General features: G+C 62.8%; 48 protein-coding genes, 9 tRNA genes and 1 pseudogene (1 of these 58 only partly in view). 22 read left to right on the forward strand and 36 right to left on the reverse strand.

From position 1 onward, the window contains the following. Positions 1-183: 183 nt before the first annotated feature. The 6 genes from kdsA to hemA all read right to left on the reverse strand — a co-directional run bounded on the left by kdsA (position 184) and on the right by hemA (position 5,903). Positions 184-1,038: a 3-deoxy-8-phosphooctulonate synthase gene (kdsA, locus tag ACW5W4_RS14430; RefSeq protein WP_427262602.1), complete on the reverse strand. Its 855-nt coding sequence runs from the start codon at positions 1,036-1,038 to the stop codon at positions 184-186. Between the two features lie 171 nt (positions 1,039-1,209). Beyond that, positions 1,210-2,013, reverse strand: coding sequence for a SirB1 family protein (locus ACW5W4_RS14435; RefSeq protein ID WP_456689841.1), 804 nt, complete (start codon positions 2,011-2,013; stop codon positions 1,210-1,212). An 88-nt stretch (positions 2,014-2,101) separates the two neighbouring features. Further along, the gene (locus tag ACW5W4_RS14440; protein WP_408792618.1) at positions 2,102-2,485 is read right to left on the reverse strand and encodes a SirB2 family protein; all 384 of its coding nucleotides are present in this window, start codon (positions 2,483-2,485) and stop codon (positions 2,102-2,104) included. An 83-nt stretch (positions 2,486-2,568) separates the two neighbouring features. Continuing rightward, positions 2,569-3,438: a peptide chain release factor N(5)-glutamine methyltransferase gene (gene prmC, locus ACW5W4_RS14445; protein ID WP_427262600.1), complete on the reverse strand. Its 870-nt coding sequence runs from the start codon at positions 3,436-3,438 to the stop codon at positions 2,569-2,571. Positions 3,439-3,508: 70 nt separating this feature from the next. Next, positions 3,509-4,597, reverse strand: a complete 1,089-nt coding sequence (prfA, locus tag ACW5W4_RS14450; protein WP_456689842.1) for a peptide chain release factor 1 — start codon at positions 4,595-4,597, stop codon at positions 3,509-3,511. Positions 4,598-4,646: 49 nt separating this feature from the next. Continuing rightward, on the reverse strand, positions 4,647-5,903 hold the full coding sequence (gene hemA / locus ACW5W4_RS14455) for a glutamyl-tRNA reductase (RefSeq protein WP_456689843.1): 1,257 nt from the start codon (positions 5,901-5,903) through the stop codon (positions 4,647-4,649). A 129-nt stretch (positions 5,904-6,032) separates the two neighbouring features. On the opposite strand from hemA, the gene lolB reads away from it, so the two are divergent. From lolB to ACW5W4_RS14525, 14 genes and pseudogenes are all read left to right on the forward strand, one after another. Next, the gene (gene lolB / locus ACW5W4_RS14460; RefSeq protein ID WP_456689844.1) at positions 6,033-6,611 is read left to right on the forward strand and encodes a lipoprotein insertase outer membrane protein LolB; all 579 of its coding nucleotides are present in this window, start codon (positions 6,033-6,035) and stop codon (positions 6,609-6,611) included. After that, positions 6,608-7,478: pseudogene (gene ispE, locus ACW5W4_RS14465) on the forward strand (4-(cytidine 5'-diphospho)-2-C-methyl-D-erythritol kinase). The gene lolB and the pseudogene ispE overlap by 4 nt, the downstream one beginning before the upstream one ends. Next, positions 7,458-7,532, forward strand: a tRNA-Gln gene (locus ACW5W4_RS14470). Before ispE ends, ACW5W4_RS14470 begins: the two are co-directional and overlap by 21 nt. 219 nt (positions 7,533-7,751) lie before the next feature. Next, entirely contained in the window at positions 7,752-8,699 is a 948-nt protein-coding gene (locus ACW5W4_RS14475; RefSeq protein ID WP_408792628.1) for a ribose-phosphate pyrophosphokinase, read from the forward strand. 188 nt (positions 8,700-8,887) lie between these two features. Further along, a complete protein-coding gene (gene pth / locus ACW5W4_RS14480; RefSeq protein ID WP_427262595.1) occupies positions 8,888-9,484 on the forward strand; it encodes an aminoacyl-tRNA hydrolase in 597 nt (198 codons plus the stop codon). Positions 9,485-9,619: 135 nt separating this feature from the next. After that, the gene (ychF, locus tag ACW5W4_RS14485; RefSeq protein ID WP_456689845.1) at positions 9,620-10,711 is read left to right on the forward strand and encodes a redox-regulated ATPase YchF; all 1,092 of its coding nucleotides are present in this window, start codon (positions 9,620-9,622) and stop codon (positions 10,709-10,711) included. A 236-nt stretch (positions 10,712-10,947) separates the two neighbouring features. Then, a tRNA-Met gene (locus tag ACW5W4_RS14490) sits at positions 10,948-11,024 on the forward strand. 13 nt (positions 11,025-11,037) lie between these two features. Then, a tRNA-Gln gene (locus tag ACW5W4_RS14495) sits at positions 11,038-11,112 on the forward strand. Between the two features lie 151 nt (positions 11,113-11,263). After that, positions 11,264-11,338, forward strand: a tRNA-Gln gene (locus ACW5W4_RS14500). 46 nt (positions 11,339-11,384) lie between these two features. Continuing rightward, a tRNA-Gln gene (locus ACW5W4_RS14505) sits at positions 11,385-11,459 on the forward strand. Between the two features lie 235 nt (positions 11,460-11,694). After that, positions 11,695-11,771, forward strand: a tRNA-Met gene (locus ACW5W4_RS14510). Between the two features lie 12 nt (positions 11,772-11,783). After that, a tRNA-Gln gene (locus tag ACW5W4_RS14515) sits at positions 11,784-11,858 on the forward strand. 180 nt (positions 11,859-12,038) lie between these two features. Beyond that, a tRNA-Met gene (locus ACW5W4_RS14520) sits at positions 12,039-12,115 on the forward strand. Between the two features lie 9 nt (positions 12,116-12,124). Beyond that, positions 12,125-12,208, forward strand: a tRNA-Leu gene (locus ACW5W4_RS14525). A gap of 132 nt (positions 12,209-12,340) precedes the next feature. Here the strand turns inward: ACW5W4_RS14525 and ACW5W4_RS14530 are convergent. From ACW5W4_RS14530 to rpe, 11 genes are all read right to left on the reverse strand, one after another. Beyond that, positions 12,341-14,173, reverse strand: coding sequence for an SLC13 family permease (locus tag ACW5W4_RS14530; protein ID WP_456689846.1), 1,833 nt, complete (start codon positions 14,171-14,173; stop codon positions 12,341-12,343). A gap of 448 nt (positions 14,174-14,621) precedes the next feature. Beyond that, complete coding sequence (locus ACW5W4_RS14535; RefSeq protein WP_456689847.1) at positions 14,622-14,882, reverse strand: hypothetical protein; 261 nt, start codon at positions 14,880-14,882, stop codon at positions 14,622-14,624. Positions 14,883-15,063: 181 nt separating this feature from the next. Beyond that, on the reverse strand, positions 15,064-15,861 hold the full coding sequence (locus ACW5W4_RS14540; protein WP_427263518.1) for a DUF1338 domain-containing protein: 798 nt from the start codon (positions 15,859-15,861) through the stop codon (positions 15,064-15,066). 197 nt (positions 15,862-16,058) lie between these two features. Beyond that, positions 16,059-17,528, reverse strand: a complete 1,470-nt coding sequence (astD, locus tag ACW5W4_RS14545) for a succinylglutamate-semialdehyde dehydrogenase (RefSeq protein ID WP_456689848.1) — start codon at positions 17,526-17,528, stop codon at positions 16,059-16,061. A gap of 90 nt (positions 17,529-17,618) precedes the next feature. Further along, positions 17,619-18,638 carry an arginine N-succinyltransferase gene (astA, locus tag ACW5W4_RS14550; protein WP_456689849.1) on the reverse strand — a complete coding sequence of 340 codons (1,020 nt, stop codon included), beginning with the start codon at positions 18,636-18,638 and terminating at the stop codon, positions 17,619-17,621. A gap of 76 nt (positions 18,639-18,714) precedes the next feature. Further along, positions 18,715-19,932 (reverse strand): aspartate aminotransferase family protein, encoded by a 1,218-nt coding sequence (locus ACW5W4_RS14555; protein ID WP_456689850.1) that lies wholly within the window; start codon positions 19,930-19,932, stop codon positions 18,715-18,717. Positions 19,933-20,405: 473 nt separating this feature from the next. Continuing rightward, a complete protein-coding gene (locus ACW5W4_RS14560) occupies positions 20,406-20,987 on the reverse strand; it encodes an aminodeoxychorismate synthase component II (protein ID WP_456689851.1) in 582 nt (193 codons plus the stop codon). Positions 20,988-21,001: 14 nt separating this feature from the next. Further along, a complete protein-coding gene (locus tag ACW5W4_RS14565) occupies positions 21,002-21,217 on the reverse strand; it encodes a hypothetical protein (protein ID WP_427263001.1) in 216 nt (71 codons plus the stop codon). A 122-nt stretch (positions 21,218-21,339) separates the two neighbouring features. Further along, a complete protein-coding gene (gene trpS, locus ACW5W4_RS14570) occupies positions 21,340-22,344 on the reverse strand; it encodes a tryptophan--tRNA ligase (protein ID WP_408792639.1) in 1,005 nt (334 codons plus the stop codon). Positions 22,345-22,362: 18 nt separating this feature from the next. Further along, positions 22,363-23,028: a phosphoglycolate phosphatase gene (locus ACW5W4_RS14575; protein WP_456689852.1), complete on the reverse strand. Its 666-nt coding sequence runs from the start codon at positions 23,026-23,028 to the stop codon at positions 22,363-22,365. Then, complete coding sequence (gene rpe, locus ACW5W4_RS14580; RefSeq protein ID WP_456689853.1) at positions 23,018-23,689, reverse strand: ribulose-phosphate 3-epimerase; 672 nt, start codon at positions 23,687-23,689, stop codon at positions 23,018-23,020. Before rpe ends, ACW5W4_RS14575 begins: the two co-directional genes overlap by 11 nt. A gap of 190 nt (positions 23,690-23,879) precedes the next feature. Here rpe and ACW5W4_RS14585 point away from each other — a divergent pair, with 190 nt between their 5' ends. Next, entirely contained in the window at positions 23,880-24,071 is a 192-nt protein-coding gene (locus ACW5W4_RS14585; RefSeq protein ID WP_041993102.1) for a DUF2970 domain-containing protein, read from the forward strand. Between the two features lie 12 nt (positions 24,072-24,083). Here the strand turns inward: ACW5W4_RS14585 and ACW5W4_RS14590 are convergent, their stop codons facing one another. From ACW5W4_RS14590 to pilM, 9 genes are all read right to left on the reverse strand, one after another. Beyond that, positions 24,084-24,959, reverse strand: coding sequence for a Dam family site-specific DNA-(adenine-N6)-methyltransferase (locus tag ACW5W4_RS14590; RefSeq protein ID WP_456689854.1), 876 nt, complete (start codon positions 24,957-24,959; stop codon positions 24,084-24,086). A gap of 69 nt (positions 24,960-25,028) precedes the next feature. Further along, positions 25,029-26,585, reverse strand: a complete 1,557-nt coding sequence (locus tag ACW5W4_RS14595; protein WP_456689855.1) for an SPOR domain-containing protein — start codon at positions 26,583-26,585, stop codon at positions 25,029-25,031. Beyond that, the gene (aroB, locus tag ACW5W4_RS14600) at positions 26,578-27,657 is read right to left on the reverse strand and encodes a 3-dehydroquinate synthase (protein WP_456689856.1); all 1,080 of its coding nucleotides are present in this window, start codon (positions 27,655-27,657) and stop codon (positions 26,578-26,580) included. Before aroB ends, ACW5W4_RS14595 begins: the two co-directional genes overlap by 8 nt. Positions 27,658-27,671: 14 nt before the next feature. Then, positions 27,672-28,190 (reverse strand): shikimate kinase AroK, encoded by a 519-nt coding sequence (gene aroK, locus ACW5W4_RS14605; RefSeq protein ID WP_041993090.1) that lies wholly within the window; start codon positions 28,188-28,190, stop codon positions 27,672-27,674. 191 nt (positions 28,191-28,381) lie between these two features. Next, positions 28,382-30,445, reverse strand: coding sequence for a type IV pilus secretin PilQ (locus ACW5W4_RS14610; protein ID WP_427262995.1), 2,064 nt, complete (start codon positions 30,443-30,445; stop codon positions 28,382-28,384). Between the two features lie 77 nt (positions 30,446-30,522). Continuing rightward, positions 30,523-31,050: a pilus assembly protein PilP gene (locus ACW5W4_RS14615; protein ID WP_456689857.1), complete on the reverse strand. Its 528-nt coding sequence runs from the start codon at positions 31,048-31,050 to the stop codon at positions 30,523-30,525. Next, positions 31,047-31,643, reverse strand: coding sequence for a PilO family type IV pilus biogenesis protein TapO (gene tapO, locus ACW5W4_RS14620; RefSeq protein WP_427262993.1), 597 nt, complete (start codon positions 31,641-31,643; stop codon positions 31,047-31,049). The genes ACW5W4_RS14615 and tapO overlap by 4 nt, the downstream gene beginning before the upstream one ends. Next, positions 31,640-32,209, reverse strand: a complete 570-nt coding sequence (gene tapN / locus ACW5W4_RS14625) for a PilN family type IV pilus biogenesis protein TapN (RefSeq protein WP_456689858.1) — start codon at positions 32,207-32,209, stop codon at positions 31,640-31,642. Before tapN ends, tapO begins: the two co-directional genes overlap by 4 nt. Next, positions 32,197-33,255, reverse strand: a complete 1,059-nt coding sequence (gene pilM, locus ACW5W4_RS14630; RefSeq protein ID WP_456689859.1) for a type IV pilus assembly protein PilM — start codon at positions 33,253-33,255, stop codon at positions 32,197-32,199. The genes tapN and pilM overlap by 13 nt, the downstream gene beginning before the upstream one ends. Positions 33,256-33,540: 285 nt before the next feature. Between pilM and ACW5W4_RS14635 the strand changes: the two genes are divergently transcribed. Further along, positions 33,541-36,063: a penicillin-binding protein 1A gene (locus tag ACW5W4_RS14635; protein WP_456689860.1), complete on the forward strand. Its 2,523-nt coding sequence runs from the start codon at positions 33,541-33,543 to the stop codon at positions 36,061-36,063. 77 nt (positions 36,064-36,140) lie between these two features. Here the strand turns inward: ACW5W4_RS14635 and oxyR are convergent, their stop codons facing one another. From oxyR to ACW5W4_RS14650, 3 genes are all read right to left on the reverse strand, one after another. Then, positions 36,141-37,040, reverse strand: coding sequence for a DNA-binding transcriptional regulator OxyR (gene oxyR / locus ACW5W4_RS14640; protein ID WP_408792675.1), 900 nt, complete (start codon positions 37,038-37,040; stop codon positions 36,141-36,143). Between the two features lie 106 nt (positions 37,041-37,146). Further along, positions 37,147-37,779, reverse strand: a complete 633-nt coding sequence (locus ACW5W4_RS14645; protein ID WP_456689861.1) for a DsbA family protein — start codon at positions 37,777-37,779, stop codon at positions 37,147-37,149. A 77-nt stretch (positions 37,780-37,856) separates the two neighbouring features. Continuing rightward, complete coding sequence (locus ACW5W4_RS14650; protein WP_456689862.1) at positions 37,857-38,717, reverse strand: Vmh family MBL fold metallo-hydrolase; 861 nt, start codon at positions 38,715-38,717, stop codon at positions 37,857-37,859. Positions 38,718-38,843: 126 nt separating this feature from the next. On the opposite strand from ACW5W4_RS14650, the gene ACW5W4_RS14655 reads away from it, so the two are divergent. Beyond that, positions 38,844-39,740 carry a LysR family transcriptional regulator gene (locus ACW5W4_RS14655; protein WP_427262987.1) on the forward strand — a complete coding sequence of 299 codons (897 nt, stop codon included), beginning with the start codon at positions 38,844-38,846 and terminating at the stop codon, positions 39,738-39,740. 34 nt (positions 39,741-39,774) lie between these two features. On the opposite strand, the gene ACW5W4_RS14660 is transcribed toward ACW5W4_RS14655, so the two are convergent. From ACW5W4_RS14660 to ACW5W4_RS14685, 6 genes are all read right to left on the reverse strand, one after another. After that, the gene (locus ACW5W4_RS14660; RefSeq protein WP_456689885.1) at positions 39,775-40,548 is read right to left on the reverse strand and encodes a BPSS1780 family membrane protein; all 774 of its coding nucleotides are present in this window, start codon (positions 40,546-40,548) and stop codon (positions 39,775-39,777) included. A gap of 37 nt (positions 40,549-40,585) precedes the next feature. Next, positions 40,586-41,620: a fimbrial protein gene (locus ACW5W4_RS14665; protein ID WP_456689863.1), complete on the reverse strand. Its 1,035-nt coding sequence runs from the start codon at positions 41,618-41,620 to the stop codon at positions 40,586-40,588. Continuing rightward, complete coding sequence (locus tag ACW5W4_RS14670; RefSeq protein WP_456689864.1) at positions 41,617-42,330, reverse strand: fimbrial biogenesis chaperone; 714 nt, start codon at positions 42,328-42,330, stop codon at positions 41,617-41,619. The genes ACW5W4_RS14665 and ACW5W4_RS14670 overlap by 4 nt, the downstream gene beginning before the upstream one ends. Before the next feature lie 53 nt (positions 42,331-42,383). Beyond that, positions 42,384-44,843, reverse strand: coding sequence for a fimbria/pilus outer membrane usher protein (locus tag ACW5W4_RS14675; RefSeq protein WP_456689865.1), 2,460 nt, complete (start codon positions 44,841-44,843; stop codon positions 42,384-42,386). Between the two features lie 165 nt (positions 44,844-45,008). Beyond that, positions 45,009-45,770 (reverse strand): fimbria/pilus periplasmic chaperone, encoded by a 762-nt coding sequence (locus ACW5W4_RS14680; RefSeq protein WP_456689866.1) that lies wholly within the window; start codon positions 45,768-45,770, stop codon positions 45,009-45,011. A 10-nt stretch (positions 45,771-45,780) separates the two neighbouring features. After that, the gene (locus ACW5W4_RS14685) at positions 45,781-46,326 is read right to left on the reverse strand and encodes a fimbrial protein (protein WP_456689867.1); all 546 of its coding nucleotides are present in this window, start codon (positions 46,324-46,326) and stop codon (positions 45,781-45,783) included. Between the two features lie 275 nt (positions 46,327-46,601). Here ACW5W4_RS14685 and ACW5W4_RS14690 point away from each other — a divergent pair, with 275 nt between their 5' ends. Beyond that, positions 46,602-47,429 (forward strand): peptidoglycan DD-metalloendopeptidase family protein, encoded by an 828-nt coding sequence (locus tag ACW5W4_RS14690; protein WP_456689868.1) that lies wholly within the window; start codon positions 46,602-46,604, stop codon positions 47,427-47,429. A 74-nt stretch (positions 47,430-47,503) separates the two neighbouring features. Here ACW5W4_RS14690 and ACW5W4_RS14695 read toward each other — a convergent pair whose 3' ends face one another. Further along, entirely contained in the window at positions 47,504-48,844 is a 1,341-nt protein-coding gene (locus ACW5W4_RS14695) for an MATE family efflux transporter (RefSeq protein WP_456689869.1), read from the reverse strand. A 155-nt stretch (positions 48,845-48,999) separates the two neighbouring features. On the opposite strand from ACW5W4_RS14695, the gene mscM reads away from it, so the two are divergent. The 4 genes from mscM to frdA all read left to right on the forward strand — a co-directional run. After that, a complete protein-coding gene (gene mscM, locus ACW5W4_RS14700) occupies positions 49,000-52,266 on the forward strand; it encodes a miniconductance mechanosensitive channel MscM (protein ID WP_456689870.1) in 3,267 nt (1,088 codons plus the stop codon). A 102-nt stretch (positions 52,267-52,368) separates the two neighbouring features. Continuing rightward, the gene (locus ACW5W4_RS14705; RefSeq protein WP_456689871.1) at positions 52,369-53,127 is read left to right on the forward strand and encodes a glycerophosphodiester phosphodiesterase; all 759 of its coding nucleotides are present in this window, start codon (positions 52,369-52,371) and stop codon (positions 53,125-53,127) included. 69 nt (positions 53,128-53,196) lie between these two features. Continuing rightward, a complete protein-coding gene (locus ACW5W4_RS14710) occupies positions 53,197-55,074 on the forward strand; it encodes a methyl-accepting chemotaxis protein (protein WP_456689872.1) in 1,878 nt (625 codons plus the stop codon). A 536-nt stretch (positions 55,075-55,610) separates the two neighbouring features. Next, positions 55,611-57,105: the 5' portion of a fumarate reductase (quinol) flavoprotein subunit gene (gene frdA / locus ACW5W4_RS14715; protein WP_408792711.1), read on the forward strand. It continues 290 nt past the right edge of the window; only the first 1,495 of its 1,785 coding nucleotides appear in the window; its start codon is at positions 55,611-55,613; its stop codon lies off the right edge, out of view.

Consider the following 57,105-nt stretch of genomic DNA (forward strand, 5'->3'; position numbering starts at 1 on the left):
CCCGCTGCGTGAAGCCAAGACCACAGAAGTACAGTGTGAAAAAAGCCAATAAAAACAATGCCAGTCAGCCTTAACTGACTGGCATTAGCCCGCACGGGCCGTTTTTTGTGGGTCATGCCGGCGCCGATACGACAAGGCCCCGCATCGCGAGGCCTTGTTCGTTTGTCGTGACGACCGTCGCTATCAGGCGGAGGTATCCAGTGGCTCGAAGCCCTTGATGAGATCGTCGATGGCCTTCATCTGCTTGAGGAAGCCTTCCAGCTTGTCCAGGGGCAGGGCGCTCGGGCCGTCGCAACGGGCCACCTTGGGATCTGGGTGGGACTCAATAAACAGACCCGCCAGGCCCACCGCCATACCGGCACGGGCCAGCTCGGTCACCTGGTCACGGCGACCACCGGAGGCGGCCCCCAGGGGATCGCGGCACTGCAATGAGTGGGTCACGTCGAAGATGACGGGGTAGCCGCCTGTACTCTTCTTCATCACCCCCAGCCCCAGCATGTCTACCACCAGGTTGTCGTAGCCGAAGTTGGCGCCGCGCTCGCACAGGATCAATTGATCGTTGCCGCACTCCTCGAACTTGTCGGTGATGTTCTTCATCTGGCTTGGGCTGAGGAACTGCGGCTTCTTGATGTTGATGACGTTGCCGGTGCGGGCCATGGCCTCCACCAGATCGGTCTGGCGCGCCAGGAAGGCGGGCAGCTGGATGACGTCCACCACCTCCGCCACCGGCTTGGCCTGATGCACTTCGTGCAGATCGGAGATGACCGGCATGCCGAAGGTGCGTTTAAGCTCCTCGAAGATCTTCATCCCCTCTTCCAGGCCCGGGCCGCGGTAGGAGTGGATGGAGGAGCGATTCGCCTTGTCCCAGCTCGCCTTGAACACGAAGGGGATGCCGAGCTTGCTGGTCACTTCCACGTACTTCTCGCACACCGCCATCGCCATGTCGCGGGATTCCAGCACGTTCATGCCGCCAAACAGCACGAAGGGCTTGTCATTGGCGACATCGATCTGGTTGATCTTGATATTCTTCTGTTCCATCTCAGGCATCCTTAAGTGAGGCTCGGGGCTCGATATGCTTCTGTTTCACTTCCCAGGCACCCTTAACGTGAAGAGGCTCGGGGCTTGATATGCTTCTGTTTCACTGCCCAGGCATCCTTAGGTGAAGAGGCTTGGGGCTTGATGTTCTTCTGTTGCACTTCCCAGGCCGCCTCAATGAAGAGGCTTGGGGCTGAGATCCAGGGCGGCCAGCTGCATCTTGAGCACGTCGGCCACCGGATCGTCCGGGCACTGTTCAATGAAGTATTCGAAGTCGTCGGCGGCAAAGCGCGGGCAATCCAGCTGCTCGTAGATGAAGCCCCGATCCCGCGTCTCCTGGGGATCCCCCGGTTTCATGCGCAGCAGCAGTTCGCTGGCGCGCAGCGCCTCCGTCATGCGGTTCTCCCGCAGCAGGGCCGCCTTGTTGACGTTGAGCAGCCGCTCGATGATCTCCCACTGGCCCGAGGGCTGCAGGTCATCCTGGCTCAGGGTCGCCAGGTTGCCGAGGGCGCCCCGCAGCAGCGACTCGATGCGGGCCAGGCTCAGCACCTCGCCGTTGAAGGGATCGACATAGACCTCCCCCTCGTCGCCGGCGAAGCTCACCAGGAAGTAGCCGGGGAAGCAGATCCCCTCCACGTCGAGGCCGATGCGCCGCCCGAGCTGGATCAGCAGTATGCCGAGGCTGACCGGGATCCCCTGGCGCCCCGTCAGGACGGCGGCCAGATCGCTGTTGGTGGAGGAGAAGAAATCCTGCCAGTCGCCGTGAAAGCCCAGGCCCTGGTAGAACCCCTGGAGCAGCTGGCTGCGCACCTCGTCCGCCGTGCCCTCATGGATGGAGTCGTTAAGCCACTCATCCAGCAACTCCAGTTCCCGCAGGGCCTCTTCGGTGTCGCGCTGATAGATATCCTCGCTGACACTCAGGGCCAGCAGCGCCAGATCCTGAGCCTCGAAATCGGTCCACTCATCGATGCGAAACATCAGACTCCCCCGGGCGAAGCAGGCCGCCACAGACATTCAAGGTAAAACCGGCCGCACGGCGCCGATGGCTTGCTGACATCCTCACTCCTCACGCAAACAGGCTGGCATGTTTGAACAGGGCCAGCTTGACCACGAAATAGAGCCAGCCCAGGGAGCCCAGGAAGGCGAACCAGCGGATCAGATTGCCCCGGGCCAGGCGCAGGGCCATCAGCCCCAGGAAGGCCACCACCAGGATGGCCACCAGCTTCTCGCTGAGCCAGGGCACGGCGTTGTTGAGGGGGTTGAGATCCAGCACCATGCACAATAGCACTCCGCTGATCACCACCAGGCCGTTGCACCAGCCGCTCACTTGCAGGGTGCGCGGGCTGCGCGCCAGAGGAGATCCGGTCTGCTGCCAGTAAAAACGCAGGATAAACATCAGCACGGCGGCGGCGATCAGCAGCAGGTGCAGATGCTTGATGGCAAAATACATCACAAAACCTCAATTGACTCGTTGCGGCGCGCCGGCCGGTTGGCCCGCTCACCGCGAATGGGGTAAAGGGTAAAAGAGAACCCCTATCCTTTAAATGGCGCGGGATCGGGCTCAGCCGCCACGCCGGGCCGGCATCCCAGGGTCACCCGCTCGTTGTCCCCGTAGTCACGCACTGTCGCAACCTGCTGATAACCCTGGTCTAGCAGCAGGCGACGTACCGCCTCCCCCTGCTCCCAGCCGTGTTCCAGCAAGAGCCAGCCCCCCGGCAGCAGATGGTCGGGGGCCTGCGCCACTATCTGGCGCAGGTCAGCCAGCCCCTGCTCGTCGGCCACCAGGGCCGAGCGTGGCTCGAAACGCACATCCCCCTGGGCCAGATGCTGATCCTCCCCGTCGATGTAGGGGGGATTGGAGACGATCATCGCAAAGGGCGGCGCATCAGACAGGGGCGCAAACCAGCTCCCCTCGCGCACCTCGATGGGTAGCCCCAGGGCGGCGCTGTTGGCGCGGGCCAGAGCGGCGGCGTCCGGCATCCGATCCACCGCCCAGATATCGGCATCGGGGCGCTCGGACTTGAGCGCCAGCGCGATGGCGCCGGTGCCGGTGCCCAGATCCAGCAGGGCACAGGGGCCGGCCGGCAGGCGTGCCAGCGCCTGCTCCACCAGCAGTTCGGTGTCCGGACGCGGGATCAGGGTGGCCGGGCTCACTTTCAACGGCAGGGACCAGAACTCCCGCTCGCCGATGAGATGGGCGATGGGCTCGCCAGCGAGACGGCGATCAAGCCAGGCTTGCAGAGTGGCCTGCTGGGCGGCATCGAGCTCGCGCTCGGGCCAGGTCATCAGGTAGCTGCGCCGACACCCCAGCAGATGACAGAGCAGGGCATCGGCATCGGCGCGGGGGGATTCCCCGGAGGCCAGGGTCGCCATGATGTGGGCGCGGGCCTGCTGGATCTGCATCAGTGGCGCTCCCGTCCGCTCGCCATGGCGAACGCCGCCAGCGAGCCTCCTTGCATCGGCACTGTGCTCATCAGCCGTTATCCGCCAGGGAGGCGAGCTGATCCGCCTGATACTCCTGCACCAGGGGGGTGATGACGCAATCCAGATCCCCTTCGAGGATTTCACCGAGGCGATAGAGGGTGAGGTTGATGCGGTGCTCGGAGAGGCGGCCCTGGGGATAGTTGTAGGTACGGATGCGCTCGGAGCGATCCCCCGAGCCCACCAGGTTGCGACGGGTGCTCTGCTCGGCGGCGCGGTGGCGCTCGTCCTCGGCCGCCTGCAGGCGGGCGGAGAGCACGGACATCGCCTTGGCGCGGTTCTTGTGCTGGGAGCGCTCATCCTGGCACTCCACCACCAGGCCGGTGGGCAGGTGGGTGATACGAATGGCGGAGTCGGTCTTGTTGACGTGCTGACCACCGGCCCCGGAGGCGCGGAAGGTATCTATCTTCAAGTCCGAAGCATTGATCTCGATCTGCTCGGCTTCCGGTACTTCCGGCAGCACGGCGACGGTGCAGGCGGAGGTGTGGACCCGGCCCTGGGATTCGGTCTCCGGCACCCGCTGCACCCGGTGGCCGCCGGACTCGAACTTGAGGCGACCGTAGACGTGCTCGCCGTCCACCTTGGCGATCACCTCCTTGTAGCCGCCATGCTCGCCGTCGTTGCAGCTGACGATGGAGACGCGCCAGCCCTGGCGCTCGGCATAGCGGGAATACATGCGAAACAGATCCCCTGCGAAGATGGCCGCCTCGTCGCCACCGGCGCCGGCGCGGATCTCCAGGTAGCAGTTGTTGTCATCCCGAGGATCCCGGGGCAGCAGCATCACCTGCAGCGCCTGCTCCTGCTCCTCCAGGCTGGCCTTGACCAGGGGCAGCTCCTCCTGCGCCATCTCGCGCAGCTCGGCATCGTCCTCCTCCAGCATCAGCCTGGTGGTCTCGAGATCCTCTTCGGCCTGGCGAAAGCGCTGGAAGGCGTGAACGATATCTTCCAACTGGGCATATTCCCGGGTCAGGGCACGGTATCTGTCCTGATCCGAGGCGACCCCGGGTTCGCCGAGCAGGGCCTGTACTTCTTCATGGCGCTCGATGAGGCCTTCCAGCTTTCTGATCAGTGACGGGTTCATGGTTTCCGGTATCTCAATGGTGACGGGGCCGCGGCGGGCCCGGACAAGGTTATTCGGCGGACAGGCCAAGGATCTGGCGCAGCTGACCCAGCTGCTCCCGATCGCCACTGGCGCCGGCCTGGCGCAGGGCCTGGGTCGGGGCATGGATCAGCTTGTTGGTGAGCCTGTGGCTCAAAGCGCGGGCGGCCGCCTCCGGGGACTCGCCCTGTGCCAGGGCTTGCAGGGTGCGAGCCAGCTCCTCTTCGGCATACTGCTGGGCCTGGGCACGGTAATCGCGAATGAGGTCGACCGCATGGAGCGAGCGGTACCAGCCCATGAAGTCGTCCCGCTCTTCCTGCACGATGAGCTCGGCCTCGGCGGCCGCCCGTTTGCGAGTCTCCAGGTTCTGTTCGATGATCCCCTGCAGATCATCCACCGTGTAGAGGTAGGCATCGGAGAGATCGTCCACCTCGGCCTCGATGTCCCGCGGCACCGCTATGTCCACCAGAAACATGGGCCTGAAACGGCGCGCCTTCAGCGCCCGCTCCACCATGCCCTTGCCGATGATGGGCAAGGGGCTGGCGGTGGAGCTGATGACGATGTCCGCCTCGTGCAGGTAATCGGGGATCTCTTCGAGCGTCATCACCTGGGCGCCAAACTCCTCGGCCAGGGCATGGGCCCGTTGCAGGGTGCGGTTGGCCACCATCATCTGGCGCACGTTCTGCTCGCGCAGATGGCGGGCCACCAGTTCTATGGTCTCGCCGGCGCCCACCAGCAGCACCTTGGTCTGGGAGAGATCCGAGAAGATGCGCCGGGCCAGGCTGACCGCGGCGAAGGCCACCGACACGGCGCTGGCGCCGATCTCGGTGTCGGTGCGCACTCTTTTCGCCACCGAGAAGGACTTCTGGAACAGACGCTCCAGCGAGCCCTTGAGCACCTCGGCCTGCTGGGCATGGGCGTAGGACTGCTTGATCTGCCCCAGGATCTGCGGCTCCCCCAGCACCAGGGAGTCGAGGCCGCAGGCGACCCGCATCAGGTGGCGCACCGCCTCCTCGTCGTGATGGCGATAGAGGGCGCCCTGCACCTCGCTGGCATCCAGGCCGTGGTAGCGCTGCAGCCACTGGGTGACCTGATCGTCATGGCCCTGCTCCAGGGCGCAATAGAGCTCGGTGCGGTTGCAGGTGGAGACGATCACCGCCTCGTGCACCCCGGGCTGCGCAGCCAACTCCCGCAAGGCGTGGTCGATGCAATCGGGGCCAAAGGCGACCCGTTCCCGCAAGGCGACACTGGCGGTGTTGTGGTTGATTCCGAGGGCAAGCAGACTCATGAGTGGGCGCTGATCGTTTCTTGGGCACAGGGTGTATAAGGCCGCCAATTGTACGAGAAAGGGTAAGGCTTTAAAAGCAATACGGCCGCCCCGTATACTGTGCCAAATCACCATGTTGGGAGCCCAACCTTGTTCTTGCGACTTTTGCCCCTGCTCGGCCTGCTGCTGCTCGCCGGTTGCACCACCACCTCCCCCCAGCGCCAGCAAGTGGATTGGCAGCAGGAGCGCGCCCGCCTCGAGCGACTCGACCACTGGCAGCTGTCGGGCAAGATGGCCATCATCAGCGCCCAGCAGAGGGGCAGCGCCCGCCTCAACTGGCAGCAAGATGGCGAGGATTATCGCCTCAACCTCACCAGCCTCATCGGCACCAGCATACTGGAGCTCTCCCGCAGCCAGGGCCGGATCAGCCTGACTGACAACGAGGGGCGCCAGCACCACAGCCAGGATGCCGAGGCGCTCATCTTCCAGCTCACCGGCTGGCACCTGCCCATCGCCGGCCTGCCGGACTGGATAAAAGGGCTGCCCGGCAAGGCGGACTACCGCCTCAACCCCGACAACAGCCTGGCGAGCGTGCGCGATGGCCAGTGGCAGATAAGCTACCAGGAGTACCGGGATCAGGACGGCTACCGCCTGCCCCACCTGCTCACCATGACGGGGCCCCAGAGCCGCCTCAAACTGCAGATCAACGAGTGGGCCCTGCAACCATGACCCAGCTGCGCTGGCCCGCCCCGGCCAAACTCAATCTCTTCCTGCACATCAACGGCCGCCGCCCCGACGGCTATCACGAGTTGCAGACCCTGTTCATCTTCCTCGACCAGGGCGACTGGCTCGAATTCGAGCCCCTGCCGGACACGGACCAGCTCACCCTGAGCCCGGCCATCCCTGGGGTACCCGATGAGCAGAATCTCATCATCCGCGCCGCCCGCCTGCTGCAAGCCAGATTGCCGCGCCCCCAGGGAGCCCATATCCGGCTGGAGAAGATCCTGCCCATGGGGGGCGGCATCGGAGGGGGTTCATCTGACGCCGCCACCACCCTGGTGGCCTTGAATCACCTCTGGCAGGCGGGGCTCACCCAGGATGAGCTGGCCGAGCTAGGTGTCAGTCTGGGGGCCGATGTGCCGGTGTTCGTGCGCGGTCGCGCCGCCTTTGCCGAAGGCGTGGGAGAGCAGTTGCAGCCGGTCACTCTGCCGCAGCACTGGTATCTGGTGATCAAGCCGGAGTGCCATGTCAGCACGGCGGCCGTGTTTCAGGATCCCGAACTGCCCAGAAATACCCCTAAATTGACATTGCAGGGGTTGCTGGCTGGAGAATGGAAAAACGATTGCGAGCCCCTGGTGAAAAAGCGCCACCCCGAGGTTGCCAATGCGCTCGGCTGGTTGCTAGAATACGCGCCGTCAAGAATGACGGGCACAGGAGCCTGCGTCTTTGCTCAGTTTGAAGACGAAGTGAGTGCTCGAAAGGTGTTGGCCAAGGTACCGAAAGCGTGGGGAGGGTTTGTCGCCAAGGGCGAGAACATATCACCACTCTTCGTGACATTGCAACAGGCTCAATGATTGGGGTATCGCCAAGCGGTAAGGCAGCGGGTTTTGATCTCGCCATTCCTAGGTTCGAATCCTAGTACCCCAGCCATCATTGCAGTACGGGAAGTGTAACCGAAGGCAGACTCCCGTCATGGCTTCGACCCCCTCTCCTCTGCTATAAGGTCTGTGCATCGTTCACTCGGTTGGCCTGCCGGTCCGGGTCCCTGGCCCCTGCCCCGTCAGCTTGCTAAATCGTTTGCTAGCGAACGATTATGGGTCCGATAACGGACTCACCCACATACTGGATGCAACCCCGAGGTTTCAAACCGTGCCTGACATGAAGCTGTTTGCTGGTAACGCAACGCCGGAACTAGCCCAGAAGATCGCAGATCGCCTGTTTATCAAACTCGGCAATGCTGCCGTAGGTCGCTTTAGCGACGGCGAAATCAGCGTACAGATCAATGAGAATGTACGTGGTGGCGATATCTTCATCATTCAATCCACCTGTGCCCCGACCAACGACAATTTGATGGAATTGATCGTGATGGTGGATGCCCTGCGTCGTGCTTCAGCTGGCCGTATCACTGCTGTCATTCCCTACTTTGGCTATGCCCGCCAGGACCGTCGCGTCCGCTCCGCCCGTGTGCCCATCACCGCCAAGGTCGTCGCAGACTTCCTCTCCAGCGTGGGTGTGGATCGCGTGCTGACCGTTGACCTGCATGCCGAACAGATCCAGGGCTTCTTCGATGTCCCGGTCGACAACGTGTTCGGCAGCCCGGTGCTGCTGGAAGACATGAAGTCCAAAAACCTCGAATCCCCCGTGGTCGTCTCCCCGGACATCGGCGGCGTGGTCCGTGCCCGCGCCATCGCCAAGCTGCTGGATGACACCGACATCGCCATCATCGACAAGCGTCGTCCCCGTCCGAACGTCTCCCAGGTCATGCACCTGATCGGTGACGTCGCCGACCGCGACTGCATCATAGTCGACGACATGATCGATACCGGCGGCACCCTGTGCAAGGCCGCCGAAGCGCTGAAAGAGCGCGGCGCCAAGCGGGTGTTTGCCTACGCGACCCACCCGGTCTTCTCCGGCACCGCCGTCGAGAACATCAAGAACTCCGTCATCGACGAGCTGATCATCACCGACTCCATCCCGCTCACCCCGGAGATGAAGGCCGTTGGCAAGGTCAAGCAGCTGACCCTCTCTACCGTGCTGGCCGAGGCTATCCGCCGCATCAGCAACGAAGAGTCCATCTCTGCCATGTTCGAGCATTGATGCCGGCTCGCCAGCTTGCTGGCAGGCCAGATCAGAAAAACCGCCCCCGTGGCGGTTTTTCTCTTTTCCGGGGCTGTGGGCACGGCGGGACGGCATTGGTTGAGTGATCGCCACTCGGCGGCTAGAATATTGCGTCCCATTGCCCCGGGCCATCCGCTCATGGCAAGTAGCGAGTGAAGACATCAAGCGTGACAACTCAAATCAAACTGATCGTCGGGCTGGGCAACCCCGGCGCCGAGTATGCCAAGACCCGCCACAATGCGGGTGCCTGGTATGTCGAGCAGCTGGCCCGCTGGCACAATGTCAGCCTGCGTGAAGAGCCCAAGTTTTATGGCCACACCGCCCGTATCCTGGTGGAGGGGCAGGACGTTCGCCTGCTCATTCCGAACACCTACATGAATCTCTCCGGCAAGGCGGTGGCCGCACTGGCCCGCTTCTACCAGATAGAGCCACAAGAGATGCTGGTGGCCCACGATGAGCTGGATCTGCCCCCCGGCATCGCCAAGTTCAAGCAGGGTGGCGGCCATGGCGGCCACAACGGCCTCAAGGACATCATCGCCAAGATGGGCAACAACAAGGAGTTCTTCCGGTTGCGGCTCGGCATTGGCCACCCCGGTGCCAAGGAGCTGGTCGCCGGCTTCGTGCTGACCAAGGCGCCCAGCAGCGAACAGAGCCTGATCGATGCCGCGCTGGACGAAGCCCTGCGCGCCACCGACATCCTGTTCAAGCAAGACATGACCAAGGCCATGAACCGCCTGCACAGCTTCAAGGCCGAGAAAGCCTGATCCGGCACGCCGGATGGGCCATCACGAGCAAGATATGACCAAGGTCGGGCACCACGAAGTGGCGCCAGGCCGAGAAAGCATGACACGGGTCGCCCGGGCGGCCTCACAGCATCCACCAAGTTAAGGTAACTATCCATGGGTTTTAAATGCGGTATCGTGGGCCTGCCCAATGTAGGCAAATCCACCCTGTTCAATGCGCTGACCAAGGCCGGCATCGAAGCCGCCAACTTCCCGTTCTGCACCATTGAGCCCAACACGGGTGTGGTCCCCATGCCGGATCCCCGCCTCGATCAGCTGGCGGCCATCATCAACCCCCAGCGCGTGGTGCCGACCACCATGGAGTTCGTGGACATCGCCGGCCTGGTGGCAGGCGCCTCCAAGGGTGAGGGTCTGGGCAACCAGTTCCTGGCCAACATCCGCGAGACCGAGGCCATCGGCCACGTGGTGCGCTGCTTCGAAGACGAGAACATCGTCCACGTCGCCGGCAAGGTCTCCCCGGCCGATGACATCGAGGTGATCAACACCGAGCTGGCCCTGTCGGATCTGGATGCCTGCGAGCGCGCCATCCATCGCCAGTCCAAGCGCGCCAAGGGCGGTGACAAGGATGCCAAGCTGGAAGTGGAGACGCTTGAAAAGATTAAAGCCGCTCTGGAAGATGGCAAGATGATCCGTGGTCTGGACCTCTCCAAGGAGGAGCTGGCCGCCGTTGCCCACCTCAACTTCCTGACCCTCAAACCCACCATGTATATCGCCAACGTGGCGGAAGACGGCTTTGACAACAACCCCTTCCTCGACAAGGTGCGCGAGATCGCCGCCGCCGAGAATGCCGTGGTGGTCGTGGTCTGCTGCGCCATCGAGGCGGACATCGCCGAGCTGGATGACGCCGATCGCGCCGAGTTCATGGCGGATCTGGGCATAGAGGAGCCGGGCCTGAACCGGGTGATCCGCTCCGGCTACGAGCTGCTGAGTCTGCAGACCTATTTCACCGCCGGGGTGAAGGAAGTGCGGGCCTGGACCATCCCGGTCGGTGCCACGGCGCCACAGGCGGCTGGCAAGATCCACACCGACTTCGAAAAAGGCTTTATTCGCGCGCAAACCATAGCGTTTGACGACTTTATCACCTACAAGGGTGAGCAAGGCGCGAAGGAAGCGGGCAAGATGCGCGCAGAAGGCAAGGACTATATCGTCAAGGATGGCGATATCATGAACTTCCTGTTCAACGTCTAACCCCATGACAGGCCAGCATTTGCTGGCCTGTTTTTTAAGGGGGAGCAGCGGTTCGCTCAAGGCTCCCTGAGCTTAAAAAAGTCAGATTGTTGGGCTTTTGCGCGACAGAGCGCAATATCTGGCCAAACGCACCCAAATTCGGTTTTTCTCACAAAAAAAGGGTTGACGCCCCAAAGCCAGATACGCATAATTCGGGCCGCACAGTGACGAGGCAACGAGGCACTGGACGCAAGGTTGGCTATGTAGCTCAGTTGGTTAGAGCATCGCACTCATAATGCGAGGGTCACAGGTTCGAATCCCGTCATAGCCACCATTCATCTTGCAGTTGGGGTATCGCCAAGCGGTAAGGCAGCGGGTTTTGATCTCGCCATTCCTAGGTTCGAATCCTAGTACCCCAGCCATTATTCTTAGTTATCGACGCTCATTTGTCGGTAACCAGTTGTGGAAATGTTGAGAGGTTTTTATCTCGTCAATGTGCCTAGGTCCCAATCCTAGTACCACAGCCATTTTTGAAAGCGACTTGCCAGTCCAACGACTGTTGAGAAGCGCTGTTGGGGCATCGCCAAGCGGTAAGGCAGCGGGTTTTGATCTCGCCATACCTAGGTTCGAATCCTAGTGCCCCAGCCATTTTATAAAGTTCCTTGCCGGTCTGATGATCGTTGAGGAGCACTGTTGGGGTATCGCCAAGCGGTAAGGCAGCGGGTTTTGATCTCGCCATCCCTAGGTTCGAATCCTAGTACCCCAGCCATTATTTTCCGTCATCGACGCTGTTGGTGACTCGCTGTGGCAAGCGTGAGAGCTTCTGCTCTCGTCAACGTGCCTAGGTTCAATTCCTAGTAGCCCAGCCATTATTTCCCGTCATCGACGCTGTTGGTGACTCGCTGTGGCAAACGTGAGAGATATTGCTCTCGTCAACGTGCCTAGGTTCGAATCCTGATGCCGCAGCTGTTTTTCCTTGTACACGACCATATCGCATACAAGACGGCTATGTAGCTCAGTTGGTTAGAGCATCGCACTCATAATGCGAGGGTCACAGGTTCGAATCCCGTCATAGCCACCATTATTGTTCTGTTGGGGTATCGCCAAGCGGTAAGGCAGCGGGTTTTGATCTCGCCATCCCTAGGTTCGAATCCTAGTACCCCAGCCATTATTTTTATCATCGGCTTGACCGGTGACGTAAGGCAGTGTGGTAAGCGTGAGAGGTTTTGCTCTCGTCAACGTACCTAGGTCCGCATTCTAGTACCACAGCCATTTTTACCCGTCGTTGACATGAAGATGTCGATGACACACGAACAGGGCCGCTGGCCCTGTTTGTTTAGACATCCAAGGCTATGTAGCTCAGTTGGTTAGAGCATCGCACTCATAATGCGAGGGTCACAGGTTCGAATCCCGTCATAGCCACCATATTGTTTTGCGGAAGTGGCGAAATTGGTAGACGCACCAGATTTAGGTTCTGGCGCCCTAGGCGTGAGAGTTCGAGTCTCTCCTTCCGCACCATCAATCGCAGTACCAAACAGACCAGCTCAGGCTGGTTTTTTTGTGTCCGTTTTTCCCCGCCTCCCCCGGCCAACCCATCACCATTGGCCATGAAAAAGCGGCCCAGGGGCCGCTCGTCTCTCATCTCAGGGGTCAGAACGGGAACAGCCAGGGAATGGTCAACACGCTCACCACCATCACCAGCAGGGTGAAGGGCACGCCGATACGCACGAAGTCGATGAAGCCGTACTCGCCGGGCCCCAGCACCAGGGTATTGACCGGCGAGGAGACGGGGGTCATGAAGGCCGCCGAGGCCGCGATGGCAATGGTCATGGCGAAGGGATAGGGCGAGACGCCCATCTGCTGGGCGGCACCGATGGCGATGGGCGCCATCAAGACGGCGGTGGCCGTGTTGGAGATGAACAGACCGGTCAGGGCCGTCAGGGCGAACAGGCTGGCCAGCATCACCCGCGGCCCCATCTCCCCGACCAGGGCCATCAGGCCCCCGACAATCAGGTCCACCCCGCCGGTCTTTTGCAGGGCCAGGGCGAAGGGCAGCATGCCGACGATGAGGATCAGGGTCGGCCAGTGAATGGACTTGTAGGCGCTCTCGAGATCGATACAGCGAAACTGGCCCATCAGCAGGCAGGCGATCAGTGCCGCCACCACATTGGGCACGGGATCCGTCACCATCAGCAGCACCATGATCCCCAACGAGAGCAGCGCATAGGCCGCCTGGCTGCGCGCCGGGGCCATCTCGTCCACCTCGGCCGGCAGACCCAGCAGCAGGAAATCGCGGTGATGGCTGTGCAGCTGACGGATGAGGCTCCAGTTGCCCGCCAGCAGCAACCTGTCTCCCAGCTGCAGCGGCTCGTCCACCAGGCGCCCGGCCAGGGCTTCGCCATTGCGCCTGATTCCCACCACGCTCAAGCCATACTGATTGCGAAACGCCGTCTCCCGCAGGCTCTTGCCGAGCAGGCTGGATTCGGGGATGAGCGACACCTCGGCCAGCCCCACCTCCCGCGCCTGATCCGAGAAGTAATCGCCCCGCAGTATCATGGGCTCGAGCATGGCCTCGCTGCAGAACGTTCGGATATCCACCTCGGGATCCGCCATGTCGATGAGCAGCACGTCCCGCGCCTGAAACTCCGAGATCCCGGAAACGCTCACCATGACCCGCCGAAACTTGCGCCAGCGCTCCACCCCTATGATGTTGGCGCCGTAGCGGGCCCGCAGTTGCAAGGCATCCAGGGTATGGCCTATCAGGGGCGACCCCGGCCGGATCGCCAGTCGCCGCGCCCGCCCGGTCAGGCGATAATCGCGGATGAGATCCCGCAGCGTGCTGCGCCTGCTCCCCTTGCTGCGTCCCGGTTGGACGTCCCTGGCCAGGGAGCCGCGCACCAGCAGCATGTAAGCGATGCCGAGCAACAGAATGAGCAGGCCCATGGGGCTGAAGCTGAAGAAGCCAAAGCCCGGGATGCCATGGCGCACCAGCTCGCTGTTGACCACCATGTTGGGAGGCGTTGCCACCAGGGTCATCATGCCGCTGATGAGGCCGGCGAAGCCGAGCGGCATCATGAGCCGTCCCGCCGGGATCCCCATGCGGTTAGCGACGCTGAGTACCACAGGGATGAAGATCGCCACCACCCCGGTCGAGCTCATCACGGCGCCGAGCCCGGCCACCGCCACCATCAGCAACACCAGCAAGCGGATCTCGCTGTTGCCCGCCACCTTCACCAGGGCATCGCCCACCTGATAGGCGATGCCGGTGCGCACCAGCCCCTCCCCCACCACGAACAGGGCGGCGATCAGGATGACGCTGGGATCACTGAAACCGGCCAGCGCCTCGGTCAGGGTCAGGGTGCCACTCAGCACGAACAGGATAAGCACCAGCAGCGCCGTCACATCCATGCGCACCCGGTTGCTGACAAACAGGTAGATGGCCCCCAGCAGCAGGCAGAGTACCCAGATCAACTCACCATTCAACGCCCTCTCCTCCCCTTCTCGCAGTCCCGGATAACAGTGGACTCTATCAGAACACAGTCACGGCATCAGCGTCTTGTGACATATCAATAAAGCGTCCTCGACGCCGCAGGCAGCGTCACGGCTCAGGGGAGGCAATAACGTACCGACGGTCACTGTGCCAGGATGGCGGCGCCTGCACAGGGTCGAGGGGAAAGGCGATGAGATGGGGCCGGCATACCACAGCCAGTCTCTGGGTCGGGGATGGGCAACAGGACAGCAGGACAGCAGGGCAGCGCCCCGATCAGGGGGTGGTGCACATCGCCATGGCAGCCAGGCCAGGTGTCTAGGCTGCTCCATGGCTGGCCCGGCATGAAGATGAGGGGGGACATGGTGGGGCGCAGAGGTGCCGGAGTGCCACGCTACTCTGGCCGCAATACGATGTCCCACCCCGAATGGGAGTTGGGCTACCCTAGTCTGCCGTCACATCCTCCTCTTCTTCCCGATCCTCCCTGCCTTGGATTGGTCTCTCCGGCAGTGCAAAACCCTGCTCGGCCATGCAGCTCTCAAACGCGCTATCCCCCGGTTTGCCACTCTCCCTGCAGCTGTCCAAGGCCGCCTTCATCTCGGCCGACATCTCGCGAGGAGGCTTGGGCGGGGTGCGACTGTCCTGATCGGCCGCCATGGCGGTGCAGGCAACGAGGGATAACAACAGGGGCAAAACAATCTTCATGGCATGACTCCGTGCAATGTGTGACATCCGCCGCGAAGGGCTGTGATGACCCGGCAGATCGGGCGATTCATGCTAGCGAAGAATCCAGGGGATGAGGGTCAAGGCGGGGTAAAAGGAGTGTTGGTACAACGTAAAAACAGCAGGCAGGCCCCATGCGGTGCCTGCCTGCCACCAACACCCCTTACATGGCGTTGGTGGATTCGAAGATCTTGTCGGCGGAGGCCTCGACAAAACCCGGGTAGAGGCTGCCGTCAGCCTGGGGATAGCGCAGGGCAAACTCGTAGAAGCAGCTCGGGATCTGCGCCACGCCATCGCTGAAGGGCACATTTGCCTTGTCCGCCATGGTGGAGGATTGCTCCAGCATCACCTGGGGATCCCCCTTCACCTCGCCGCCGGCAGTATTGAGCACGAAGCCAGCCGCCTTCAGGGCCTCATTGACCGACTGTATGGTGTCATAGCCGGCCAGGCGGTTGATGCTGACGGTGAAATGGTTGGCACGATAACCCCAGGCCGCCATCCAGGCCGCATACTCGCTCTCGGCGAGCAGGGTCTGGTAATCGCTGCCGGAAACCTGCCAGGGCGCGCCCGCATAGAGGAAGGCGCTGGTATCGGTCAGGTGGGTCGGCACCTGGGCAACCAGCTTGTGGATGATGGCCTGGGCAGCATCCGAGAGCTCCTCCACCTTCAACTCGCTGATGAACACCTTGGGCGCGTCCGGATCGGCATGCTCGAAGTGCTTCGCGTAGAGCTTCTTCGCCTTGAACACATACTCGTCCTTCTCCTCGTAGCCCAGGGCACGGAAGTGGGCGGCCAGCGTCTCAAGGCCCACCTGGGGCAGGTTGAAGGTGCGAAATGCCACGTGGTCGTTGACGATGGGCTCACCGCCCCCCAGCAGTTGGTGGACCTTGAGGGCACTCGGGGTGACTTGAATGTAGTTATCCCACAGATGACCGAACAGGGTTTCGATATCCTTTTGCATCTCTCTTTCCTTTGCTCGCGGGTACAGACAAGGGCACCCGTCTGGTGCCCTTTTCGTTGTTGTTATCAGCCATGCGGATCAGCGGAGGGCAGCTCCGCCATGGCGGCCTTGCGCTCTTTGACCGAGGCGACCGGGGAGATGATGCAGCCTGCGGCGGCGTTGGCCCTCTCCTGCTGCATCAATCACCTCAGTCTCGATTAGAAGGTCAGACCGGGGGAGAGCTGCTCCGGCATGGCGGCCTTGCTGTCTTCGACGGAGGCCACTGGATACGCACAGTAGTCGGCAGCGTAGTAGGCGCTCGCCCTGTGGTTGCCGGAGGCGCCGATGCCGCCGAAGGGCGCGGCGCTGGAGGCGCCGGTGATGGGCTTGTTCCAGTTGACGATGCCGGCACGGATCCGCTTGAAGAAGTGCTGCCAGTCCGCCTCGTTGTCGCCCAGCAGGCCGGCGGAGAGGCCGAAGCTGGTGGCATTCGCCTTCTCGATGGCGGCATCGAAGTCGTCGTAGCGAATGAGCTGCAGCAGCGGACCGAAGTACTCTTCATCTGGCAGGGCCGCGACTGCCGTCACGTCGATGATGCCCGGGGAGACGAAACCGGTGCCCGCTTCCAGATGCTTGAGGCTGAGCAGACTCTCGCCACCGAGGCGCTGCAGGTTGGCCTGGGCCTCGACCATGCCGAGCGCCGCCTTCTCGCTGATCATGGCCCCCATAAAGGGCTGATCGGCGGCGTCATAGAGGCCGACCTTGATCTGGCCGACCACCTCCACCAGTCGCTTGACCAGGGCATCGCCGCGCTCGCCGCGCTCCACGAACAGACGACGGGAGCAGGTGCAGCGCTGACCGGAGGTGATAAAGGCGGATTGCACTATCGCGTGCACCGCGCCGTCGATGTCGCTCACGTCTTTTACGATGAGCGGGTTGTTGCCACCCATCTCCAGGGCCAGGATCTTGCCCGGCTGGCCGGCGAACTGCTGGTGCAGGAAGTGGCCGGTACGGGACGAGCCGGTGAAAAAGAGACCGTCGATGTCCGGATTGCCCGCCAGGGCCTTGCCGGTCTCCACCTCCCCCTGCACCAGGTTGATGACGCCGGCGGGCAGGCCCGCTTCCTGCCACACCTTGAGCATGGCCTCGGCCACCATGGGGGTCAGCTCGGAGGGTTTGAACACCACGGTATTGCCGGCGATGATAGCGGGCACTATGTGGCCGTTGGGCAGGTGGCCCGGGAAGTTGTAGGGGCCGAACACGGCCACCACGCCATGGGGCTTGTGGCGCACGAAGGCCTTGGCACCCGGCATGGGGTTTTCCACCGTGCCGGTGCGCTCGTCATGGGCCCGGATGGAGATGGCGATCTTGCCCTGCATGGCGGCGACCTCGGTGCGGGTCTCCCACAGCGGCTTGCCGGTTTCCCGGGCGATGGTGAGCGCCAGGGCTTCCTTGTGTTCCCCAAGCAGGTCGGCGTAGCGGCGCACTATGGCCAGACGATCCTCGAGGGCCAGATCGGACCAATGGTAGAAGGCGGCGCGGGCCGCCTTGACGGCGGCATCCACCTGGGCCTGGCTCGCCGCCTGCCCCTGCCAGATCACTTCGTTCTTGGCCGGATCCCGTGACTCGAATCCCTTGCCCTCGCCCGCCAGCCAGTGGCCATTAATCAGCTGTACTAATTCGCTCATTGCATATCCTTGTTGCTTGCGTTGCCTGGCGTCCGAGCCTGCGGCCGCCCAGTCGTCATGTTCGCGGGAAGGGGCATCCCCTCCCCCTTGTCAGTCCAGATCCACGACCCGCACCAGATCGCCATTCTCCACCTTGAGGGCGGCGGCCATCTTGGGCGGCACTATGGCCTCCTGCTTGTCCAGATCGACCCGGATATTGCCAAGGCAGGCCCGATACTGTTCGAAGCGGGTGTTGCACAGCAGATAGGTGCGGCCCCCCAGAGGCTCTCCTACCACCACGGTCAGGCGCTTGCTGCGGCGTATGGTGCGGATGTTGTTCACGTCGCATTCGACGGTGGGGCCGGCATCGAAGATATCCACATAACCGCGGTTCACGAAGCCTTCGTCCTGCAGCATCTTGATGGCGGGGCGAGTCTTCTCATGGGTCTTGCCGATGACGGCCCGCGCCTCATTGCTGAGCAGATTGACGTAGATGGGGTACTTGGGCATCAACTCGGCGATGAAGCGCTTCTTGCCGATCCCGGTGAGATAGTCGACGGTGGGAAAATCCATCGAGAAGAAGTGCTTTTGCAGCCACTCGTAAAACGGGCTGTGGCCATTGGCATCGGAGACGCCGCGCATCTCGGCGAAGACGGTCTTGTCAAACAGCTCCGGGTGCTCGGCCATGAACAGGAAGCGGTGCTTGGAGAGCAGTCGGCCATTGAGCCCCTCGCGGGCACATTCGCGCAAAAACAGGGTACAGAGCTCGGAATTGCCGGTGTAGTCGTTGGACAGGGTCAGCGTCTCGACCACGTTGTAGATGCCGAGCTTGGGGGAAGAGTGGACGACCTTGCCGATGTGATAGTTGTAAAACGGCTGGGACAGGCCCACGGCCGCGTCGATGGCACAGGTGCCGACCATGTCCCCGCTTTCCAGATCCTCGGCCACGAAGAAATAGAGGCAGTCGCCCTTTCCCGCGGGTTTGTCCGAAAAGGTCTGGGTGGAGGCATCGATCTTGCGCTGCAGCAGCTCATCATTGACCGGCAAGGAGGTCATGCCGGTACCGGATTCGATGGCACAGGTCTTGAGTCCGGCAAAATCTTTCTGTTCGATGGGACGAATTAACAACATAGATGACAACTCCCTTTCATTGACGACAGGTGGGGTCCCGGCTCCTGCCGGGAGTGGCCCCCACCTCAATTCGGGATCAGGCGTTAACGACCTGAGCCACGGCCAGCTCGAAGCGAGCCAGCCCTTCCTTGATGTCCGCTTCCGGGATCACCAGGGAGGGAGCAAAACGCACCACATTGGTACCGGCCACCAGGGCCATCAGCCCCTGATCGATGGAGGCCAGCAGGAAGTCACGGGAGCGGCCTTTGAAGTCATCGTTGAGCACGGCGCCCAGCAGCAGGCCCTGGCCACGGACTTCGCTGAAGCAGTGGTACTTGGCGTTGATGGCGTCGAGCCCGGCACGGAACAGGGCTTCGCGCTGCTTGATGCCGCTGAGCACTTCCGGGGTATTGACCACATCCAGCACGGCCTCGGCCACGGCGCAGGCCAGCGGGTTGCCGCCGTAGGTGGAGCCGTGAGTCCCCACTTTCAGGTGAGCCGCGATCTCCGTGGTGGTCAGCATGGCACCGATGGGGAAGCCGCCGCCGAGCGCCTTGGCGCTGGTGAGGATATCCGGGGTGACCCCCAGGCCCATGTAGGCAAACAGCTCGCCGGTACGGCCGACCCCGGATTGCACCTCGTCATAGACCAGCAGGGCATTGTGCTTGTCGCACAGCTCGCGCACCCCTTTGGCAAACTCGTCGGTGGGACGAATGATGCCACCCTCCCCTTGCAGCGGCTCCATCACCACGGCGCAGGTATTGTCGGAGATGACGGCGGCCAGCTCGGCCAGATCGTTGTAGGTGACATGGGTGATGTCGGCCGGCTTGGGACCGAAACCGTCGGAGTAGGCCGCCTGGCCGCCGACGCTGACGGTGAAGAAGGTGCGGCCATGGAAGCCCTGATGGAAGGCGATGATCTGGGTCTTGTGCTCACCGAACTTGTCGATGGCATAGCGGCGAGCCAGCTTGAGGGCCGCTTCGTTCGCCTCGGCGCCGGAGTTGCAGAAATAGACCTTCTCGGCGAAGGTGGCGGCGACCAGCTTCTTGGCCAGGCGCAGGGCCGGCTCGTTGGTCATCACGTTGGAGAGGTGCCACAACTTCTCGCCCTGGGTTTTCAGAGCCTCGACCAGCTTGGGATGGCAATGGCCCAGGCCATTGACCGCGATACCGCCGGCGAAATCCACATACTCGCGCCCTTCCTGATCCCAGACACGTGACCCTTCACCACGCACCGGGATGATCTTGGCGGGCGCATAGTTGGGAACCATGACTTCATCAAACACTTCACGTGTCACTGCCAACAACTCTGACATACTTGCTCTCCTTCCAGATGGCGACAGAATAATCCACCGCCTAAAAGTTAAATCCGTGTAAACGTGACGGGATTATCACAGAAAAAAAGTAAAAAGTCTGTAACCTGACGACCTACGAGGAACAATGTTCGATTGCTCATGAGATTTTAGGCAGCCCCATTGCATAACGGCTCAGAGGGTGTTGGCAAGAGATAATTTGGGCAGGAAGCGGGGTGAATAAAGTGTCAGGGAAAATTTTTTCGGCGACATATGAAAAACGAGAGTCAGATCACGACTTTCGGCCGAAATGGGGTGAAATCCCCCCGGGATCCCGGGGACAGAGAGCCAAAAAACCTAGTCGAATGAAGCCCTTTCTCCATGACCATTTCGACCGTTGCGCCCAGGGGCGGCCTCGTCCGAACGGGAGCAGAGCGCCGGCCGCTCCACTCGGTGGATTATCCGGCTAAAGGGAGAAACGGAGCAGAAAATAGGGCTCAGCGCCGGGACAGGAAGTTGGCCAACAGCTCGTGGCCCTGCTCGCTCAGTATGCTCTCGGGATGAAACTGCACCCCTTCCACCGCCAGCGTCCTGTGGCGCAGCCCCATGATCTCGTCGAACGAACCATCGGCGTGCTCGCTCCAGGCGGTCACCGCCAGGCAATCAGGCAGGGTGTCGCGCCGGACCACCAGGGAGTGGTAGCGGGTCACCCGCAGCGGATCCTGCAATCCGGCAAAGAGCCCCTCCCCCCCATGGCGGATCAGGGAGGTCTTGCCATGCATCACTCGGCGGGCACGCACCACCTCGGCGCCAAACGCCTGGGCCAGGGACTGGTGGCCGAGGCAGACCCCGAGGATGGGGATCCGGCCGGCGAAATGGGCGATAGCGACCAGCGAGATGCCTGCCTCATTGGGGGTGCAGGGGCCGGGGGAGATCACCAGGTGATCGGGGGCCATGGCCTCGATGTCGGCCAGGGTCAGTTCATCGTTGCGCTTGACCACGACCTCCTGTCCCAGGGAGCCGAAATACTGCACCAGGTTCCAGGTAAAGGAGTCGTAGTTGTCGATCAGTAACAGCATGGGCAGCGGGAAGCTTAGCGGTCCAGGTAGCGGCCCTGTTCCATCTCCCGCTCCCGTTGGCACTCGGCGAGGTAGATGGCGGCGACGATGGCGGGGGTGGCATGGTGCCGGTCGATGGCGTTGGAGACCATCAGTTGCAGGGTATTGAGGTTCTTGGCCTTGCGGAACTTGCGCAGCCAGTGGCCCTTGTCACCCAACTCTTCAATGGCGGTTTTTTCTTCGGTCAACATGTTCACTCTTGGGACTCAAGGTCCACTCAAATCAGGATCCGGAGATCGCTCATAGCGGCGGGCAAAACAAAGAAAGCCAGGTCGATACCCGGCTTCCTACGGTGTCACCACAATCCGATATATCAGGCTCTTGGAACGAAGCCGACCACATCATATACGCTGGCCAGGGTTTTTTCAGCCCTTTCCCTGGCCTTTTCTGCGCCGGCGGCGAGAATGGCCTTCAGGTGGGACTCATCCTGACGCAGCGCGTGGAAGCGGGCCTGCAGCGGCTCGAGCAGGGCGACCACGGCCTCGGCGGTCTCCGTCTTCAGATGACCATACATCTTGCCTTCGAAGTGCTGTTCCAGCTCAGGAATGGTGCGACCGGTCACACCGGACATCAGGGTCAGCAGGTTGGACACCCCGGGCTTGTTCACCGGATCGAAACGCACCACGGCGGGATCGTCGGAGTCGGTGACGGCACGCTTGATCTTCTTGACGATCTGCTTGGGATCTTCCAGCAGGCCGATGAAGTTCGCCTCGTTGTCGTCGGACTTGGACATCTTCTTGGTGGGATCCTGCAGGCTCATCACCCGGGCACCCTCTTCGGGAATGAAGGGCTCCGGCAGGGTGAACACCTCCCCGTGCAGGTTGTTGAAGCGGGTGCAGATGTCGCGGGTCAGCTCCAGGTGCTGCTTCTGATCGTTGCCGACCGGTACCTGATTGGCTTGGTAGAGCAGGATATCCGCCGCCATCAGCACGGGGTAACCAAACAGGCCGACGTTGACGTTGTTCTCAAAGCGCGCCGACTTGTCCTTGAACTGGGTCATGCGCGACAGCTCGCCCATCTGGGTGTAGCAGTTGAGGATCCAGCCGAGCTCGGCGTGCTGGGGCACGTGGGACTGGATGAAGACGGTGCTCTTGGCCGGATCGACCCCCACCGCCAGATAGAGGGCGGCGGCATCGAGACACGCCTTGCGCAGGGCCGCCGGATCCTGGCGGGTGGTGATGGCGTGCAGGTCGACGATGCAGTACAGGCAATCGAAGTCATCCTGCATCTTGACCCATTGGCGCAGGGCGCCCATGTAGTTGCCTATGGTGAGTTGGCCGGAGGGCTGGGCGCCGCTCAGTACGATTGGTTTAGCCATGGAGAGGAGTCCTTGTTCTTATTCGGCCAGCAGGGCGTCGAGTTCACAGAAGCGCTCGCACACCCAGTCAGGGTTGGAGTCGGCGATGGGGCGGCCATAGTTGTAACCGTAAGTGAGACCCACCACCTTCATGCTGGCGGCCTGGGCGGCCAGCACATCATTCTCGGAGTCGCCCACCATCAGGGTGCGGGAGGGCTTTACCCCCAGTTCGTGGCAAGCGTGCAGCAGCGGCTCTGGCCTGGGTTTCTTCTCGGGCAGGCAGTTGCCCCCGAGCCAGAGCGCGAAGCAGTCGCCGATGCCGAGGGCATCGAGAATGGGCGCCACGAAGTGGCTGGGCTTGTTGGTCACCACCGCCTGCTGGTAACCCAGGCGTTGCAGGCGACGCAGGCTCTGCTCCACCCCCTCATACATGGCCAGCCCTTCCAGCAGGCAGGCCTGGTAGTGGCGATCAAACAGGGGACGCGCCCGCTCAAACAGCTCGTCGCCGTCGCGATACGCCAGGGCGCGGCTGATAAGCTTGTCGGCGCCATTGCCGACCCAGGTACGCACCACGGCCTCATCGACCTCGGCCAGTCCCAGGTCGGCGAGGGTGCGATTGACCGCCAGTGCCAACTGGGCGGCGCTGTCAATCAGGGTGCCGTCCAGATCGAACAGCACCAGATCGAAGGGACGTTCAACGGACATGGGCCAGCTCCGCCCGCATCTGGTCGATCACCGCCTTGTAGTCCGGCTGGCTGAAGATGGCAGAGCCCGCCACGAACATGTCGGCACCGGCCTTGGCGATCTCGCGGATGTTGTCCACCTTGACGCCGCCGTCGATTTCGAGGCGAATGTCACGGCCGCTCTCGTCGATCAGGCGACGCACCTGACGCAGCTTGTCGAGGGTGCCGGGGATGAAGCTCTGACCACCAAAGCCCGGGTTGACCGACATCAGCAGGATCACGTCCAGCTTGTCCATCACGTACTCGAGGCAGGTGAGCGGGGTGGCCGGGTTGAGCACCAGACCGGCCTGGCAACCCTGCTCCTTGATGAGACCCAGGGTACGATCCACGTGATCGGAGGCTTCCGGGTGGAAGGTGATGAGGTTGGCACCCGCCTTGGCGAAATCGGGCACGATGCGATCCACCGGCTTGACCATGAGGTGCACGTCTATCATCGCCTCGATGCCGAAGTCGCGCAGCGCCTGACAGACCATGGGGCCTATGGTCAGGTTGGGCACATAGTGGTTGTCCATCACATCGAAATGCACCACGTCGGCCCCGGCGGCCAGCACCTTGGCAACATCGTCACCCAGGCGGGCGAAGTCGGCGGAGAGGATCGAGGGGGCTATCAGAAAGTCTTTCATCACGTCATCCATTGGCAGCTAGGCGAAAAGCGGCGCAATTTTACCCCAAAGCGGGCCAGGAAACGAGGCCGATCACCGCCTCTCCCCGCCCGAAGACGCGGGAGCGAACCTGCCGGGCAGACCAGAGACGGGGAATGCAGGGGAGGAAGCGGCCAAAGCTGGCTAGGCTGATAACCATCAGGAGGCCCTCATGAACCAACGACTCTCCCTATGGCATACCCTCACCAGCACCCTGGCGGCCCTGTTTGGCGTGCAATCCCAGCGCAACCGCCAGCGGGACTTTGCCGGCGGCTCGCCCCTTCTGTTCATCCTGATGGGGCTGCTGCTTATCGCCGCCCTGGTCGGCAGCCTCTGGTTGCTGGTGAGCTGGGTACTGGGATGAGGCAGGCCTTGCTCAGGCGCTCGCCTCGCTCTCGATCAGATCTCCGGGATACCAGCCCTGCTCGGGGGCGATGCCGGGTGGATAGAGCGCCAGCAGCTCGGCCACCTTGTTGCGGGTGCCGCCATTGCGGCTGATGGTGCGCTTGACCAGGATCTCGTCGAGCCTGGCGCCGCGATACAGCTCGCGGGTCAGCTCGATGTCGTGGTTGCTGATGAGCACGGGCACCCCCTTCTCGGCGGCCGTATGGCGGGCCAGCCGGGCCAGGATCGCCTGATCGTCCAGGGTGAAGCCCCCGGCGGAATAGGTGGTGAAGCTGGCGGTGGTGGAGAGGGGAGCATAGGGGGGATCGCAGTAGATCACCCAATCCGGCTCCGCCCGCTTGATGGCGTCGGCATAGCTCTCACAGATGAAGGTGGCTTTTTGCGCCTTCTCGGCGAAGGCCCACAGCTCCTTCTCGGGGAAGTAGGGCTTCTTGTAAGAACCGAATGGCACGTTGAAGCCGCCCTTCTTGTTGTAGCGGCACAGGCCATTGAAGCCATGGCGATTCAGGAACAGGAACAGCAGGGAGCGATCGAAGCTGCCCTCTGCCTGATTGAACTGGGTACGCAGCCGGTAGTAAGCCGCCTTGTGGTTGTTGTCGGCCACGAACAGCTTGCGCGCCTCGGCGATCAGCCGATCCGGCTTCTGCTTGAGATGGTTGTAGAGCGCAATCAGATCCGGATTGATGTCATTGAGCACATAGGCGTCATAGTCGGTGTTGAGAAACACGGATCCGGCGCCGACGAAGGGTTCAAGCAACACACGCCCTGCTGGCAACCGCTCGGCAATCTCTTCCACCAGGGAGTATTTTCCCCCGGCCCATTTTAAAAAAGCGCGTGTTTTCTTCATGGAAATCCGGCGTTAAGGAGGCAGCAACCCAAAAAGGGGGACGATTCTACCCCCTTATCCGACCTGCTGCTATGGCTTCAGCTCTTTTTGTACCTGGGCGAACGACTTGGGCCAGGGTTGTCCCTTGAGCAGGGCCGGCGGCAACTGGCGGATCGCCGCCTTCGCCTGCTGGGCACTGCCGTAATCCCCCTGCAACACCACGAACCAGGGACTGCCGCGAAATTGGGTCTGATAGAGCCAGATCTTGCCGGCCAGACGGTGTTCGGCCACGAACTTGTCGACCGCCGGGCGATTGCTCGCCCCCATCAGCTGCACGCTGTAGTGGGTCCTCGCCTTCTTCTGCAAGGTGGCGACCGGCGTCAGGGGGACACGGGGGGCGGCCACGGTCGGCTCCTGGCTCTTGCCCGGGTCAGGTTGGGTTGTGCTTGTCTGGCGCTGGGCCGGTGCTGCGCCCTGGCTGGGTTGAGCGGCCTGACTCTGGGGCTTGCCGGGGGCGGCCTCGCCGGTCAGCTCCTTGACCACCTCGGTCGGCAGGGCACCGCTGACGCCGGGCTGAGTCATCAGCTTCTCGACCACGTCATCGGAAATGACCAGGCGGCGCCCCTCGTAGTTGCCGGCATCCGCTGTCACCGTCTCGCTCTGTACCGCCTTGGGCAGGTCCTGACTCTCCGCCTGCCAGTCACGCACCAGGGCCGCGCTGTCCTGGTTGCCACTGCCGGTGCCGATCGCTCCGCTCTGGGCTGATCCCTCCTGGGTCAGGGACCCTTGCGGCTGTTCGCCTGGGATGGGCAGTGGCAGCGGGGCCTCGAGGGCTTGATTTCCCGCCACGCCTTCCGGTTTGTCCCCGAGCAGCGCCGGCACCAGGTAAGTAAGCGCCAACAAGATGCCGATGACGGCGACAAACCCCAGCACGACCGTCTTGATGGGCAGCTTGGGTTGGGGCTTCTTGGGTCTTCTGTCGGTCATGATATCCTCCAGGGCCTGCATGATGGTGGACGGGTGGCCTTTCGCCTGGCTCAGGATCTCCTCTACCTTGCTCTTGGGCAAGAGGCTGGCCGGTATCTTCTGTGCCTTCGCCTTTTCATACAGGAAGATCCGCTGTTCGGGGGCGCTCAGGGGCGCGACTTCCAGCTCCAGGGCAGGCATGGCCCGCCCCTTCAGCCCCGCCCGTCCCCTGCGACACCAGCCGTCATCCCCGCTGAGCAGGATCGCCAGCTGATGGGGTCTGGTCAGGGTATCGTTGTGGCGGCACAGGGCCCACAGCTCGCCAAGCAGCTCGGCGGGCAGGTCACTGGCCCGCTCGATGAGCAGCAGCAGGGTGGCGGGTTTGCCCTCCAGCATGCGAAAGAAGCTGTCGGCCAGGGCATCCTGAGGATTGAACAGGGGCCTGTCGACCACCTGCTCGAGCAGTAACTGGCGCACCTCGGCCATCTTCATGTCGGGGCGGCCGATGAGGCTCACCACTGTCACCTTCTCGGGCAGACGGCTGAGCAAGGACTCGCAGAGGGTGGCACGGCCGCTGCCGGCCGGACCGGAAAGAAAAATGAAGGGGTGATTGAATTCAATCAGATGCAGCAGCCGTTCGACCAGCTGCCGCTGGGAGGGAAACTGGAGTAACTTACTCACATTCGGACTCGATCACCGACTGCAGTTGGGCATCAGACACATCGGCCACCACTTCGGCATGACCAATCCCCACCGGCAATACCAGGCGCAGCTTGCCCGCCAGCACCTTCTTGTCGCGGCGCATGTGGCGCAGGTAAGCATCGAACCCCATGCCGGCAGGGCCCTTCACCGGCAGTCCGGCGGCCAGCAGCAGGGCGCGGATCCGCTCCTCCTGCTCGCCATCGAGCTGGCCGCGCAAGCGGGCCGTGGCGGCCGCCTGCATCATGCCTGCGGCAACCGCCTCACCGTGCAGCCAGTTGCCATAGCCCTGCTCCGCCTCGATGGCGTGACCGAAGGTGTGACCCAGATTGAGCAGCGCCCGCACGCCATGCTCCGTCTCATCCTCGGCCACCACTTCCGCCTTGATCTCGCAGCAACGCTTGATGGCATAGGCCAGCGCCGCCGGATCCAGCCGTTGCAGCCGGGACATGTTCTGTTCCAGCCAGTGGAAGAAATCCGCATCCCAGATGATGCCGTACTTGATCACCTCGGCCATGCCGGCGGCAAACTCGCGCGCGGGCAGGGTTTGCAGGCACTCGGTGTCGATGACCACCAGCCTGGGCTGGTAGAAGGCACCTATCATGTTCTTGCCGAGGGGATGGTTGACGGCGGTCTTGCCGCCGACGGAGGAGTCGACCTGGGAAAGGAGGGTGGTGGGCACCTGGATGAAGGGGATGCCACGCTGGAAACTGGCGGCCGCGAAGCCCACCACATCCCCTATCACACCCCCACCCAGGGCGATCAGTGTGGTATCGCGTCCATGGTTGGTCTCAAGCAGCGCAGACATGATGCGCTCGAAGGTCGCCAGGGTCTTGTGCGCCTCACCATCCGGCAGGATCAGGTGTTCTACCTGATAATCCGTCAGCAGCTGGCTCACCCGCTCGAGATAGAGGGGCGCCACGACAGTGTTGGTCACTATCATGACCCGCTTGCCCTTGATGGCCTGAGTCAGCGCCTCGGGGCGCTGCAACAGTCCAGCCGCAATTTCTATGGGGTAAGAGCGCTCACCCAGTTCGACCTTCAACCTTTCCATGGACGTCCTCGAGATTACATACCGATCAGCTTGACGATTTGATTGGCGACGACTTTAGCACTCTGATCATCGGTGTGGATAACAAAGTCGGCCACTTCCTCGTACAGGGCGTTGCGCTCTTGCGCCAGACGCTCCAGTACCTCGCGGGGCGGCTCTTCGGTTTGCAGCAGCGGGCGACGCTTGTCTCTCTGTGTGCGTGCCAGTTGCTTCTCTATGGTGGTTTCGAGGTAAACGACGATGCCGCGGGCAGAGAGCTTGTTGCGGGTCTCGCGGCTCTTGATTGCTCCGCCGCCCGTTGCCAGCACTATGCCTTGCTGCTCGGACAGATCGCCGATCACCTTCTCCTCGCGGATCCGGAAACCTTCTTCGCCTTCAACATCGAACACCCAGCTGATATCGGCACCACTGCGGCGCTCAATTTCATGATCTGAGTCGAAAAACTCCATATGCAGTTGTTCTGCCAGATGTCTACCTATGGTGCTCTTGCCCGCACCCATGGGACCTATCAGGAAAATATTGCGTTTCTCAGCCATGTCTTTTCGTTAGTAATTACAAACTGTACGACCCCGATGAACTATGGATCGGGGTACCTATGAACCTTATCTTTCGATGGATCAGGAGGGGGATTATCTCAATAGAAATCGGGACTGGCAACCGCAGCCCTTACGCCCCAGCCTCATTGGGGCGTAAGGTTATATGTGTTTTACCCTCACATGTAAAGCATTCAGAAGCTGTCGGTCACTATCCTCGGGGTCACGAAAATCAGCAGTTCCCGCTTCTTGTTCTCGCTGGTGGTCTTGCGAAACAGGGCGCCAAGACCCGGGATATCCCCCAGCAGCGGCACCTTGCTGACATCGTTCTTGATGGTCTGCTGATAGATGCCGCCGAGCACCAGGGTCTCCCCGTTGTTGACCAGCACCTGGGTGGTGATGGACTGGGCATTGATGGAGACCGCATCCCCGGTACCGGTCGGGACCGTCTCCCCCTTGGTATCCTGGGTCACGGTCAAGTCCAGGATGACCCTGTTGTCCGGGGTGATCTGCGGCGTCACCTTGAGGCTCAGCACCGCCTTCTTGAAGGTGACCGAGGTGGCGCCGCTGGAGGAGGACTCCACATAGGGGATCTCGGTACCCTGCTCGATCAACGCCGGCTTCTGGTTCGCCGTGGTGACGCGAGGGCTCGCGATGATCTCCGCCTTGCTCTCTTTCTCCAGCGCGGAGAGTTCGAGATCCAGCAGGGTGCCGTTGGCGAGACGGGCCACCTGGAAGGCCAGGGTACCGGCGGCATTGGTTACCGGCAGATTGACGTTGAGCCTGTCTTCGATATTGCCCGCCACCCCAGTGCCATTGGAACTGTCATTGCCCTCTATGGTGCCCGAGGTGCTGTTGCCGTGACCATCGTTCTTGGTCACCCCCCAGCGCACCCCGAGCGCCTCGTCGAAGCCATCATCTATGGTCACCATCCTGGCCTCGATCACCACCTGCTTGACCGGAATGTCGAGGATGTCCAGCATCCGCTTGATGTTGCTGATGACCTCAGCCGTGTCTTTCACCACCAGCACATTGGTGCGTTCATCCACGCTCACGGCTCCCTTGGTCGAGAGCAGCTTGGTGCTCTCGGAGGAGAGCAGGGCCGCTACTTCCGCCGCCTTGGCGTAGTTGATTTGCAGGTAATCCGTGTAGAGGGGGGCGAGATCCGCCACCTGATTGCGGCTCTCCAGCTGCTGCTTCTCGCGGGCGGCTATCTCTTCGGCCGGCGCCACCAGCAATATGTTGTCATCGAGCCGTTTGTCCAGCCCCCGTACCTTGAGAATGATGTCGAGCGCCTGCTCCCAGGGCACCCCATCGAGACGCAGGGTGATGTTGCCTGAAACCGAATCCGTGGTCACCAGGTTGAGGTTGTTGAAATCCGCGATGAGCTGCAACACGGTGCGTACTGGTATGTCCTGGAAGTTCAGGGAGATGGGTTTGCCCTTGTACTGCTTGGCAACCGTGCCAACCGGTGCCCGTTTCTTCACCTCTATGATGAACAGCTTGTCCGCCTGATCGTAGCGATAATCGAACTGGCCGGTCACCGCCAGTTCGAATCGGGTGTCATTGCCCTGGCGAAACGTCTCTATCTGGGAGACCGGGGTCGCAAAATCCAGCACATTGATGATGTTCAGCAGGTCATCCGGGATCCGGGTGCCATGAAACTTGGCGACCACCTTCTGCCCGGTACTGCTGACATCGACGGCCGCCGAGCTGTTGTCCAGACGCACCAGAAATTCCCCCTGGCCATCCTTGCCCCGGCGAAAGTCGACCCCCTTGACCGAATTGAAATAGGCACCGCCCTGAGCACCATTGCTGACGGGCGAGAGCATGGGCGCCTTGGCGACGGGGGCCGGCTCAGGCTTGGATGCCTTGTCGCCGAGGGAGACCAGCAGCTTGTTGCCCTGTTGACGCACCTGATAGGGCATCAATCTGTCCAGTGCGATCCGCACCTCCAGCCCGGTACCCTTGCCATCGACCTTGATGCTGTCGACCCCCTCCTGCTGGATGGGCAGCGGATTGACCTTGAGCGCCCCGACCGCCCCCGGGATGCTGAGCATCAGCTGGTTCGGTTGATAGTCCAGGCGATCGGTAAACCCGGATACGGGCTCGCTGAAGCCAAGCTCCAGCAGGAGTTCACCGGCCAACAGGGGGTTGACCTTGACCTCCTGCAGGGTCGGGATCGCCCATGCCAGCTGCAAGCCACTACCCAGTAACAGCGCAGCCACCCTGAAAAGTATCGCTATTGTTGTTCTCATCGACGCTCGTCCCTGATTATCGTGTTGCTTCAAGAAGATGGGTCATTACCGGCCGCGAACCTCATGCTCATCCCTGATTATCTTTTTGCCTCGAGACCCGCCATCACCAACTGGGTCTCTCGCGTCACCCAACACCCCTTGCCGTCGGGTATGGTCTCCAGCAGATCGACCGCCGTCTTGCTGATCCGGATGATCCTCCCCTGATCCAGCCCCATGTAATGATTCAGCCCCATGCGCATCGACTGGCCATCCGGCGTGCGAATGAGCGCCCACAACTGCCCCTGTCGGCCTATGGTGCCCTGCATGGCCAGGCTTGCCAGCGAATAGTTCTCCAGCACCTCCTTGGGTCTGTCGGCAACGATCTGGGCACAATCAGCCTTGGGTTTTTGCTCCACCCCGGCGCGGCTTTCCGGCTGGGGCGCGATAAATGGGCTTCGTTTGTCACTCGAATCATAGCCCATGGGGGAGAAGGGCGTGATGGTGGGCAGTGGTGCTATGGCAACTGGTGGCCTGGCCCTGACCTCACTGATGTAACCCTCCAGGTTCTCCTGACTGTTACAACCGGCCAGCACGAGCACGAGCCAGCATCCGGTTAGCCGTTTCATTTTTTCTGCCCTCCGGCATTGCCATTGTATTTGTAGGTCTTGGCCAGCATGGACATGGCGATGATGTCGCTGCCGGTGCCATGGCTCAGGGTAAAGGAATCAAGGATGACGATGCGCGGCAGGGCTGCCATGGCGGCGGTGAACTTGCCTATCTCATGATAAGTACCGGCCACCTCGATGCGCATGGGCAGTTCGGTAGAGAACTCATGGGGCGTCTCAGGCTCCCAGTGAATGCGCCTGAGGGTGAGGCCATTGTCGGTCGCGATGAAGCTGATGTCATCGAGCAGGCCGGCGACCTCATGGGTATTGGGCAACTGCTTGAGCTGGGTCTCGACCAGCTGCTCCAGCTCGATCAACTGCGTCTTGTAGGCGGGCAAGCTGGCGGCCAGCATGGCCTTGCTCTCGAACTGCGCCTTGAGATCCCCCTCTTTGCCTCGCTCCTGGGTCAAGGCGGTCAGGGAACTAGCAACCACATAGTAATAGATGGCGGCGGCGAGCAGGGCACAGCCGAACAGGATCAGCAGCAGCTTGGCCGCCTTGGGCCAGCCACCTATGTTGTTCAGATCCAGATCGTTGAATTGTTGCAGATTCATGATTTGTCCCCCATGCCATCGACCGGCGACTCTGTGACCTGAAACATCATGGAGAACTGGCTGAGGGCGACGGGGGCCACATCCGAGGCGAAGATGGTGCTTATTCGCGATGCTCCCAGCCAGCCGGCCCCGTCGATGCGCCGCATCATGCTGGCCACCCGGCCATAGGCTTCAGCCTTGCCGTTCACATCGATGGCATCATTTTTCAACGCCAGCGTGTTGAGGTAGACGCCATTGGGCACCAGGAGTGGCAACTGGTTGAACAGGCGCACCGGCAAGTTGCGCCGCTGCTGCAACCGCTCGATGAGCTGCATCCTGTCGAGCAGACTCTGGCGTTTCTCCTTGATGAGCCGGATCTCGCCCAACTGGGCATCCAGGGTGGCCATCTCCTGTACCAGACGCTGATTCAGACCGCGCTGCTGGGCTATCTGCTGGTTGACGAACCAGTCCACCGCAAATCCCAGAGAGGCCGTCACCGCGAGACAAACCCCGAACAGCATCCCGAATTGCGTCTTCTCGCGCTTTTGCTTGGCTTCACGCCAAGGCAGCAAGTTTATATTTGACATGGGGTGAAGCTCCGCAGGGCCAAACCAAACGCCGTCATGTACTTGGCGCCATGGCCACGGGCATCATCGGCGCCACGGCCAAACAGGGCAAAGGGATCGGGATGCAATACCTCCAGGGATAACTCCTGGCGCAGCATGTCGGCCAGGCCGACAACCAGGCTCCCTCCCCCGGTCAGCACCAGCTTGGCCAGCTCCCGCTGCCCCGACGAGCTGGCAAACAGTTGAATGTTGCGGCGCACCTGTTGCAACAGGCTCTGCAGATAGGGTTGCAGCACCTCCATCTCATGGTCGGCAGGCAACTGTTGCTGGGTCTTGGCGAGTTCTGCCTCTTCCAATGGGAGGTTATAAAAGGAGGAGATGGCCTGGCTGTACTGGTCGCCACCAAAATTCTGCAGTCGAAAATAGGTGACCTCGCCCCTTTGCAGGGCGGCAAAAGTCATGGCACTCGCCCCTATGTCGATGACCGCCACCGGTTTTTCCAGGCTGGCAAGCTCGGGCTGACAGGCCAGCACGGCACGCACCAGGGCATGGGCCCCGACATCCACCACCCGGGTGGCCAGTTCGGCTTCGGCCAGGGCGCTGACCCGACCATTGACGCTCTCGGTGCGGGCGGCGCTGAGCAATACCCGCTGGCGATCCGTCTCGGCAGCGTCAGCCAGCACCTCGAAGTCCAGGCTGACTTCATCCAGGGGATAGGAGATGAGTTGCTCAGCCTCCCGCTGAACCTGATCCTCCAGCTCCCCCTCGCTGAGACTGGCATCGACCAGTATCACCTTGGTAATCACGTTGGATCCGGTCACGGCGGTCGCCACCTGCTGATTGCTGCCGACCAGTTGTCGCTTGAGAGCCTTGAGGGATTGGCCGGCCCGCTCGATATCCTGCACCTGATAGTCGATCAAGGCCCCCTTGGGCATGGGCACATCGGCAACCGATTCGAGCCTGGGCCTGGTCGCAGAGCCGTTGAGGGTGACCGCCTTGATGGACTGGCTGCCAAAATCCACCCCTATCAGGGGGATCAGAGTTCCTTTCTTGAATAGCCCAACCATATACACATCCATGCGTTGCTGGTTTTGGCATTGATTGTAGAACAGCTGGCGCCATGTTGAGGGAGACCTCAATTTAGAATGGTTGAATTATCAGTGCCATAACACATCTTCACCATATCGCCAGTACAATGGTCATCCTGGCGCGGCTTGGTGAAAAGGGCCCGGGATGCTAATCTGAGCGCTCTTTGGCCAGCGATCCCCTGCCAGAAAATATCGAGTTTTCGCAGACGGTGAGGGTATACTCTGCGCCCTTTGGTTAATTTTAAGACGATTGGTAGTTCTTCCATGCTGAAATGGCTCGTACGCCTGTTTATTGTGATGATGCTGGGTGCCGTGCTGGGTGTCGCCAGCCTCATTGGCATCTATTTCTACATCAAACCCCAGTTGCCGGATGTCTCGGCCCTGCGCGACGTCAAACTGGCCACCCCCATGAAGGTGTACAGCCGCGACGGCGAACTGATCGCCCAGTTTGGCGAAATTCGTCGTATTCCGCTGCAGTTGAGCGAGATCCCCCAGCCCATGATCGATGCGGTGCTGGCCACCGAAGACGCCCGTTTCTACGAGCATCCCGGTATAGACCCCATCGGGATCCTGCGGGCCGCCACGGTCTGGGCCGTCTCTGGCCGTCCCCAGCAGGGGGCCAGTACCATCACCCAGCAGGTGGCTCGCAACTTCTTCCTGACCAATGAAAAGACCATAGTGCGCAAGGTGAAGGAGGTCTTCCTCGCCTGGCGCATCGAACAGAATCTCAGCAAGGACGACATTCTGGCGCTCTATCTCAACAAGATCCCCCTGGGCTATCGCTCGTTCGGGGTTGGTGCCGCCGCCCAGGTCTACTTCGGCAAGGAGGTGAGCGAGCTCACCCTGGACGAGATCGCCATCATCGCGGGTCTGCCCAAGGCCCCCTCCATGCTCAACCCCATTCGTTCTCCCGAGCGCGCCTTCGCCCGCCGCAACGTGGTGCTGGGTCGCATGCTCGATACCGGCAAGATCACCCAGGCCCAGTATGACGAAGCCAGCAAGATGCCCATCAAGGCTCGCTACCATGGCGCCGAGACCACGCTGCACGCCCCCTATCTGGCCGAGATGGTGCGCCAGAAGATGGTGGAGCAGTTCGGCGAAGATGCCTACACCATGGGGCTGCATGTCTATACCACCGTCAGTGCCAACCGCCAGCGCGCCGCCAAGGAGGCCCTGCTGGAAGGCATCATCGCCTACGATACCCGTCACGGCTACCGTGGCCCGAGCGCCCAGCTCTGGAAGGAAGGGGAGCCCCAGTGGGACTACAACCAGATAGTCGCACACCTCAACAAGGCGCCCGCCTACTCCCCCCTGATCCCCGCCGTGGTGACCAAGTTGGGGGACAAGAGCGCCAGCCTGGTGCTCAAGAACGGCAAGCAGGCCGAGCTGAACTGGGATGGCATCAAGTGGGCTCGCGCCTTCATCACGGACTCCCGTCAGGGCAATGCCCCCAAGAGCGCCAGGGATGTGCTGAGAGTCGGCGCCCAGGTCTGGGTGCGCGAGCAGGGTGAGACCCTGATCCTGGCCCAGATCCCGGACGTCAACGCGGCCCTGGTCGCCATGAACCCGGCCGATGGTGCCATCGAGGGCCTGGTGGGCGGCTTCAGCTTCGAGTTGTCCAAGTTCAACCGGGTCGACCAGGCGCGCCGCCAGATCGGCTCCAACATCAAGCCCTTCCTCTATGCCACCGCCCTGGAGCAGGGCTATACCCTGGCGTCCATCATCAACGATGCGCCGATCAACCAGTGGGATCCCGCCAAGGGCCCCATGTGGCAACCTAAGAACTCCCCGGCCGTCTATGAGGGCCCGACCCCCCTGCGCATCGGTCTGGCCAAGTCCAAGAACGTGATGTCGGTGCGGCTGATGCGGGCCATCGGCCTCGACACCTACATCGACGGCCTGACCCGGTTCGGCTTCCCCCGCGAACACATACAGCGCCATGAATCCCTCGCGCTCGGGGCCGCCGAGTTCACCCCGCTGGAGGTGGTACGCGGCTTCGCCATGCTCGCCAATGGCGGCTATCAGGTGACCCCCTATTTCATCAGCGAGGTGAAAGACAGCTTCGACAAGACGCTGTTCTCCGCCAACCCTGCCGCCGCCTGTCGTGGTTGCGGCACCCTGGCCGCCGCCGACATGAACGCCCCCGATGCCTACCTCAACGTGGCCGGTGACTGGCGCGCCCAGTGCGCCATCGACCCCGTGGTGCCCAACAATCTGGCGCCCCAGACCATCAGCGCCCAGAGCGCCTTCCTCATCACGGACACCCTGACCACCGCCATCTGGGGTGGCCGGGGCTGGATGGGCACCGGCTGGCGGGCGGCCCGCGACCTCAAGCGTCGCGACATCTCGGGCAAGACCGGGACCACCAACGAATCCCGGGATGCCTGGTTCTCCGGCTATACCCCGAATCTGGTAGCGACCGCCTGGATCGGGTTTGACAACCATCAGCGGGCCCTGGGCCGGGCCGCCTACAACCCGAACATGGGTCGCGATCAGACCGCGGGAGGCGAGTTTGGCGGCAACGCGGCGCAACCCATCTGGATCGACTTCATGAAGGTGGCCCTCGACAAGGTGCCCGAGCAGCCGATGCCGGTGCCCGAGGGCATCATCAAGCTGCCGATCGATGGCGAGACCGGGCTGCTCTCCCACAGCGGCGCCACCACCACCGAGTATTTCAAGGAAGGGACCGAGCCGACCCGCTATGCGACCCCGAGCTCGGACGGCAATCGCGTCTATGGTGACGGCTACTATGGCGAGGGCCCCGTCTCCACCGACGATCTGTTCTGAATGACGCGGCTCTCCCTCACAAAACCCATGAAAAAACCGGCGCACTGGCGCCGGTTTTTTTGTGTCAGACTCCTGGGTCAAGCAGCCAGATGTGCCTTCATCAGGGTGCGGATGCGGGCCGCCAGCTCATTGAAGCAGGGGCGACGCACCGAATAGTGGCGATAGAGCAACGAGATGGCCCGCCCCGGCACGGGATCGACCACGGGCCTATAGCTGACCCCGCCCTCGTCACGCTGGGCAGGCACCGCCAGCCGGGGGATCAGGGTCATGCCGCTGCCCGCCGCCACCATGTTGCGCAGCGTCTCCAGGCTAGTGCCCTTGAAGCGCACGTCCTCCCCCACGCCGGCGGCGAAACAGAACCCCATGGCCTGATCCCGCAGGCAGTGGCCGTCTTGCAGCATCAGCAGCTTCTTGCCCTTGAGATTGCCAAGCGGCACCGCCTTGGCCTGGGCCTCAGGGTGCTGCCTGGGCACCGCCAACCACATGGGCTCCTCATAGAGCGGCAGAGAGCCGAAACCGTCCATGCCGTCCAGTTCCGCCAGGATCACGCAGTCCAGCTCACCCTCCTCCAGCCGCTTCATCAGCAGCTGGGTCTGCTCTTCATAGAGGTAGAACTCGAGTTTGGGAAAATGTTCGCGCAGATCCTGGATGATGTGGGGCAACAGATAGGGGCCGACCGTGGGGATGAGGCCGATGTGGATCTCCCCCGACATGGGTTCGGCGAAGTGCTGGCCTATGCTCTTGAGCTCGCGCGCCTCCCGCAGCACCTTGCGGGCCTGCTCGGCCATGGCGTCACCGGCGGGGGTGAACAGCACCTTGCGGGAGGTGCGCTCGATCAGGATCACCCCCAGCTCGTCCTCCAGCTTGCGCAGCTGACCGCTCAGGGTCGGCTGGCTGACGAAGCAACGCTCCGCCGCCTTGCGAAAATGCTTCTCCTCTTCCAGCGCCACCAGGTATTCGAGATCGCGAAGGTTCATATATCCCCACTGCTTGCCGATAAAATCGGCCCCTAGCATGCCCAATAAGTGCTTGAGGAACAAGGAGATCGACGAGCCCGCCTCCCCTGGGCACCCGCGCAGATCATCAGCCCTGTTGCAGACGGGCCAGGAAGGCGGCGGGATCCCCCAGGTAGGCCCCGACCGCGATGGGCTGCAGCTCATCCCCCCACGCCAGCCCCAGGGTCGGATAACCCTGGCCCCCGAGGCGACGCAGCCAGGCCTGACTCTCCCTCAGGGCGGGCTCCAGCGCCTGCTGTTCATAGGCGTGGCGAAAGGCCGACTCGTCCAGCCCCAGCTCGGTCGCCAACCGGGTCAGCGTGGCGAGATCCCCGACCCAGACGCCGTCCCGATAGTGGGCACTCTGGATCCGCTGCAGCAGGGTCAGCTCGTCCGCCCCCAGGGCTCCCGCCGCCAGGATGGCCCGAATGGGGGGCGCCGAATCGAGCATGAGCGTCTCGTCGAGCAGCAAGCGGTTGAAGTAGGCCTCACCGAAGGGTTGCCCCGTCATCGCCTGGATCCGCTCGTCGTGAGGTTTGACGTAGTCCCGTAGCGCAGGTCCCATCCGTTGACGCCGCTCCCCAAGCCAGAGCCCGCCCGGATGGAGCCGGATGCTCACCGTCGCCAGGGTGGCCGCCGCGGCCAGCAGGGGCGCCGCGCCATAGCACCAGCCGCAGAGGGGGTCGTACACATAATGCAGTGTCTTGTGAGGTATCGACATGTTGTTCGTCTCTTTGTTCAATGACAAAAAACCGGGCCCGGGCCCGGTAAAAAAACACAGGGAAGCAGGCGTTGGTCTTACCAGCTCATCTCGCCGGTATTGACCTTGGCACCGATGGCCAGGCCGTCATCGACCGGCAGGGAGGGGTAGGCCTGCTTCAACCCTTCGATCAGCGCAGCAGAACCCTTGCTCCTGGCCAGCGCCTGCTCGAAACGCTGCACATAGTCACGGGTAAAGGTGACGGCATCCACGCCCTTGGGCTCGTCCCCCAGGAAGTGGCCGGGCACGACGCGCTCGGGTTTCATGGCCAGCAGCACATTGAGGGTCTTGACCCAGTGGGCGCGGGCTTCCTTGGTCTGGCTGTCGGCCATCCATACGTGCACGCCGCTGTAGACAGGCACGCCACCGAATGCGGTCTTGATGGACGGCGCCCACAGGTAGGCGGTCGGGGTGTTCATCTCCTTGACCTCGATCGTCTCCCCCTCCAGGGTCAGATGGCTCGCCGTCATCACCTGGGGAATGGTCAGGCTCTTGGGCGCGCGCTCACCCAGGATCGGCCCCCAGTACGCCAGCTTGGCATCCTTGGTCTTGTTGATGTGGTCGACCACGTGCTGATCGGCCAGCACCTTGACGTTCGGGAAGGCCGCCATGATGGGCTCCAGACCGAAATAGAAGTCGGGATCGCCACCACTGATGTAGACGGTGGTCAGCTGCTTGCCGCTCTGCTTGATCATCTCCACCAGCGCCTGGCCACTCTTCACGTCAAACTGGGCATCGATCAGGATGGCTTCCTTGTCACCGGCCACCAGGGAGGAGGAGACGGGGAAGATGGCGCTCTCGCCGGGGTTGTAGACGGTGACGCTCAGCGGCGCCGCCATGGCGGCGCCACTGAGCAGGGTGGTCGCCAGGGTCAGATTACGGATCAGGGTGCGGTTCATTCGGTATTCCTCAACAAGTTAGCGGGGGTTCATCAGATGGACACAGTGTATTGGATCACTTAAGGTACAAATACCGCATAAAAAGCGCATCACTGTTGCTTATATCGATCATATAGAGGTCTGAAGATGGATCGACTCACCGCGTTGCGGGTCTTCGTCAGCGTCGTAGAACAGGGCAGTCTGAGCGGCGCCGGGGAGAGGCTGGAGATGTCCCGCGCCATGGTTTCCCGCTACCTGGCCGAGCTGGAGCGCTGGATGGGGGCCCGCCTGCTCCACAGAACCACCCGTCGCCTCAGCCTGACCGGGCCGGGGGAAGAGGCGCTGAACCGGGCCAGGGCCATGCTGGCACTGGGGGAGGAGATGGAGCAGATCGCCATCCGCGGTGACGAGGCGCCCAAGGGCCAGCTGCGCATCACCAGCAGCTACTCTCTCTCGGATGCCCTGCTGGTGGGGGCGGCCAACGAGTATCTGGCACTGTATCCCGGCACCGCCATCGATATCCTGCTGCTGGACAGAACCGTCAACCTGGTGGAGGAGCGCATCGATCTGGCCGTGCGCATCACCAACGATCTGGATCCCAATCTGGTGGCCCGCCGCCTCGGCACCTGCCACTCCGTGGTCTGCGCCAGCCCGGCCTATCTGGCCAGGCACCCGATCCCGCAGAGCGTCCAGGATCTCGCCCTGCACAACTGCCTCACCTACACCTATTTCGGCAAGAGTCTGTGGGAGTTTCAGGGGCCAAGCGGACCACAGTCGGTGCCGGTCAGCGGCAACCTCAGCGCCAACATCTCCAACCTGCTGCTGAGCGCCACCCTGGCGGGCGCCGGTATCAGCCTGCAACCCCGCTACTCGGTGGAGCAGCACCTGGCGCGCGGGGAGCTGGTGGCCCTGCTGCCTGAGTGGCAGCCCAAACGGCTCGGGGTCTACGGTGTCTATGGCACCCGCAGACAGATGTCTCCCCTGCTGCGCAGCTTCCTCGACTTTCTGGTGGCCCGCATGGCCGAGGATCCGCTCTGGCAATGAAAAGGGGCCGAACGGCCCCTTATTAATCGCGGGATCAGGCTTCGAAGCCCGTCATGGGGAGTGGCTCCCCCTCCTCCCTGGGCGCGAGGAAAATATCCTGATAGGCCATGTAGATGGAGTAGTTGAGGGCGGGCAGCACCACCAGCAGGCCGATCAGCATCAGCAGGGTGCCAAGCAGCAACATGGCGCAGCCCAGCAGGCCCCACCAGAGGAAGGGCCACATGTTGCGCAGGCACCCCTGAAAGCTCAGCCTGGCGGCCTGCCAGACGCTGACATCGTGAAAATAGATCAGCGCCGGGGCGAAGGTCACCGCCATCAATACGGGCACCAGCAGCATCATCCCCACCAGCAGGCAGAGCAGCACGCCCCTGGCCTGCTCCACCGTCAGGGTGAGCTGCTCCGGATCCTGGCTGAAGATATCCTCCAGCCCCCACAGGGAGAGCAGCCCCAGACAGAGCATGACCACCAGGGTGAAGAGTCCCAGGGTGAGCAGGCCCCCCATCACCAGTGGCGTCAAACGGTGACGAAAACCGGCGAAGAGATCGGAAAAGGTCAGCCGTCCCTGCTCGTCACCACCCTTGGCCACCACCATCCAGCCCGCCATCCACACCATGTAGAGCAGCTGGGAGATGAAGCCCCCCGCCGGCAGCTGCTCGATCAGCAGGCCGATGCCGAGCCAGAGCAGCAACATGGCGACACTCGGCCCCATGCCCTTGTTGAAGATGTCGAATCCGCTGCGGATCCACAACCAGCCACGACCCAGGGGGTGGCGCTGGGGCTCGACGCGCAAGGCGCGGTTACTGTTCATCATTAAGCCTCGGTTCGGTTGTCGGGGAGGAGGGCGCTCAGGGCACGGTCACCGTCACCATGATGGTGGCGGTATAGGATCCGGTTCGCACCGGCTGGCCCGGCAGCCTGGTCGGGTACACCCTCACCCTGTAATCTGTCTTGTGGGTAATGTGCGAATAGGGTACCGCGATGCCGGTATCCAATGGAATAGGTGTGTCCCCATCCTGCTCGAGCAGCCCTAGGCCCACCCCCGCCAGACTGGTAGTGATGAAGTTGCCCTGGCTGGCGAGGGCACCGCCGAAACGGTAATCGAGGGGAGTAATATAGTCGCTCGGCACCTGGCTGCAGGTCACGCTCACGTTGACGCTGCGCGGGGCATAGCCCTGGGGCACGCCACCCTCGACGAAGGCGCTCTGGGCCACGGCGCCGAGATCCAGGGGAATGCTGCTACCCGCCGGGAACTGGCAGCTCGGGGTCGAGGTGACGCTGATGTTCATGGCCAGCCGGCTGAACTCGTTGCCGACCCCGGTATCCGGCGCATTGACCCGGCGCACGAACAGGCTGGCAACCGTGCCGCTGAAGGTCTGGGTGCCGGTGATCCCCTTGAGCAGCTTGAGGGTGTAGCTGCCGCCATTGACATGGATGCCGCCGAGCGCCAGGTCGAGCAGATTGCCGACACAGAGCAGCAGCACGCCTGACGTGGTCGCATTGAAGGGCACGGTCTGATCGCTCCCCCCCACGTTGAACGCCACCCTGAGCCCGAAGTAGTCATTGAGCCTGATCAGGGTGCCCATCGGGTCGGCAATGGTGGGCAGCGTGGTGGTGCCCTGATAATGGGTCGTCGTCAGCAGACCCAGGGTGATGCCGGTGCAGTCGCAACTGGCCGAGCTGGTGGTGGCAAACGTACCGCCGGTCTCCTCCCCTGGCTGGTAGAGCGCCGACGGGCTGGCCAGGGGCACGGTCGCCATGAAGGGACTGATGCACTGGCCGTTGACGGCATGGGCCCCGGGCAGGTAACTGAGCGCCACCAGCAAGATGAGCACTGTGCCAAGCCCCCTCAGGCCCGGTCCCTTGCGATCTTCCCCCATCATCCCCCTCCCAGCCCAAAGCCCTGTTCATGGTAATTGCCATCGTCATCGATCCAGCGCAGCCGGCCACGACGGACGCCCTTGAGCCCCGCCATGGGCAGCCTCAACTCCCCCAGGGGCGGGATCAGCGCCGCCTGGCGCCAGGCCTGCGGCCCCTGCCCCCCTTCCAGCAGCACCTCGCTCACGCTGATGTGAAAAGGGCTGCCATTGCGCACCCTCAGTCCCTGCCCAGGCTCCAGCCGCCAGACCAGGCGAGCCACCGCCTGACGAGGGGTACCCGCCAGACCGGCGGGGCGATAGAACAGCTTGATGCGGGTGCGATAGGCGATCTGCACCCTGGCCCCCGCCGCTTGCGCCTTGGGGGGCAATCCCAGCACATTGAGCCAGAACAGGGATTCCCGATCCCGGGCCAGGGGGCGACTCGCCACCCTGTAGATCCGCAGCGCCTGCCCCTTGCCCGCCCCCAGTCGCATCACGGGCGGCGTCACCAGAAAGGACGCCTCGCTCCGACCTGGCCCCAGGTTCGCCTCCCCCTCATCGACCCAGGCCTGCAACAGGCTGGGGGCCCCATCGTCGTTGCGCACCATGAGGCTGGCCTCGGTCGCCTCTGCCGGGTAGATGAGCCGGGTCGCCAGCAGATTGATGGCCCCCTGCGCGCCCCCCTGAGCCAGCAGGCACCCGCACAACAGAGCATATCGAATCCCGTTTGTCATAGTGCCTCCCCGGCCAGCCTGACCCGCCCGGCAGGGCGCCTTTCTCTGCCCCATCACCGCGCCTCCTCCCGCAGGCAGCGAGCCGCCACCTGCTGATAGGGAATGGCGGGATCCACCTCGGGTTGCCGATAGTCCAGGCGACAGCGTTGATGGCCACCCTTGCCCCACTCCACATGGAGCGGCCCCGGTTCACCGCGCACGAAGATGAGGCCCCCCTGACCCACCACGGCCACGGAGCGGCCGACGGCGTCCACCACATCGGCACCAAAGGGCAGCGGCTCCTGGCTCCCCAGGCTGGCCTGCAGCAGCAGGGGCTGGCCAATCCGGGTCTGGTAATCGAGCTTGACGATGGCACCGCGCCTGGGCGCCACCAACTGAGCGCTGCCGTCTATCTCCACGTCCACCGGCAGGCCGCTCGGATCCAGGCTGATGATGTTGTTGCGATAGGGATTGAGCCCGGCCACGACGGCGTAGCCATCCCCATCCACCTCGCTGCCGATCCCCTGGCTTATCCTGGCCCCCTGGGCGCCCCTGGCCTCCACCAGCGCCATCGTCTCCCCCTGACTCTGGCCGAGGGCCCAGCCCTCCTCATGGATCAGCAGAGTCCCCTTGGCCGAGGCCACGTACTGGGCGTAATCCTCCCCCTGGCTGGTGCTGACGCCGAGCTGGGTCTTGGCCCCCTGATACTGCAGGTTGCCGCCATAGCCATGATGGCTGGCCGTCCCGCCGCCATGGCTGGCATAGAGGCCGTAATAGAGGCGACCATCGCGGGCTCCGCCATTGAGATCCGCCCGGATCAGATGGCCCTGTCCCTCCTGGTAGGAGAGGGTGCTGCCAAGGCGGGGGCTGCCCAGGCTATCGCCTATGGGGATGCTGAGGCTCAGCACATATTGGTTCCCGCCGTCATCGTCGAGGGAGTGACTGGCGGAGAAGGTGAGGCTGCCCCAGCCAAACCCCTTGTTGTAGCCGAGCTGGAAGCTGCTGTTGTTCCCCTCTCCCCCCCAGTAGTTGCGGGTGATGCCGCTCAGATAGAGATCCCCCAGCTCCCCCACGGGCTGGCTGATGTTGAGCTGGAAACGGTTGCGCTCCCGCTGCACCAGGCTGGGGCTCTCCCCCTGCAGCACCGCCATGTCATTCAGATCCAGATACCCCTCGCTCGAGAAACGGTAGGCGGCCAGGGTGACGTAGGTGCGGGTGTAGTCCATCTGCTTGCTGTAGGCCAGGCGATAACTCTGACCCGACTGCGCCTCGGCGAGGCCCGACTCAGCGGGCAGATCCCGCGCCCAGGAGCCGGTGACGTCGAGGGCCAGGGCGCCATAGTCGGATCCGAGTGCCAGGCCGCCGAGCAGGGCACCGTAATCCTGGGCCCCGATGAGCCCGCCGTAGAGGGTCAGGGTGTTGGAGAGGCCGCGCCGGTAGGTGCCTTGCAGAAAATGGGGGCCCTGATCCCCGTTGTCGCCGCGATGGCGGCCCAGGGTCAGGCTGAAGCGGGACGCATCTGCGCGCAGCATCTGCACCACGGAGGAGAAAGGCAGGGTGAAGCTGCGGCTGCGGCCATCCGCCTCCGTGATGGTGACATCGAGATCCCCGGCGAAGCTGGTGGCATAGAGATCATCGATGGCGAAGGCCCCCGGGGCGACCTGGGTCTCATAGATGAGGGCGCCCCCCTGGCGTATGGTGACCCTGGCATTGGTGTCGGCGCTGCCGCGCACCACGGGGGCGAAGCCCCGTTCGAAATCCGGCAGCATGGCATCATCGCTGGCGAGCTGGATGCCGGTGAAGGGGACGCTGTCAAAGCTGTCCCCCGGGGTGAAATACTCCCCCAGGGTGAGCTGGGCCCGCGTTGCCGTGACATCCCGCTGGACATAGCTGTTGAGCGCCCGATAGTCCCCATGGCCCTCGAAGGATCCGTTGTGGCGCAAGCGCCAGCCCGCCAGATTGAGCCCGCCATTGAGGTTGACGTTGCCGCTGAGCCGCTCGGAGGCGCCACGCTGGTCGCTGTAATAGAGGTTGGCGTTATACCCGACGAAGGCGGCGTTGATCCCCTCGACCCACTGATCCGGCCCCACATGGTTGCGGCGCACCCGCCCGACATAGGCCTGGGGCAGGCTGAGGGCGCCGGTCAGGCTGGGCAAGTCCAGGGTGAAGCTGGCCTCGGGCACCAGGGCCGCCACCTCGATGCAGTCGCTCTTGAGCAGTGTCTTCACCGTCCGCTGACGGGGGAGGCGCTCGACCAGCAGGCCCCACTGCTCGACCTGGCTGGCCTTGAAACAGAAGCGGGGGGCGTCGGTGGTCTCCCCCGCCCGTATCTCCAGTCGCTGGCTCAGCTTCTCCTTGCCATTAATGATGATGTCGAGCTGATAGAGTCCGGGGGGGACGAAGTCGGGGTGGGAGAAACGGGTCAAGTCTATCTCCATGCCGAGGCTACCCAGCAGCTGGCTGTCAAACTCCACCTCGGCGGCGGGCGCCGCGGCCGGTTCGGCGGCCATGGCCCCCTGGCCGATGAGCAGCAAGAGCGGCAACCACCCGAGATGTGCACCCCGCCACAGCGCGCGGAGGCCGGAAGGCGAAAAGCCGGGGGGACGTATGGCAGGACGCTCACGGGCTGTCAGGGCTCACCTCCTTCCAGGGACGAACAAGGGCCGGATAGGGGACAGAAAACGCCGGCCCCTTGCGCGTCAGTTGAACGAAAAGCGGCCCCTCTCCCGGGCCCCGTAGTCATTGAGCCAGTAGAAGGTCACCGCCTTGGCCTTCACGGCGCCCCGCAACTGTTCCAGCGGAAAATCGAAGCTGCCCCCCGGCGCCACCATGCCGCCGCTGCGGTTGCTGAACGCCCTGGCCTCGGCTGTCTGCAACTGGAGATGGCTGATGCTGACGTGAAAGCGGCCCGGATTGCTGGCCCGCAGCACATAGCCCTCGGCCCGGGGCACCAGCTGCCAGCGCAAGCCATTGGCCGACTGCTGGATATCGCCGGGCAACCCCTGGGGCCGGTAGAACAGCTTGATCCGGGAGCGAAAGGCCAGCTGCACCAGGTTCTGGCCCGCCATGGCCGCCTTGGCACTGGGGGGTACCTCCAGCACATTGAGCCAGAGCACGGACTCCTTGTCGGCCGGCAAGCCCTGCCCCACATAGGCGACGCGAAGGGATTGACCCCGCTGCGCCTCGATGCGGGTGATGGGAGGAGTGATGAGAAAGGGCAGCTGGTCGGCCCCAGGCCGGATCCGGCGATCGCCGGCATCCATCCAGACTTGCACCAACGCCGGCGCCATGCCCTTGTTGGTCAGCTCCAGTGTCACCTCACGGGCCGTGGCGGGGTAGATGACCCGGGTGCCGGATATCTGGACCTGGGCCCAGACCAGCATGGGAAGCAGGGCCAGGGTACACATCAGCAGACGGCCACATCTCCTGACGCCAAGGGCCTGACTCGCCAGCGGGGTCATGGGCGCTCACTCAGTGATAATCGAGGGAGTAGATGAGATCCGCCGATACCAGACCGGCTCCCACCGTCCCCGTGGCGATGTAGCGGGCGCTGTAGTAGAGGGTGGCATCCCCGGTGGCGCTGAAGTCGACCAGCACATCATTGCCCGTGTTGTCCCGCAGATCGATGGCCGTGCTGTTGGCCGACAGGATCTGCACCTCGACGTTGGCGGCGGGGTTCTTGCCGCCGGAGGCCACCGCCTTGTTGCTCAGGTTCCCGGTACTCTGCTCGACCCCTATGTTCTCGAAGTAGGCGCGCACCGAACCCGTGGTGGGGCAGCTGGTGAGATCCAGTTTGAAGCCCGTGGTGCCGGCGGTCTGCCCGAGACCGGAGAGGGCATTGGTGCTGACGGTGGGCAGGGTCACGAACGCCGACGAGTTGCCACCGTTGACCGAGATGTCACAGGTGCCCGCGGTGACTTCTCCCGTGATGGTGATGGTGCCGTTGAACGCCAGGGCGGCGCCCGACACCAGCAGGCAGGTCGCGGCGCCAATCGTTACTAGTGGGGTCATTTTCATCACAGCCTCCAGCCAATCCATTGAGGTAGGTACGCTCCATGTACTGTGACGGAACCACTTGCCACCCAGTACCGGACTGTTGGGGTCATTCAGCGCCCCAACTGCTACTGACCCATAAGTAAATAGCACATACCAATGAAATGCGCTTGCACCGCCTGAACATGACGCAAGCCGCCATGACGCCTCCCCCGGACCGCAGTGCCGAGCGCCGACGCCAGACAGCCGGATGACAATGTGGCATCATCGCCCCCTCAATGACCCATGCCGGAGCCCCCATGCGCCTCTTGTTCTCTCTGTGTCTGCTGCTGTGCAGCGCCAGCCTCCATGCCGAATCCGGCTTCATCAGCCGCCTGCTCAACCAGCCGGTACCCGGCGGTGTCGCCGTCATCCCCCTCGACGAGGGGAGCCAGTCCCCCGCTCCCCGCTATCAGGACAAGCCGGTGCTGGTGGTCAAGGAGGAGGGGAAACGGTGGATCGCCATCGTCGGCATACCGCTCAAGAGCAAGCCGGGGCGTCACCAGCTCAGCCTGGCCGATGGCCGCACCCTGGGGTTCACCGTCACCGACAAGCACTACCGCGAGCAGCACATCAAGCTCAAGAACAAGCGTCAGGTCAATCCCGATCCGGATGATCTCGCCCGGATCCAGCGCGAGCTGGCGGAGCAGACCCAGGCCTACCAGACCTTCAGCCAGACGCAGCCGAACAACTTGCTGTTCGACAAGCCGGTGCAGGGCCCGCTCTCCAGCCCCTTCGGCCTGCGCCGCTTCTTCAATGGCGAGGAGCGCAACCCCCATTCCGGCCTCGACTTCGCGGTCGGTGCCGGCACCCCCATCAAGTCCCCCGCCGCCGGCAAGGTGATCCTGGTCGGCAACTACTTCTTCAACGGCAATACGGTGTTCGTCGACCATGGCCAGGGGCTCATCAGCATGTTCTGCCACCTCTCCAAGACGGAGGTCACCCCGGGCCAGACCCTGCAAAGGGGCGCCGTCCTCGGCCGGGTCGGCTCGACCGGACGCGCCACCGGCCCCCACCTGCACTGGAACGTCAGCCTCAACGATGCCCGCGTCGATCCCGCCATCTTCATCGGGGCCTTCAAGCCTTGAACGGGGCGTGAAAACCAGGAGGGCAGCCCATCGGCTGCCCTCCTGCTATTCCATCGTGGGATGAGCTCGCCCTGTCATGGCCGGGCCGCGCCATGGCGAGCCGACTCCTGCCCCATGGCCCACACCATGATGCTCACCAGCAGGGCGCTGCAACTGGGCAGGGCCAGCCAGACCCCGGCCACCCCCCACAGGGTGGAAAAGATCCACAGGAAGCCGCCGATCAGCACCAGCTTGCCCCCGGTGAGCAGGGAGGCCATCCTGGCCCGGCCGATGGCCTGAAAATGGGTCGACCCCACCAGCAGCAGCCCCTCCAGCGGCAGGCCCCAGAAGTAGAGCCAGATCCCGAGCGTCGCCACCGGCAGCAGGGCCGGGTTGTCGCCGGCAAACAGGTAGACGGCCCCCTCGGGCCAGAGATAGAGCGGCAACAGCGCCACCAGGGCGATGGCCAGGGTGGTGCCAAGGGCCAGGTTGCGCACCCGGATGACCCGCTGCCACAGCCCGGCCCCGGCGTTGAAGCTGGCGATGGGCTGGATGCCCATGGCGATCCCCTCGAAGATGAGATAGAAGAAGGCCTCGCTGTAGCTCACCACCCCGTAGGCGGCGACATGGAGCGAGGTGCCCACCGCCAGCAGGGCCTTGTTGTGCATGGAGAGCACCACGGACAGATAGAGATACATCAGGAAGCTGGAGGCCCCCAGACGCAGGACTTGGCCAATCTGCCGCCAATCGGGACGCAGACTGTCCCAGCGGATGCGCAGCTCGCTGCCCTTGCCGAGGAAGTGCCACAGGCACAATCCCCCCGTCATCGCCTGGGAGATCATGGTGGCGATGGCCGCCCCCGCCAGTCCCCAGGGCAGCACCGCCATCAGCAGGTAATCGAGCAGCACGTTGAGCACGCCGCCCCCCACCAGGATCCAGGTGGTCAGCCCGGGGCGGCCGTCGTTGCGCAGCAGGGCGGTAAACGCCATGGAGAACACGGCGAAGACCCCGAGCCAGGCGTACCAGCGCAAGTAGGCGGCCCCGGCCGTGAAGATATCCCCCTCTGCCCCCATCCAGGCCAGCATGGCGGCACCATGACGAATGCCGATGAAGGTAAGCGCGGCCGAGGCGATGAGCACCATCACCAGCGCATTGCCGACGATGTGGCGCGCCCTGGCCTGCTCCCCCTTGCCCAGGCAGAAGGAGACCAGGGAGGAGGATCCCATGCCGATCAGCGCCCCCACCGCATAGAGCACGGCGCAGATGGGATAGGCCAGCATCATGCCCGCCAGGCCGTCCTGACCCAGGAGATGCCCGACGAAGATGCCGTCTATGGTGACATAGACGCCGGTGACCAGCATGGCGGCCACCGTCGGCGTGACATAGCGCAGAAACAAGCGGCCGAGGGGGGCCGTACCCAGATCCAGGGGCGACATAGGGAGCTCAACGAGGCGGAGAAAGGGGCAGAATAATAGCCAAACAACGCCGTTCTCACCCGTTATTTATGTTGTGAATCATTAATATGTAAAACTTTACCCACCCAGGGCCCTGCTTTAGGCTAGGGCTCTTCTCCTGAACGGAAACGCGCCTCATGTTGCACCGCCTGCTCCCCCTGCTTTTCCTCTTCCTTCCCCTGCTCTCCCAGGCCGATGACGCCACCAGCCAGATAGAGGAACTGCTCCAGAGCGTGCCCAAGGGCGAGACCCCGGAGAATCAGAAGCTGAGGGAGAGTTACCAGCAGGCGCTGCAATTTGCCCGGGATGCCGAACGCTATCGGGCCCAGGGCAAGGCCTACCAGCAGCTGATGATCGACTATCCCAAGGAGTCGGCCCGGCTCAAGGATGCCCTGCACAACTACCAGCCCGTCAACCGGGTGGCCCTCGCCAGCCTGAGCGAGGATGCCCTGCGCCAGGCGCTGGGGCTGAGCAGCAGCCGTCAGCTCAATCTGCGCAAGGAGCGCCAGGCGCTGCTCGACGGCCTCAATCAGCAGGAGATCACCGGCCAGGAGTTCCACCTGCGCATCGATGAGCTGCGCAAGCAGTTGCAGCAGACCCGGGCCCAGCTCGATCGCATGAGCTTCAGTGGCGAGTCGGATCGGCTGCACGAGGCCCAGCAGCTGATGACCCGTCTCAAGGAGCAGTCCCTGTCGGACAGGATCCAGATGCTGGAGCTGGAACAGCTCTCCGCCCAGCAGCGCAGCGATCTCGCCAAGCTCAAGGTGCAGGGGCTCAACCTCGCCATCACCGACGAGGATGAGTGGCAAAACGCCCTCGTCAATCAGCAGAATCAGCTCAGGCGCAAGAACACGGAGCGGACCCTGGCCGAGAGCGAGCGCCTCCAGGCCCAGCTCACCGCCGACATGCCGCTGCTGCAAGAGCAGCAGCAACAGAACCAGACCCTCTCCATCCAGCTCGGCGCCCTGGAGGAGCGGATCGAGGGGGTGCAAGACGAGCAGCGGGATGTGGACAACAGCCTCTCCCACCTCAACGATCTGGTGAACTCGGTACGCGAGCAGCTTGAATGGCTGCAAATCAGCAACGCCTATGGCGAGAACCTGCGCAGCAAGCTGGCCGACCTGCCCGCCCTCTTCCCCCTCGACAAGCTCGAATCGGCCATAGTGCAGTCGCGCATCGCCAAGTACAGATATGAGGGAGAGCAGGAGGCGCTCAAGGAACCGGCCAAGGTGCGGGATCAACTGCTCAAGGAGGAGGACAAGCTGGATAGAGCCCAGCTCACCGTGCTCGACAACCTGCTCAAGACCCGCCGCCTGCTGCTGACCCGGCTCAATGATGCCGCCGACACCCTGATCCAGGAGCAGACCCGGCTCAAGCTGCTCTATATCCGCCAGAACAGCAAGATAGACGAGATCCGCGAGCTCAGCGCCAGTCACCTGTTCTGGCTGCCCGACGTGCCGCCTCTGACCCCGGCCGTCCTGCTCGGGGTACCGGCCGCCCTGGGGCTGGCCCTCGATCCCGCCAACTGGTGGCAGCTGCCCCTGGCCCTGTCCGAGGGGGGCACTACCCGACTCACCTTCACCGTGCTCGCCCTGCTGCTGCTGTTCGTGACCTGGATCCGGCTGGCCCGCCACCTGAGCCACTTCAGCCAGCAGATAGCCCCCAGGGTCGGCAAGGTGACCCAAGACAAGTTCAGCCTCACCAGCCGCCTGCTGCTGCGCTCCCTGATGGCTGCCCTGCCGCTGCCCGCCATGGCGCTGCTGCTGCGCTATCAGCTGGAAGGGGCCTGGCAATATCCCTTCGCCATCGCCATCGCCAAGGGGCTGGGGGAGATCTGGTTCCTGCTGCTGGCGCTGCTGCTGGTGCGCCACCTCACCCTGGAGAAGGGGATCCTCATCCACCATTTCGGCTGGAACGGCGCCCGGGTCGCCCGGGTCTGGAGCCAGTTTCGCACCCTGCTGCTGATCCTCATCCCCAGCTTCTTCGTGCAGGGCATGGCCGACAGCTACCAGGAACACGCCTTCTACGACACCCTGGGCCGACTCGCCTTCATGGTGGGGGCGCTCTGGCTGCTGCTGTTCTTCGTGCGCCTCAACCGGGAGCGCCTGCCGCTCACCTGGGGTCAGGCGGACATGAACAAGCCCCACCTGCTGCACCACTTCATCTGGAACGCCCTCATGCTGGCCCCCCTGGTGGCGGTGGTGGGAGCCCTGCTCGGCTACTTCTACACCTCCCGCACCCTGCTGCGCCAGCTGGAGGTGAGCCTGCTGATGGGGCTGGGCTGCCTGCTGGTCTACTACCTGGCGCGGCGCTGGATGCTGATCCAGCGTCGTCGTCTCGCCTTCGAGCGTGCCAAGAGCCGGCGGGCCGAGATCCTGGCCCAGCGGGGACGCGAGGAGCAAGATGATCTCAGCTCGGAGATCCCGGACGTGGTGGAGGAGCAGGAGCTGGATCTGGACACCATCAGCGCCCAGTCACTGGGCCTCATCCGCACCCTGCTGATGCTGGGCTTCACCATGCTGCTGGTGGTGCAATGGTCCGATCTCAACTCCGCCTTCAGCTTCCTCAGCAACATAGAGGTGTGGCAGGTGAGCAGCAAGGTGGCGGGGATAGAGCAGCTCTCGGCCATCACCTTGCAGGATCTGATGCTGACCCTGTTCGTCTTTATCCTGACGGTGATGACGGCGCGCAACCTGCCGGGCCTGATGGAGCTGACCCTGCTCCAGCACCTCAGCCTCTCCCCCGGCACCGGCTTCGCCCTGACCACGGTCAGCAAGTACCTGGTGATCCTTATCGGCGCCCTCACCGGCTTCTCCATGCTCGGCATCGACTGGTCCAAGACCCAGTGGCTGGTGGCGGCCCTGTCGGTGGGGCTGGGCTTCGGTTTGCAGGAGATCTTCGCCAACTTCGTCTCCGGCCTCATCATACTGTTCGAAAAACCGATCCGGCTCGGCGATACCGTCACCATTCGCGATCTAACCGGCACCGTCTCCAAGATCAAGACCCGGGCCACCACCATAGTGGACTGGGACAGGAAGGAGATCATCGTCCCCAACAAGGCCTTCATCACCGAGCAGTTCATCAACTGGTCCCTCTCAGACGCCATCACCCGGGTCAAGCTGCGCATCCGCATCGGCCTGACCCAGGATCCGAAACGGGTGCAGCAACTGCTGGAGCAGTGCGTGCAGGAGTCCAGCCTGGTGCTGGATACCCCGACCCCTGAGGTGTTCCTGATCGAATTCACCGATTCGGCGCTGATCTACGAGATCCGCCTCTACGTCAACAACATGGACCACAGGATGCCCATCACCCACGAGGTGCACTCCGCCATCCTGGAGAAGCTCCATGCCCTGGGCATGCACCTGCCCCACCAGCAGATCGACATCAGGATGAGCCGGGGCTGATATGGATAGCGGTGCAATTCACGTTGTTCATCGCACCCTGCGGGGCTGGTAGGGTGCAACAAGCGCAGCGCCGTGCACCAACACCAACAACAGGAGCCAATCATGCAGATCATTGCCCATCGCGGGGCCAGTGGCCTGGCCCCGGAGAATACCCTCAAGGCCATCCGCCTCGCCCTGACCCTGGGGGCCCCCGCCATCGAGATCGACGTGCAGCAAGCCGACGGCGAGCTCTGGGTGTTCCACGACCGTCGCCTGGAACGCTGCACCGACGGCCACGGGGTGCTGACCCGGCAGAGCGCCGACTACCTGCGGGGTCTGGATGCCGGTGAGGGGGAGTCCATCCCGACCCTGTGGCAGGTGATGACCGCCATCGCGGGGCGCTGCGAGCTGCACATAGAGCTCAAGGGGAGCGACACGGCCGACGGGGTGGCGGCCCTGACCCGGCGGGCCGAGCGCGATCTCGGCTTCACCCCGGCCCAGTGGCTGGTCTCTTCGTTCCATCATCCCGAGCTGGCCCGTTTCGGCCGGTTGCGCCCGGAGGTCCGGCGCGGCGCCCTCATCGCCCACCGCCCCCTGGCGCTCGCCCCGGCAACCGACGCCCTCGCCCCCTGGTCCCTCAACTGCGACCTCGACTTCGTTGATCAGGCCCTGGTGCGCGAGATCCATGACCGCGGTCTCAAGATCCTGGTCTATACGGTCGATGGGCTGGACGATGCCCGGCAGCTGGCCGAGTGGGGAGTCGATGGCATCTTCACCAACCATCCTGAGCAAATGCTCAAAGCAATCCAAATGGGTCAAAACGGCCCAGACCGCGAAAATAAAGGCGCTCAGGGGATAAAGAAGCCGGAAATCGGCCGATAACCTAGGGGACCAAAACAATAAAATACATCCCCATGACTAACGCAGACTGACGCTCACAAGGACGTAGATATGAACCTATCCATCAAGAACAAGCTGGTACTGGCCGTCGGCCTGATCATCCTGATCATCACCGGGCTGCAGGTCTGGTACAACACCACCCAGCTCAAGGGGGAAACCCAGCGCCTGGTCTGGAACATCATTGACGAGAGCTCCAGCTCCAACGTCAAGGGGATCTCCCGCTGGCTCGACTCGCGCATCGGCATGGTCACCTCCGCCAAGGAGGCCTTCACCGACCAGGATGCCCCCATCAGCCACCTGGCCCAGGCCATGAATGCGGGCAACTTCGATCTGGTCTATGCCGGCACCCAGGACGGCAAGATGATCCAGAGCAAGCCCACCAACCTGCCCGCCGACTATGATCCGCGCCAGCGCCCCTGGTACAAGGCGGCCATCGCCGCCGGCAAGCTCATCGTCACCGAACCCTATGCGGACATCACCACAGGCCAGCTCATCGTCACCATCGCCGAGCCCTTCACCCGGGGCAACACCCAGGGGGTGATCGCCGGTGACGTCTCCATCGACAGCCTGGTGCGCGACATTCTGGCCATGAGCCAGGAGGGCACCTACGCCATGCTGGTGGACAAGAATGGCACCGTCATCGCCCACCCGGACAAGACGCTGGCCCTCAAGCCCGCCACCGAGATCTCCCCCGAGCTGACGGCGGCCAGGATCAACGAGCTGGCCCATGACGGCATGATTTCCGACATGGTGATCGGCGGCAAGGCGAGCGTGTTCGATCTCACCGAGATCCCCAACTCCAGCTGGTACTTCGGCATAGTGGTGGACGAGGCGGTGGCCTATCAGTCGGTCTCGCGCATGGTCACCTCCACCCTGCTGCAAGGGCTGCTGACCATCCTCATCGTGGCGGGCTTCTCCTACCTGGCCATCAGCCGCGCCCTCTCCCCGTTGCAGGTCCTGGGTGACGCCATCGCCGATCTCTCCCGCGGCAACGGCGATCTGACCCGCCGCATCAAGATCGAGCGGGAAGACGAGGTCGGCGCCGTGGCCAAGCACGTCAACACCTTCATCGAGCGCATCCACGTCATGGTACAGGACATCTCCAACTCCTCAGGTCAACTCAACCTGCAGGCCCGCTCCTCCCACGACATGGCGGAGAAATCGAGCCAGGGTCTGGCGCGCCAGCAGAACGAGATCTCCCAGATTGCCACCGCGGTGCACGAGATGTCCGCCACCGCCGTAGAGGTGGCCAGCAATGCCGAGCAGACCGCAGACGCGGCGCGCACCTCCTCCGAGAGCTGTGAACACGGCAAGCAGGTGATCGCCCGCAACCAGAGATCCATCACGGATCTGGCGGGTCAGGTGGAGCAGGCCTCCAACATCATCCAGGAGCTGGAGAAGAACGCCCAGGAGATCAACACCATCCTCTCCACCATCCAGGGGATCGCCGAGCAGACCAACCTGCTGGCCCTCAACGCCGCCATCGAGGCGGCCCGGGCCGGCGAGCAGGGCCGCGGCTTCGCCGTGGTGGCCGACGAGGTGCGGGTGCTGTCCCAGCGTACCCACAGCTCCACCGTCGAGATCCGCAGCATGATAGAGACACTGCAACGCAACACCCAGGGTGCGGTCAGCACCATGCACGAGGGGCAGCTGCTGGCCCAGAACAGCGTGGACGATGCCAGCAACGCCACCCTGGCCCTGGAGCAGATCACCGCCTCCATCAACCAGATCTCCGACATGGCGACCCAGATTTCCAGCGCCGCCGAGGAGCAGCGGGCCGTCACCGACGAGGTGAGCCGCAACATCCAGGCGGTGAAGGATGTCTCGGACGAGCTGGCCGGGGATGCGGACAGCTCCCGCGACCTCTCTGCCCAGCTCAAGAACATCTCGGGCGAGCTGAGCAACCAGGTCGGCATGTTCCGCATCTGATCTCGCCATGGCGCTCGCCAGCAACCATGATAAAGGGGCCGCACGGCCCCTTTCTGTTATGGGCACGCCCTCTATGGGCACAGGCGCCCCCTCACCTCTTCCCCCCATCCGGGCACGAAACAAGCATCCTCATATGGGGAGCTTTCTGTTATAAAACAGCATGCTATTGCCGATTTCGAATTAGTTTTTTAAAGCCAATACCGAGCGTGCCCATCAGAGAATAATTCTTATTAAACAATTTTAATAAAAAACTTAAAAACTTTAGGGTTAATACCTAAAAAGAGAGGTATTTCTCGTTTTACTGACATAAAACTACGTACAATTCTGGGGTTAAAATAACCAAAGCAAGGCGTGTGGCTGATCCTGATCACTGATGGATGGCGATAATTCTGGTGTTTTCATCCAAGGAATGGGGTGACTCTAATAAAAGTCACCATTGCCAAGCACTAAAACAAAGCAGTTTGACTTGCATCAAGCCTGAATTTTTTTGATAGAGCAAAATCGTGCCCAGCAAATCTATCCCTAAGGAGGCAGATGTGGATATTATCAAGACCGATGTCGCCATCATCGGTGCCGGTGGTGGTGGCCTGCGTGCCGCTATCGCCATAGCAGAAGCCCATCCCGACCTCGAGATCGCCCTGATCTCCAAGGTCTACCCGATGCGCAGCCATACCGTCGCCGCCGAAGGTGGTGCCGCCGGTGTGGTCCGTGACGACGACTCCCTCGAGAACCACTTCAACGACACCGTCTCCGGTGGCGACTGGTTGTGCGAGCAGGACGTGGTCGACTACTTCGTCGAGAACTGCACCAGCGAGATGATCCAGCTGGAGCATTGGGGCTGCCCCTGGAGCCGCAAACCGGACGGCAAGGCCAACGTGCGCCGTTTCGGCGGCATGAAGATCCCCCGTACCTGGTTCGCCGCCGACAAGTCCGGCTTCCACATCCTGCACACCCTGTTCCAGACCTCCATCAAGTACCCGAGCATCAAGCGCTTCGACGAGCACTTCTGCCTGGATCTCATCGTGGAAGAGGGCCGCGTCCAGGGGGTGCTGACCTTCGACATCCAGAACGGCATCACCCGCTTCATCCAGGCCAAGTCCGTCATTCTGGCCACCGGTGGCGCCGGTCGCGTCTATCGCTACAACACCAACGGCGGCATCGTCACCGGTGACGGCATGGCCCTGGCCTACCGTCACGGCGTGCCCCTGCGGGACATGGAGTTCGTCCAGTATCACCCGACCGGTCTGCCGGGCACCGGCATCCTGATGACCGAAGGCTGTCGTGGTGAGGGCGGCATCCTGGTCAACAAGGATGGCTACCGCTATCTGCAAGACTACGGTCTGGGCCCGGAAACCCCGGTCGGCGAGGCCAAGAACAAATACATGGAGCTGGGCCCGCGGGATCGTCTCTCCCAGGCCTTCTGGCAGGAGCAGCAAAAAGGCCGCACCATCCCAGGCCCCATGGGCGACGTGGTTCACCTCGACCTGCGCCACCTCGGCGAGAAGTACCTGAAAGAACGCCTGCCCTTCATCTGCGAGCTGGCCAAGGCCTACGTGGGTGTGGATCCGGTGAAAGAACCGATCCCGGTGCGCCCAACCGCCCACTACACCATGGGCGGCATCGAGACCAACGGCCAGTGCGCCACCCGCATGCCGGGCCTCTATGCCCTGGGCGAGTGTGCCTCCGTCGGTCTGCACGGCGCCAACCGCCTGGGCTCCAACTCCCTGTCCGAGATAGTGGTGTTCGGCAAGGTGGCCGGTGAGCATGCCGGCGAGTTCGCCAAGACCCAGCAGCACGGCAACACCCAGGCCCTGGCCGCCAAGGCCGAGGCGCTCATCAAGCAGCACCTCTCCCTGCTCGACATCGACGGCACCGAAAACCCGGCGGATATCCGCAACGAACTGGGCCTCTCCATGGAAGCGGGTGTCGGTATCTACCGTACCGAAGAGCTGATGCAGGGCACCATCGACAAGATCAACGAGCTCAAGGCCCGTTACAAGAAGATCAAGATCAACGACAAGTCCTCTGTCT

It is taken from the genome of Aeromonas crassostreae, from assembly GCF_054052445.1.

What these genes read in the sequence shown, in the direction of transcription:
- kdsA (WP_427262602.1), bottom strand. Translation starts at nt 1,038, where the DNA reads ATGGAACAGAAGAATATCAAGATCAACCAGATCGATGTCGCCAATGAC.
- ACW5W4_RS14435 (WP_456689841.1), bottom strand. Translation starts at nt 2,013, where the DNA reads ATGTTTCGCATCGATGAGTGGACCGATTTCGAGGCTCAGGATCTGGCG.
- ACW5W4_RS14440 (WP_408792618.1), bottom strand. Translation starts at nt 2,485, where the DNA reads ATGTATTTTGCCATCAAGCATCTGCACCTGCTGCTGATCGCCGCCGCC.
- prmC (WP_427262600.1), bottom strand. Translation starts at nt 3,438, where the DNA reads ATGCAGATCCAGCAGGCCCGCGCCCACATCATGGCGACCCTGGCCTCC.
- prfA (WP_456689842.1), bottom strand. Translation starts at nt 4,597, where the DNA reads ATGAACCCGTCACTGATCAGAAAGCTGGAAGGCCTCATCGAGCGCCAT.
- hemA (WP_456689843.1), bottom strand. Translation starts at nt 5,903, where the DNA reads ATGAGTCTGCTTGCCCTCGGAATCAACCACAACACCGCCAGTGTCGCC.
- ychF (WP_456689845.1), top strand. Translation starts at nt 9,620, where the DNA reads ATGGGTTTTAAATGCGGTATCGTGGGCCTGCCCAATGTAGGCAAATCC.
- ACW5W4_RS14535 (WP_456689847.1), bottom strand. Translation starts at nt 14,882, where the DNA reads ATGAAGATTGTTTTGCCCCTGTTGTTATCCCTCGTTGCCTGCACCGCC.
- ACW5W4_RS14540 (WP_427263518.1), bottom strand. Translation starts at nt 15,861, where the DNA reads ATGCAAAAGGATATCGAAACCCTGTTCGGTCATCTGTGGGATAACTAC.
- astD (WP_456689848.1), bottom strand. Translation starts at nt 17,528, where the DNA reads ATGAGCGAATTAGTACAGCTGATTAATGGCCACTGGCTGGCGGGCGAG.
- astA (WP_456689849.1), bottom strand. Translation starts at nt 18,638, where the DNA reads ATGTTGTTAATTCGTCCCATCGAACAGAAAGATTTTGCCGGACTCAAG.
- ACW5W4_RS14555 (WP_456689850.1), bottom strand. Translation starts at nt 19,932, where the DNA reads ATGTCAGAGTTGTTGGCAGTGACACGTGAAGTGTTTGATGAAGTCATG.
- ACW5W4_RS14560 (WP_456689851.1), bottom strand. Translation starts at nt 20,987, where the DNA reads ATGCTGTTACTGATCGACAACTACGACTCCTTTACCTGGAACCTGGTG.
- ACW5W4_RS14565 (WP_427263001.1), bottom strand. Translation starts at nt 21,217, where the DNA reads ATGTTGACCGAAGAAAAAACCGCCATTGAAGAGTTGGGTGACAAGGGC.
- trpS (WP_408792639.1), bottom strand. Translation starts at nt 22,344, where the DNA reads ATGGCTAAACCAATCGTACTGAGCGGCGCCCAGCCCTCCGGCCAACTC.
- ACW5W4_RS14575 (WP_456689852.1), bottom strand. Translation starts at nt 23,028, where the DNA reads ATGTCCGTTGAACGTCCCTTCGATCTGGTGCTGTTCGATCTGGACGGC.
- rpe (WP_456689853.1), bottom strand. Translation starts at nt 23,689, where the DNA reads ATGAAAGACTTTCTGATAGCCCCCTCGATCCTCTCCGCCGACTTCGCC.
- ACW5W4_RS14585 (WP_041993102.1), top strand. Translation starts at nt 23,880, where the DNA reads ATGAACCAACGACTCTCCCTATGGCATACCCTCACCAGCACCCTGGCG.
- ACW5W4_RS14590 (WP_456689854.1), bottom strand. Translation starts at nt 24,959, where the DNA reads ATGAAGAAAACACGCGCTTTTTTAAAATGGGCCGGGGGAAAATACTCC.
- aroB (WP_456689856.1), bottom strand. Translation starts at nt 27,657, where the DNA reads ATGGAAAGGTTGAAGGTCGAACTGGGTGAGCGCTCTTACCCCATAGAA.
- aroK (WP_041993090.1), bottom strand. Translation starts at nt 28,190, where the DNA reads ATGGCTGAGAAACGCAATATTTTCCTGATAGGTCCCATGGGTGCGGGC.
- ACW5W4_RS14610 (WP_427262995.1), bottom strand. Translation starts at nt 30,445, where the DNA reads ATGAGAACAACAATAGCGATACTTTTCAGGGTGGCTGCGCTGTTACTG.
- ACW5W4_RS14615 (WP_456689857.1), bottom strand. Translation starts at nt 31,050, where the DNA reads ATGAAACGGCTAACCGGATGCTGGCTCGTGCTCGTGCTGGCCGGTTGT.
- tapO (WP_427262993.1), bottom strand. Translation starts at nt 31,643, where the DNA reads ATGAATCTGCAACAATTCAACGATCTGGATCTGAACAACATAGGTGGC.
- tapN (WP_456689858.1), bottom strand. Translation starts at nt 32,209, where the DNA reads ATGTCAAATATAAACTTGCTGCCTTGGCGTGAAGCCAAGCAAAAGCGC.
- pilM (WP_456689859.1), bottom strand. Translation starts at nt 33,255, where the DNA reads ATGGTTGGGCTATTCAAGAAAGGAACTCTGATCCCCCTGATAGGGGTG.
- ACW5W4_RS14635 (WP_456689860.1), top strand. Translation starts at nt 33,541, where the DNA reads ATGCTGAAATGGCTCGTACGCCTGTTTATTGTGATGATGCTGGGTGCC.
- oxyR (WP_408792675.1), bottom strand. Translation starts at nt 37,040, where the DNA reads ATGAACCTTCGCGATCTCGAATACCTGGTGGCGCTGGAAGAGGAGAAG.
- ACW5W4_RS14645 (WP_456689861.1), bottom strand. Translation starts at nt 37,779, where the DNA reads ATGTCGATACCTCACAAGACACTGCATTATGTGTACGACCCCCTCTGC.
- ACW5W4_RS14650 (WP_456689862.1), bottom strand. Translation starts at nt 38,717, where the DNA reads ATGAACCGCACCCTGATCCGTAATCTGACCCTGGCGACCACCCTGCTC.
- ACW5W4_RS14655 (WP_427262987.1), top strand. Translation starts at nt 38,844, where the DNA reads ATGGATCGACTCACCGCGTTGCGGGTCTTCGTCAGCGTCGTAGAACAG.
- ACW5W4_RS14660 (WP_456689885.1), bottom strand. Translation starts at nt 40,548, where the DNA reads ATGAACAGTAACCGCGCCTTGCGCGTCGAGCCCCAGCGCCACCCCCTG.
- ACW5W4_RS14665 (WP_456689863.1), bottom strand. Translation starts at nt 41,620, where the DNA reads ATGATGGGGGAAGATCGCAAGGGACCGGGCCTGAGGGGGCTTGGCACA.
- ACW5W4_RS14670 (WP_456689864.1), bottom strand. Translation starts at nt 42,330, where the DNA reads ATGACAAACGGGATTCGATATGCTCTGTTGTGCGGGTGCCTGCTGGCT.
- ACW5W4_RS14680 (WP_456689866.1), bottom strand. Translation starts at nt 45,770, where the DNA reads ATGACCCCGCTGGCGAGTCAGGCCCTTGGCGTCAGGAGATGTGGCCGT.
- ACW5W4_RS14685 (WP_456689867.1), bottom strand. Translation starts at nt 46,326, where the DNA reads ATGAAAATGACCCCACTAGTAACGATTGGCGCCGCGACCTGCCTGCTG.
- ACW5W4_RS14690 (WP_456689868.1), top strand. Translation starts at nt 46,602, where the DNA reads ATGCGCCTCTTGTTCTCTCTGTGTCTGCTGCTGTGCAGCGCCAGCCTC.
- ACW5W4_RS14695 (WP_456689869.1), bottom strand. Translation starts at nt 48,844, where the DNA reads ATGTCGCCCCTGGATCTGGGTACGGCCCCCCTCGGCCGCTTGTTTCTG.
- mscM (WP_456689870.1), top strand. Translation starts at nt 49,000, where the DNA reads ATGTTGCACCGCCTGCTCCCCCTGCTTTTCCTCTTCCTTCCCCTGCTC.
- ACW5W4_RS14705 (WP_456689871.1), top strand. Translation starts at nt 52,369, where the DNA reads ATGCAGATCATTGCCCATCGCGGGGCCAGTGGCCTGGCCCCGGAGAAT.
- ACW5W4_RS14710 (WP_456689872.1), top strand. Translation starts at nt 53,197, where the DNA reads ATGAACCTATCCATCAAGAACAAGCTGGTACTGGCCGTCGGCCTGATC.